Genomic DNA, 54,522 nt, shown 5'->3' with positions numbered 1-54,522 from the left:
TGCTGAAGGAACTGGTGCGCAACCTGGTCGACAACGCCATCAACTACACGCCGTCCACCCCCGAGCGGCCGGGCGTGATCACCGCGCGCGTGCTGGCCGATCCGTTCGGGCACGTGGTGCTGCTGCAGGTGGAAGACAACGGGCCGGGCATTGCGGAGTCCGATCGCGAGCTGGTGTTCGAGCCGTTTTACCGCGTGCTGGGCAACGAGGCCGACGGCTCGGGGCTGGGTTTGCCGATCGTGCGGGAGATTGCCAACCAGCACCATGCGCAGGTCAAGCTCGAAGACGCACATCCGGGCCGGCAACCGCCGGGCGCGCGCTTCACGGTGCGCTTCGAGGGCGAAGAACTGGCGCCTTGAGCTGCGGCGCGTTCAGGGCGCGGCGGCAGTGTTGCCGTTGCCGGTCTTGCCATCCTTGCGGATCTGCAGCCACTCGGGATGAACCTGGCGCGAGAGGCGCTGCGGCTCGCGCTCGGTGATGCCGGCCGGCATCAATCCGAAGCCGGCCAGGTCGCCGCGGGCCCACAGCCAGTAGCCGACATTGGCCAGGACGAGAACGATCAATGCGAGGCGCAACTTCATGGTGAATCTCAAAAAGCCATGCCGCGAGGACGCACGCTGACTTCGTCGCTCGAGACCATCTGCAAGCCGCCGGCCGTGCGCACCTGCAGTTCGCCGCCCCAGGCCACGCCTTCGCATGTGCCAAAGCTGCCGTCGCTGAGCTGGACCTCGCGCCCGCGCAACGCGTCGCGCGCGGCAAAACGCTCGGCAAAGGGCGCGAAGCCCTGCGCCTCGAAGGCCTGCACGCTGCGCACCAGCGGCGCGGCCAGTTCGGCAAGCACTTGGGGCGCCGTGGCGTCGGGGCGCCATTGGCGCAGCCACGCGGGCGGCGTGCGCATGCCCTCGGCTTCGCGCGGGCCAATGTTGATGCCGATGCCGATCACCAGGTAGCGCGGCGTCGCCGCCGCATCGGCACGGCCCGTATGCGGCATGGCGGTTTCGATCAGGATGCCGGCCAGTTTGCGGTCGTTCACCCACAGGTCGTTGGGCCACTTGAGCGCCACCTTTGCATCGCCCGACGGGTCGAGGCTTTCCGCCACGCTGACACCCACGGCCAGCGAGAGACCCGACCAGTCGCGCGGCGCGAGCGACAGGCCCAGCGAAAAGGTGAGCGAGGCGGCGTTTTGCTGCTCGCCCTGCTGCGCGCTTTGCCAGGGCCGGCCAAGGCGGCCGCGCCCGGCGGTCTGGCGCTCAGCCACCAGGAGCACCGGCTCGGCGCGGCCGGCACGCGCGCGGCGCATGAGCTCGGTGTTGGTCGAGTCGATCTCGGCCACGGCCTCGACCGCAAAGCCGGGCAGCAGCGGCGCCACTGCCGCGGCAATCCGGTCTTCGAACCAGTCGGCCGTGGTGCTCATGCTCAGCCCTTGTCGGCCTCGTCCTTTTTGGCCTTTTTTTTCTCGGACTTCTTTTCAGCCTTTTTCTCGGCTTTCTTGTCTGCCTTTTTGGCTTCTTTTTTCTCGGCCTGTTTTTCGGCTTTTTTCTTCTCGGCCTTCTTCTTGGCTTTTTTCTTCTTTTTCTTTTCTTCGTCCTCGTCCTCGTCCTTGGGCGTCAGCAGCGTGCCGCGGCAATTCTCGGAGCCGCACCAGCACGGAAACTCGGCCAGCAGCTTCGGCGTGTAGGGCTCGTCGATGATCAGGCCGTAGTCGTAGTTGAGCTCTTCTCCTGCAGCGATGTTGCGCAGCGCCTTGATATAAACGCGGCCGTTGACCTCGTCGGCCTCGCAGTTCGGCTCGCAGGAGTGATTGATCCAGCGCGCGGCATTGCCGTTCACGTTGCCGTCGATCACGCGGCCGTCGTCGATGTGGAAGTAGAAGGTGTGGTTGGGCTGGGACGGGTCGTGCGGATGGCGGCGCAGCGCCTCTTTCCAGCTGATGACTTCGCCCTTGTATTCGATCAGCGTCTCGCCTTCGGCCAGGTCGTCCACGGCGAACACGCCGTTGCCGTGGACATCCGAACGCCGCATCTGGATGCGGCGGCCGGCGAATTGTGGGGATTTGGAAGGCATCGCCGAAGTCTGTTAGGTTGAATATGCACACATGCGCGTGTGCGCGTGCGCACACGCGGGAAGCCGCAGATTGTATGTGGCCCCCACGCTCTCGCACGGCGTGTCGTCGCTGCCCCCCGAAGGGGACCGCAGGCCGCCTTGAGGCGGCTCGGCGCCGGCCAGGGAACTCTTTTAGGAATGTTGATGAAGACTTTGGTAATTGCAGAAAAGCCGTCGGTGGCACAGGACATCGTCCGCGCCCTCACGCCGGTGGCCGGCAAGTTCGACAAACATGACGAGCATTTCGAGAACGAAAGCTATGTCGTGACCAGCGCTGTCGGCCACCTGGTCGAAATCCAGGCGCCCGAGGAGTTCGACGTCAAGCGGGGCAAGTGGAGCTTCGCGAACCTGCCGGTGATTCCGCCCCACTTCGACCTGAAGCCGGTCGACAAGACAAAGACGCGCCTGAACGCCGTGGTCAAGCAGGCCAAGCGCAAGGACGTGACGCAACTCATCAATGCCTGCGACGCGGGCCGCGAGGGTGAGCTGATCTTTCGCCTGATCGAGCAATACGCGGGCGGCAAGACCGGCCTGAACAAGCCGGTGAAGCGCCTGTGGCTGCAGTCGATGACGCCGCAGGCCATTCGCGACGGCTTCGACGCGCTGCGCACCGAAAAGCAGATGCAGGGCTTGGCCGACGCCGCGCGCTCGCGCTCCGAGGCCGACTGGCTGGTGGGCATCAACGGCACGCGCGCCATGACGGCCTTCAATTCGCGCGACGGCGGCTTCTTCCTGACGACCGTGGGCCGCGTGCAGACGCCCACGCTCTCGGTGGTGGTCGAGCGCGAGGAAAAGATCCGCAAGTTCGTGAGCCGCGACTATTGGGAAATCCACGGCGTGTTCCAGGCCGAGGCCGGCCAGTACCCCGGCAAGTGGTTCGACGCCAACTTCAAGAAGCCGCCGCCGGGCCCCGACGGCGTGGCCGACGCGGAAATCCGCGCCGACCGCGTATGGAGCGAGCGCGAAGCGAGCGAAATTGCCGATGCGGCGCGCGGCAAGCCCGCCACGGTGACGGAAGAAAGCAAGCCCACCACCCAGGCTTCGCCGATGCTGTTCGACCTGACCTCGCTGCAGCGCGAGGCCAACGGCCGCTTCGGCTTCTCGGCCAAGACCACGCTGGCGCTGGCGCAGAGCCTGTACGAGCGCCACAAGGCGCTGACCTATCCGCGTACCGATTCGCGCGCGCTGCCCGAGGACTACCTGCCGGTGGTCAAGGACACGATGAAGATGCTCGCCGACAGCGGCATGAAGCACCTGGCGCCCTTCGCCAAGCAGGCGGTCGACGGCAGCTACGTGAAGCCGAACAAGCGCATCTTCGACAACGCCAAGGTGTCGGATCACTTCGCCATCATTCCGACGCTGCAGGCGCCGAGCGGCCTCTCCGACGCCGAGCAGAAGCTCTACGACTTCGTGGTGCGCCGCTTCATGTCGGTGTTCTTCCCGAGCGCCGAATTCCAGGTGACCACGCGCATCAGCACGGTGGAAGCCGGCGGCAAGAAGTATCCGTTCCGCAGCGACGGCAAGGTGCTGGTGAAGCCGGGCTGGCTCGCCATCTGGGGCAAGGAAGCCATCAACGACGATGACGAGAAGGACGGCAAGAACCTGGTGGTGGTGAAGCCCGGCGAAACGGTGAAAACCGAATCGGCCGACCTGAAGGCGCTGAAGACCCGGCCACCGGCGCGCTATTCGGAAGCCACGCTGCTGGGCGCCATGGAAGGCGCCGGCAAGACCATCGACGACGACGAACTGCGCGAGGCCATGCAGGAAAAGGGCCTCGGCACGCCAGCCACGCGCGCCGCCACCATCGAAGGCCTGATCACCGAAAAGTACATGCTGCGCGAAGGCCGCGAACTGATCCCGACGGCCAAGGCCTTCCAGCTCATGACGCTGTTGCGCGGCCTGGGTGTGGAAGAACTCTCCAAGGCCGAGCTCACGGGCGAGTGGGAATACAAGCTCGCGCAGATGGAAAAAGGCGCGCTGAGCCGCGACGCCTTCATGCGCGAAATTGCCGAAATGACGCAGCACATCGTCAAGAAGGCCAAGGAGTACGACCGCGACACCGTGCCGGGCGACTACACGACGCTTTCGACGCCATGCCCCAATTGCGGCGGGGTGGTGAAGGAGAACTACCGCCGCTACAGCTGCACCGGCAAGGCGGGGCAGGAGCCCTGCGGCTTCTCGTTCGGCAAGTCGCCGGCGGGGCGCACCTTCGAAGTGGTCGAGGCCGAAGCGCTCTTGCGCGACAAGCACATCGGCCCGCTGGAAGGCTTTCGCTCCAAGGCCGGTTGGCCTTTCACTTCCGAGATCGTCCTGAAGTTCGACGAGGAAGCGAAAAACTGGAAGCTGGAGTTCGACTTCGGCGACGACAAGAACGGCGACACCGGCGAAATCGTCGATTTCAGCGAGCAGGACACCGTGGGCCCGTGCCCGGTCTGCGGCGCGCCGGTGTTCGAGCACGGCAGCAACTACGTCTGCGAGAAGTCGGTGCCCACCAACGCGCAGCCGACGCCGACCTGCACCTTCAAGACCGGCAAGATCATCCTGCAGCAGCCGGTGGAGCGCGCGCAGATGGAAAAGCTGCTTGCCACCGGCAAGACCGACCTGCTCGACAAGTTCGTGAGCATGCGCACGCGCCGCGCCTTCAAGGCCTTCCTGACCTGGAACGCCGAAGAAGGCAAGGTGACCTTCGAGTTCGCGCCGCGCGAAGGCGGCAGCAAGTTCCCGCCGCGCAAGACCTTCGGCAAGGCAGCGCCGGCGGGCAAGACCGCCGCGGCCAAGAAGGTGGCGGCGAAGAAGACCCCCGCCGCCAAAAAGGCGCCGGCCGCGAAAAAGGCCGCTGCGCCGCGCAAACCCGGCGCGGGCCTGAAGCCGAGCGACTCGCTGGCCGCGGTGATCGGCGCCGAACCGGTGGCGCGCACCGAGGTCATCAAGAAGCTGTGGGACTACATCAAGGCCAACGGCCTGCAGGACGCGACCAACAAGCGCGCGATCAATGCCGACGCCAAGCTCAAGCCAGTGTTCGGCAAGGACCAGGTGACGATGTTCGAACTCGCGGGCATCGTGGGCAAGCACCTGTCGGCGCTATGACGGCACGCTGAAGGCTGGGAGCGCCCGTCAGGAAAGGGCGGGCGTTTCCGGTGTCGGCGCGTTGCGATCGACCTCCGCCAGCAGCCAGCGGCGGAAGTGATCGAGCGTGGCCAGCTGGCCGCGGCCCTCGGGGTAGCAGAACCAGTAGCCCTCGTTGCCGCGGTAGCCGCCGCCCGGCAGCGGCTCGTCCACCAGCCCCGAAGCGATTTCGTCCTGCACCAGGCAGCGCGGAACCAGCGCCACGCCCATGCCCACCATCACGGCGCGGATCATGGTCTGGAACTGGTCGAACTGAGGGCCGGCCAACGGATCGAGCCCGCGCACGCCGTGCGTTTCGCTCCATTGCAGCCACGATTGCGGCACCGTCACGTGGCGCAGCAAGGTGCAGCGCGCCACGTCTTGCGGCGTGCGAATGGCGACTTCAGCCTGGCCGGCACGCGGCGCGATGAGCGCCACGTCCTGCCCCGCCAGATAGTGCGAACGAGCCCCGGGCCAGTGGCCGTCGCCGAAGAGGATGGCGCAGTCGAGCTCGGGCCGCTCAAAGTCGTAGCCATGTGTGTAGGGCACGAAATGCAGGGTGATCTGCGGATGGTGCCGCTGGAAGTCGGGCAGGCGCGGAATGAGCCACTTGGCGCCGAAGGTGGGCAGCGTGGACAGATGAAGCGCGCCGCCGCCGTCGCCGCTGGTAATGAGCTCCAGCGTGGCCGCCTCCAACTGCGCGAGCATGGCGCGTACCGACTTCTCGTAGCGCTCGCCCGCGGGCGTGAGCGCCAGCCGCTTGCGGCTGCGCTCGAACAGCGGCACGCCGATCCAGCGCTCCAGCTCCTGCACCTGCTTGCTGACCGCGCCCTGCGTCAGGTGCAGCGCCTCCGCGGCGCGCGACACGCCGCCGAAGCGCACCACGGTCGAGAAAGCGCGCAGCAGGTTCAGGGGCGGATTGAGGCGGCGGAGCGACATGGCTGGACGCCCATTAAAACATTCCAGATCAGAATGTTAGCTGGTCTATCCTTTGCTTCAGGTAACGCAGCAACTTTTGCTTCATTACTCCCTGTCTCATTGGAATAGATCCCATGCAACGTCGTCATCTTCTTTCCGCCCTGGCCGCTGTTTCTGTCGCTCCAGGAATATCTTTTGCCCAAGGCAAGCCGATCCGCATGATCGTGCCCTTCCCGCCCGGCGGCGCCACCGACATCACAGCGCGCGTGCTCTCGGAGCCGCTGGCCAAGATCCTGCAGCAGCCCGTGGTCATCGACAACCGCGCCGGGGCCGGCGGCTCCATCGGCATGGCCGAGGTGGCGCGCTCGGCACCGGACGGCCTTGCCTTCGGCGTGGCCACGCTCTCTACCCACGGCGTGAACCCGGCCGTGTACCAGAAGCTGCCCTACGACCCGATCAAGGGCTTCGTCGCGGTGACCGAACTGGTGAAGGCGCCGGGCGTGGTCGTCATCAATCCGCGGGTGCTGCCGGTAAACAGCTTCGCGGAACTCGTGAAGTACCTGAAGGCGAACCCGGGCAAGGTGTCTTACGCATCGCCGGGCAACGGCACCATCGGCCACATGTGGGGCGAGCTCTTCAAGAGCAGCACCGGAACCTCGATGGTGCATATCCCCTATCGCGGTGCGGGCCCGGCCATCAACGACGTGCTCGCGGGCGAAGTGCCGGTGTACTTCGACCAGGTGGCCTCTTCGCTGCCGCACGTGAAGGCGGGCAAGCTGAAGGCGCTGGCGGTGTCCTGGAGCAGCCGGCTCGACGTGCTGCCCGAGGTGCCGACGTATCGCGAACTCGGGTACCCGGCCAACAACGATCCCTCGTGGTTCGGGCTGGTGGCGCCCGCCGGCACGCCCGCCGACATTGCGCTGCGCATGCAGCAGGCCGTGGCCACCGCGCTGAAGGACGCCTCGGTGCGCGAGCGGCTGGCGCTGCAGGGGCTCTATGCGTCGGGCACCACGCCGGCGGAGTTCGCGAAGCAGATCGACAGCGAGATCGAGAAGATGAAGAAGGTCGCGGCCTTTGCCCGCATCCGATTGGACTGACCCCCGGCCGCCTATGCATCCTGTCCTGAAACTGATCCAAACCCGCGCCCAGGTGACCAGCGTTGCCGGGCAAACGCCGCTGGTGCTCGATTCGCCACACAGCGGCACCGTGTACCCCGACGACTTCCGGCCCGTGTGCGACCTGGCCACGCTGCGCCGGGCCGAGGACACGCACGTCGAGAAGCTCTACGCCTTTGCGCCCGCCATGGGCGCGGCGTGGATCGAGGCGCACTTTCCGCGCAGCTACCTGGACGCCAACCGCGACACCACCGAGCTGGACACCACCCTGCTCGACGGCCCGTGGACCGAGCCGCTGTCGGACGACCCGCGCGTGCTTTCCAAAGTGCGGCTCGGCAAGGGATTGATCTGGAAGCTCACCGACGAAGGCCTGCCGATCTACGACCGGCTGCTGAGCGTGGACGAGGTGCGCGGGCGCATCGACAACTGCTGGCGGCCGTACCACGCCGCGGTGGCCCAAGCCATTGAAGATGCGCATGCGCGGCACGGCTACAGCATTCACATTAACTGCCATTCGATGCCGGCCATCGCGGGCAGCCATGCCACCGACTTTCCGGGGCTTGCGCATGCGGACTTCGTGATCGGCGACCGCGACGGCAGCACCGCCGACCCAGCGCTCTCGCACAAGATTTGCGAGCACCTTCGCGAGCGGGGCTACAGCGTGGACTACAACCACCCCTACAAGGGCGTGGAACTGGTTCGCCGGCATGGCCGGCCGGCGGAAAACCGGCACAGCATCCAGGTCGAGATCAATCGCAAGCTCTACATGGACGAGGCCACGCTGGCGCTCGACGAAGCGGGAGCGGCGCGGCTGCAGCAGCACCTGAAGTCGCTGGTCGAGATGCTGCTGGCCACCGATCCGCGCAAGGGCTGAACACCTCTGCGCGCGCGACACCCCGCGTGCATTCCGTGCGAGGTGCGTGTTGTTACAGCGACCTGACGAGCCCCGCGCCTATAGTGGGCCAAGTCAAACTTCCTGGAGATTCTGTGAAGCCATTCATTGCAGCTGTTCTTGCCATTGCGATGGGCGTCCTGGTAGCGGGCTGCGCCGGCACGGGGTCGGCCGGCAGCAGTGACCGCGCCGCGTCGTCGTCAGGCAGCGGCGTCACGGTGTTCGGCACCATCGACGCCGGCGTCAGCGGCAGCACGAACCGTTCCGAACGGCGCTAGCCGGCCTCTCCTCTTCGGTCGGCGCTCGGTCAGCGCCGCAGCAGCGCCTGACGCAGCACCCGCGCCGCGCGGTCGCGGATCCGGCCATGCCCTGCATCCGGCACGGTACGCGGCGCCACCTTCGCGGTGGCGCATGCCCACAGAAAGTCGTGCAGGATCGGCGTGTCGTCCACCGTCTCGGTGCTGCCGTATTTATGGAATTCGGGGTGCCACTGCGTGGCGGCGATGTAGCTGCGGCCCCTGTCGGAGCTACGGCGGATGGCCTCGGGCACGCGGTCGGGCAGGCTCCAGGCCTCGATCTCGAAACCCGGCGCAAGGTCTTTCACGCCCTGGTGGTGAATGCTGTTGACCCTGGCGGTCTTCACCTCGGGGTAGAGCTTGGCCAGGCGCGTGCCCTCCACGATCTCGATCTGGTGGAAGTTCTGGTCGTAGGTCACCGGGTCGCGGTGCCGGATGGTTTCGGGGTGCTCGTGCTGCGCCTCGATGTCCTGGTAGAGCGTGCCGCCAAAGGCCACGTTGATCAGCTGCAGCCCGCGGCACACGCCGAAGATCGGCTTGCCGGCCTGCTCGAAGGCTTCGACCAGCGCCAGGTCGTACAGGTCGCGAATGCGGTCGCCCACCCACGCGTCCTTGAGCGGCACCTCGCCATAGCTGCCCGGCCACACGTCGGCGCCGCCGTGCATCACCACGCCGTCGAGCCATTCGGCGTAGTGCGAGAGCTTGGTGTCGCCGCGCGCCGTTTCGCCCGTGGGGCAAGGCACCATCACCACCATGGCGCCGGCCGACATGAGCCAGTGCGCGATCGACTGCTCGACGTACTGCAGCGTCTTGTTGGTGAACAGCGAGCGCGCCGGGTCCGCGTGGGAAAAGCAGGCGGACAGGCCGATCTTCAGCCGGGCGGAAACGGGTTGTGGCATCGCGATGCTGGCAGCGGGTGCAGTGCGAAAAGGAAAGTCCATTTTGGCGCTTTGGCCTCTCGCACGGGGTCGGACGACACGCCAAGTATGCTTTCAACGCTGCCACGACCAAGAAGGAAGACAAAGCCATGAAGACGATCAAGGGCCCGGCCATTTTTCTGGCCCAGTTCGCGGGAGACGAAGCCCCGTTCAACTCGCTCGACGCCATTGCCGGCTGGGCCGCCGGCCTGGGCTACAAGGGCGTGCAGATCCCCAGCTGGGACGCGCGCCTGTTCGATCTGAAAAAAGCCGCCGAGAGCAAGACCTACTGCGACGAGGTCAAGGGCACGCTCGCCGCGCACGGCATCGAGATCACCGAACTCTCGACCCACCTGCAAGGCCAGCTGGTCGCGGTGCATCCCGCCTACGACGCAGGCTTCGACGGCTTTGCGGCGCCCGAGGTGCGCGGCGACCCGGTGCGGCGCCAGCAATGGGCGGTGGAGCAGTTGCACTTCGCGGCCAAGGCCTCGGCCAACCTGGGCCTCACGGCGCACGCCACCTTCTCGGGTGCGCTGGCCTGGCCGTATCTCTATTCGTGGCCGCCGCGTCCGCCGGGACTCATCGAGGAAGCCTTCGACGAACTCGCGCGCCGCTGGCGGCCGATCCTTGACGCTTTCGACACGGCGGGTGTGGACGTGGGGTACGAAATCCATCCCGGCGAAGACCTGCACGACGGCGTGAGCTACGAGATGTTTTTGGAGCGCGTGAACAACCATCCGCGCGCGTGCCTGCTGTACGACCCGAGCCACTTCATGCTGCAGCAACTCGACTACCTGGCCTACATCGACCACTATCACGAGCGCATCAAGATCTTCCACGTGAAGGACGCCGAGTTCAACCCGACCGGCAAGCAGGGCGTGTACGGCGGCTTCCAGAGTTGGATCAACCGCGCCGGCCGCTTCCGCTCGCTGGGCGACGGGCAGGTCGACTTCGGCGCCATCTTCTCGAAGATGGCGCAGTACGACTTTCCGGGCTGGGCGGTGCTCGAATGGGAGTGCTGCATCAAGCATCCGGAAGACGGCGCGCGCGAGGGTGCGGCCTTCATTGCCGACCACATCATCCGCGTGGCCGAGCGCGCGTTCGACGACTTTGCGGCCGGCGGCATCGACGTAGCGGCGAACAAGCGGATGCTCGGCATCGGTTGATGCTACATTTTTGATAGCATTCGATGCGTAAACGGCGGGCGCAGGCAGCTATTTCATGCAATCGTTGTTTTTAAGACAAGCAACTGTCATGCCCCGCGGGCTATAATGTCGGGTTCGTTTCGATACCACGACGAAGCACTTTTCGTCACTCCGCCGGCTGACCTGCACCGTCCCTTGGATTTTTCAGGCCTTTTTCTTTCAAGCCGGCTTCACAGTGTGTTGGAGCGCCAGACCGGGCGCCCATGATTGCCACCACTGCCTTCGTTCTTGTTGAAGCGAATAGCGCGTCCGCCGCGCCGTTCTGGCCGGCCCACGCCCGTTTTCAATCAATTTTTCGGCATTTTGCGCACACTTTTCGCGCAGGGTGCCAAGGCTTCATGGACATCATTCAACACAGTATCGCGGTGGGCAAGTACCTTGTTTCTCCGCTCATTCGCCACCAGGACGACGGCAAGTACGCCGCTTCCGTCTCGATCCGCTCCGGCCGGGGCAGCGGCATGCACGACCGCGTGATGCGTTTCACGCCGCGCTTTGCCAGCCACGCCGCCGCGGTGCGCTACGCCGTCGACGAGGGTCTTTGCTGGGTGCGCGAAAGCAGCAGCCCCCGCAGCGCTGCCCCGCTCGCGCTTTCGTGCGCAGGCTGAAACAATTACGCCCATCTTCATATCCAACACACATCGAACGAGTCAGAGGTAATCACACATGCCCAAGGAAGAACTGATCGAAATGAACGGCGCAGTGACCGAAGTCCTGCCCGACTCGCGCTACCGCGTAACGCTCGACAACGGCCATCAGCTGATCGCCTACAGCGGCGGCAAGATGCGCAAGCACCACATCCGCATCCTGGCGGGTGACAAGGTGTCGCTCGAGCTCTCGCCTTACGACCTGACCAAGGGCCGTATCACCTTCCGCCACCTGGAGCGCCGCGGCCCGCCGCCGACGAACTCCGGCAACAACAACGCACCTCGCCGCTGATCCGCGACGGACGAAGGGCCTTGCAGCACCCCGCGAAGGGTGCCGGCAAGGCCTTTGTTTTTCCGGGTCCGGCTGCCGAACGATGACCACGACCAATTCCACAGCCGGCGGCTCCCCAGCCCAGGCCCAGGCCGACCACGGCTTTGCCACGCTGGCGCTCTCGCCCCAGATGCTGGCCAACCTCACGCAGCTCGGCTACACGCAGATGACGGCCATCCAGGCCGCCGCGCTGCCGCCGGCGCTGCTCGGCAAGGACCTGATCGCCCAGGCAAAAACCGGCAGCGGCAAGACCGCCGCCTTTGCCCTGGCGCTGCTTTCCAACCTGAACCCGCGCCGCTTCGCCATCCAGGCGATGGTGCTGTGCCCCACGCGCGAACTGGCCGACCAGGTCACGACCGAAATCCGGCGCCTGGCGCGCGCTGAAGAAAACATCAAAGTGGTCACGCTTTGTGGCGGCGTTGCGCTGCGCGGGCAAATTGCCAGCCTGGAGCACGGCGCGCACATCGTGGTCGGCACGCCGGGCCGCATCATGGACCACCTGGAGCGCGAGAACCTGAACCTCGAGGCGCTCAACACCCTGGTGCTCGACGAAGCCGACCGCATGCTCGACATGGGCTTTTTCGACGACATCGTGAAGGTCGCGCGCCAGTGCCCGAAGGAGCGCCAGACGCTGCTGTTCTCGGCCACCTACCCTGAAGGCATCGCCAAGCTCGCGCAGCAGTTCATGAAGAGCCCCGAGCAGATCACGGTGCAGGCGCAGCATGAAGGCAGCAAGATCCGCCAGCGCTGGTACCAGGTGAAGGAAAGCGAGCGGCTGCACGCCGTGAGCCTGCTGCTCGACCATTTCCGCCCCGTGAGCACGCTCGCCTTCTGCAACACCAAGCAGCAGTGCCGCGATTTGGTCGAGGTGCTGCAGGCCCAGGGCTTCAGCGCGCTGGCGCTGTTCGGCGAACTGGAACAGCGCGAGCGCGACCAGGTGCTGGTGCAGTTTGCCAACCGCAGCTGCTCGGTGCTGGTGGCCACCGACGTGGCCGCGCGCGGGCTGGACATTGCTCAGCTCGAAGCGGTGATCAACGTCGACGTGACGCCCGATTCCGAAATTCACATCCACCGCGTCGGCCGCACCGGCCGCGTGGGCCAGCAGGGCGGCGCCGAGGGCCTTGCGCTCAACCTGGCCAGCATGGACGAGATGGGCAGCGTCGGCAAGATCGAGCAGCTGCAGGGCCGCGAATCCGAATGGCACGACCTGGCCGAGCTCACGCCCGGCAAGGGCGAGCAGATGCGCCCGCCCATGGCCACGCTGCAGATCGTGGGCGGCCGAAAAGAAAAGATCCGCGCCGGCGACGTGCTGGGCGCGCTCACCGGCGACTGCGGCTACACCAAGGAGCAGGTCGGCAAGATCAACGTCAACGAGTTCTCGACCTACGTGGCCGTGGAGCGCGGCATTGCGGCCGAAGCGGCGCGCAAGCTCTCGAGCGGCCGCGTCAAGGGCAAGAGCGTGAAAGTGCGCCTGCTGGAACTCTGAAAGAAACCCTGTCATGCCCGTTGCTTCGGCTTCTGGCAGGCAAAATCCCCGCTGTGGCCTAATTGAGCCTCGAACATCACTTTTTTTACCCGAGCTTTTCATGCCCAAGAAAATTCGTACCGAAGCCGACCGCGTTGCCACCCCGAAGCCGACGCCCCTGCCCGGCTACGCCGTGCCCAGGTCCGGTGGCGGCCAGAAGGTCAGCCTGGAACGCGGCACCGCCACGCGCAGCAAGAAGAACCCCGGCAAGCGCGCCAAGAAGGGCGGCTGATCCAGCAGCCCCCGCCGGCTCGCAAGGGCCACGACGAACGCGCCCCCGGGCGCGTTTTGTCATTGGGGCAGCCACAGGTGCACGCGCGATGTCCGACGACAACCAGATTTTCATTCCGCCCTCGTTCTTCGCGGTGTACAGCGACGCGCGCCAGCGCCTGCTGGAGCCCATCGGCGTGGTGCGCGAGCGCTACGAGATCTGCGAAGACCTGGCCAACCATCTCGTGGGCCACGCGCAAATCCAGCACCACACCGAGGTGCCGGTCGAAAGCGAGATCCTGCGGCGCATCCACGCCGGGCTGGCCACGCCCGAATCCGGCGTGTCGCCCGCCGAGGCGGGATGGATCGTGCAGCGGCTGGCCGAACTGCTGGGCTGGCCCGGGCCGGAGCCTGAACAGGCGGGCAGCTAGCGCACCGCATCGAACCGAATGACCAGCCGAACCACCGACGTCCTCCTCACCGCGACCGCGCCCGCGATCTGGGGCAGCACCTACATCGTCACCACCGAACTCCTGCCTGCCAACTACCCGTTGACGGTGGCGCTGCTGCGCGCGCTGCCGGCGGGGCTGCTGCTGCTCCTGATCGTCCGTCGGCTGCCCGAGCGCGCCTGGTGGAGCCGCATCTTCGTGCTGGGGGCGCTGAACTTCTCGATCCTCTGGGCGATGCTGTTCGTCGCGGCGTATCGCCTGCCAGGCGGGGTGGCGGCAACGATCACGTCGGTACAGCCGCTCTTCGTGGTGTTTCTTGCGAGCTTCTTCCTCGGGTCGGCCGTGCGCGCACTTTCAGTGGCGGCGGCGGTCGTCGGCATCGGCGGGGTGGCGCTGCTGGTGCTCACGCCGAATGCCGCACTGGATGCGCTCGGCATCGCCGCGGCCTTTGCCGCCGCGGTGTCGATGGCCTTCGGCACGGTGCTGAGCCGCCGCTGGCAGCCGCCGGTTTCGGCACTGACCTTCACCGCTTGGCAACTGACCGCGGGCGGGCTGCTCCTGCTGCCGGTGGCGCTGTGGCTGGAGCCACCGCTGCCGGCGCTCAGCGCGGCAAACTGGATCGGCTTTGCCTGGCTCGGCCTGGTGGGTGCCGCGCTGACCTACATCGTCTGGTTCCGCGGCGTGGCCCGGCTGGAATCGTCGGCGGTCGCGCCGCTGACTTTCCTGAGCCCCGTCACCGCCGTGATCCTGGGCTGGGCGCTGCTCGGGCAGAGCCTGTCTGTACCGCAGATCGTGGGCATCGTCGTCGTGATCGCGAGCATCTGGCTCAGCCAGCATGCGCAGCGCGGTGCACCGCCGGCGTCGCTGGCACGGCCCGCAACGCGCTAGGCCGGCTGGGCCGAGGCCGCGCGCTTCAACAGGCTCAGGTAGCCGGGCTGCACTTCCATGCGCGCAGTTGCGCCGCGTCGCTGCAGCAGCCGGTGCGCCTTCGGCAGGCTCCAGCAGGGCAGGCTGGTGAACATGTGGTGTTCGCAGTGGTAGTTGACCCAATAGGGCGCCACCAGCGCGCGTTCGAGCCAGCCGGCACGCGTGGTGCGCGCCTGGCGCAGTGGGTCGGCCTCGTTCTGCGCCACCAGCGCATGCTCGGCGATGTTGCGCACACGGCTCACGAGCGGCAGCCAGGTGGCCATGGGCAGCAGCCACATCAGCAGCCAGGCCCACCAGAAGCCCGCCAATGCAAACACGAGAAAGCCGAGGCCGTTGCCGGCCAGAAAGCGCCGGTCCTTAGCGAGTTCACGCCCGAAGACCTTGAGCGCCGATTCACCCGGCGCACGATTCCGGATGCCTTCGGCGACATGGCCGAAGCGCTGCTTATAGAAGGTCTGGCCGCTCAGGTCGCGCACGACCTTGCGCCACATCGAGGCACGCGTGATGGGAAAGGGCGCCGACAGCACGAGGTCCGGGTCTTCGGTCTGCTGCACGAAGCGGTGGTGCTGCAGGTGATACGGCCGGTAGTCGCGCAGCGTGGACGAGCACAGCCAGTAAGCCACCCAGTCGTTGACCTTGCGGTTGCGGTGCAATCCCGCGTGCGCGGCGTCGTGCATGAGGATGAAGAGCCCCAGTTGCCGCGCGCCGACGATCGGCACCATGAGCGGCACAGTCCAGGGCCACACGATGCCCACAAGCATTGCGGCGCCGATGACGCCCCAGCAGTGCGCAACCAGCCACAGGCCCTTCCATGACGAACGGCTGGTGAGCGACTGCCACTCTTCGGCGGTGAAGAAATCTTCGGGTTGGGCGCGGGGTGCGACAGCCATCGGGCCAGTATGCGCCGGAGGCCCCGGCAGATCACGCGTAGTTCCCCGGTGTTGGCCGCGAGGCCCTTCGGCCTACTTGTCGATGATTTTTCGGGCGAAAACCTCGAGGTAGTCCATGAGCCGGTTGGCGCCCGCCACGGCCGCGGCCTCGTCGCCGGTCGCAATGCCTTGTGCCAGTTCGAGGTGCGCATTGGCGCCTTCGACGATCTCGCCTTCATGCTGGTAGGCGTACCAGAAGCGCCGGCACTGCACGATGAGCGGAATCACCGCCTTCACCGCCGAATCGTTGTGGCTCGCCTGGTGATTGACGAGGTCGAGCGCGCGGTCGGCCTGCATGTAGTCGTTCAAATCGCCGCGCTGGGCGGCCTCGACCATCACCTCGGCGCAGCGCACGATCTCCTTGCGCTGCAACGCCGTGGCGCGGCGCGCCGAACACGCCGCAATCAGCAGTTCGAGCACCCGCCGGGTCTGGATCACGTCGAGGTGGTCAGCCAGGTCGATGGTCGACACCAGCAGGCCGCGGCGCGGCTGCTGCACGATGAGGCCGATCGACACCATGCGCATCAGCGCTTCTCGCACCGGGGTGCGGCCGAGGCCCGTGCGCTCGGCCAGGTCGGCTTCGACCACCTGGCTGCCGGGCTCCAGCTGCATGGTGGAAAGCAGCGTCTCGATCGCGTCGTAGGCGAGGTCGGCGGCCCGTCGCTTGGGCTGGGGGCGGGAGACGGTCTTCGGAGGGGCCATGGTTTTTTTCTTCTGAAGCTGCTTCGGTTTCATTGTCGGTCCACATCGTTGCCGCGGGCCGCGAGGCCTGCCAGGGTCGCAATGCGCGCCGGCGAGAGCGGCGGCCGTGGCGAAGGCGGCGTCCAGCCGAAGAGGAACTGCGCCGCATCGCCGCACACGCGGCCCTGGCAGGCCCCCATGCCGCATCGGCGATGCAGCTTGGCGTCGGTCCAGCCGCTGCAGCCGGCCAGGGCGGAAAGCGGCACGTCTTCGCAGCGGCACACCAGGGTGTCGGGCTGCGGCATCTGGCGGATGCCGGGGGCCAGCGCAAAGCTTCGATGCAACTGTGCGGCAAAGGCATTCCAGCGGGCACGTTCGTGCTCATGCCGCGTTGCGGCGCGTTCATTGCCGACTGCTGCGTAGCCGGCGATGGTGCCCTGCGCAAGCGCGCGTTCGCTGCCGCCGAAGCCGGTGCATTCGCCGGCCGCGTAAACACCGGGCAGGCTGGTGCGCTGCAAGGCATCGACCGCCAGCGCCGGCGCACCCGTTTCTGCAGGCGCAAGGGCGCAGCCGAGCATCTGGCCGAGTTGCGTGTTCGGTGTGAGGCCAAAGCCGCACGCCACGCGATCGCATTCGATCTGCACCTCGCGCCCGCCTTGGCGGAGCAGGACCGATTCGACCCGGCCACGGCCCTGAACGGAGACGATGCGCGACGAGGTGCGGTATTGCGCATCGCCCAGCGCCAAGGCTTGAACAGCCTTGCCCGGCCAGCGCAGAAGGTTGACGGCAAAACCGGCCACCGCCGCAAGCGAGGCCTGCTCGGCGATGCGCACGACCTTTGCGCCCGCGGCGCGCGCGGTAGCCGCGGCTGCGAGCAGCAAAGGCCCGCTGCCCGTAACGACGATGCGCTCGCCTTCGACAGGCAAGCCCGCCTTGATGAGCGCCTGCAAGCCGCCCGCGCCAGTGACGCCGGGCAGTGTCCAGCCCGGAAAAGGCAGCAGCAGCTCGCGCGCGCCGGTGCAGAGAATCAGCTTCTTCCACTGCATGCGCCAACCGCGCACGGCATCTTCGAGCAGCAGTTCGCCGTGCGCGGGCGCAGCAATCACGCGCGTGCCGCTGCACACGCGGATGTTGGCGTGGCGCTCCAGTGCCTCGCGCCACCTGCGCGCGGCGGGCGGCAGGGCGGCGCCGGGACCGTCGCGCCAGATCTGGCCGCCGGGCGCGGGGTTGTCGTCTATCACCACGATGGATGCGCCGCTGGGCGCCGCCGCCACCGCGGCGGCCATGCCCGCGGGGCCCGCGCCGACGATCAACAGATCGCAATGCTCCAGCGCCATTGTGGTCATGCCGTGGTCTCCACCTGCATGCCTTCGGCGCAGAACGTCTGGCAGGCCAGCATGCCGCGTCCGTCGACCCGCACACGGCATTCCTGGCACACGCCCATGCCGCAGAACGGGGCGCGCGGCTGACCCGAGACGGAGGTGCGCGCCACGCCCATGCCGTCGGCGATGCGCAATGCCGCGGCCACCGAGGTTCCCGCCTTTACGCGGACCAGGCGGCCATCGATGTGCAGCGATGTCTCGCCGCTCATGCGCATTTCTCCACGGCAAGGCCGCGCGGTGCATAGGGCGCCGCATCGAATTGAGGCGCAGTGCCGTTCATCAGTGCCGCGAGCAGATGTGCGCTGCCCGGTGCGGTCGTCACGCCCAGGCCTTCGTGGCCGACCGCGAGCCAGAGCTTCTCGCGCCACGGATGCTTGCCCAGCAGGGGCAGCCCGTCGGGCGTAGCGGCGCGCATGCCGGTCCAGGAGCGCACGGCGGTGAGATCCGCAAGGCCGGGCAGGTACTCGAGCGTTCGTTGCAGCATGCGCGCGAGCATCGGCGCCTCGACGGCTGGATCGGTGGTGTCGAACTGGCGCGAGGAACCGATCAGCAGTTGCCCCGTAGGCCGCGGCTGCACGTTGAAGGCGACCGAATCGCCATCGCTGTGGTGCGCGCTGGTCACGTACCCGAGCTCGACGAGCTGGTGATGCACGGTGCCCGGATAGCGGTCGGTAATCAGCAGGTGGCCCTTCTTGGGGCGGATCGGCAGTTCGGGACACAGCGTGGTCGCCTCGATGCCGTTGGCGAGCACGATCTGCAGCGCGGTGCGGCGGCTGCCGTCAACCAGCCGCAGCGTGCCATCGACTTCAATCTCACCGACCTTCGCATGTTCGACGCGAACCGAATCCCCGGCCTGCGCGAGCAGCCAGCGCGCTGCATTGGGCGCATACAGAATGCCGTCGCCAGGCACTTCCAGCGCGCCTGCAAGGCCGTTGCGAAGCGCTGGCTCGGCGCGCGCCAGTGCTGCTCCATCGAGCAGACGACTCTCGATGCCGTGCATCCGCAGTCGCTGCTGCTTGTGTTCGGCCTCGGCCATCTCTTCTTCGTTCGCGGCAATCCACAGGGTGCCGCAGGCGCTGTATGCACAGTCTTCGCTCATGCGCGGCGCCAGGGCGCGCCATTGCGCCGTCGAATGGCTGCTCAGTGCAAGTTCGGCCGGGTTGTCGTCCATCACCACCAGGTGCCCCATGCCGGCGCCGGTGGCACCGCCGCTGCGCGCGTCGAGCACCAGCACGCGGCGGCCGGTTTGTGCCAGCGCATGCGCGCAAGCGGCACCGACGATGCCGGCACCTATGACGATGACATCGGCGTGCACGGCCTATTGCACTTCGCGGAACACCGCGGAACCGGCTTTGCCGGGCCGCTGGTGTTGCCCCCGGTAGGGGGTTGGCGTAGCGACACGAAGTGCGTGAAGACTGGGGGCGAGCTTCATATCCGGATGCCCCACCCGAAAGGATCGTTGTCGTCGATCAGCAGCGTGGCTTCGGCGCTGATGTGCGCCCGACCGCGCAGGGTTGGAATGACCTTGCCGTCTTCCACCGTGTAGCTGGCTTCGAAGCGGCTGCCGATCACGCTGGCCTGCGTCCACACCTCGCCCGGCGCGAGCTTGCCGTCGGCTGCAAGGCAGGCGATCTTGGCGCTGGTGCCAGTGCCGCATGGCGAGCGGTCGTAGGCGTTGCCGGGGCAGAGCACAAAGTTGCGGCTGTCCGCGCCGCTGTCGTCATCGGCAAAGAGTTCGATGTGATCGATCTCCGCGCCTTCCGCGCCCGTGATGCCCTGCGCCGAAAGCGCCTTGCGAAGTGCCTCGGTGTAGCCGGTCAGCGCCGCAAGGTTGTCGCTGGCCACGCGCTGGCCGTGATCGCTCACCAGGAAGAACCAGTTGCCGCCCCAAGCCACATCGCCGCACACGGTGCCATGGCCCGGCAGCTTGACGGCCACCTGGTGAAGATGCCGGTAGGCGGGCACGTTGCGCACGCTCACCGAACCATCGGCATGCAGCGTGGTCGTGACGGTGCCCACGGGCGTCTCGATGCGATGCTCGCCCACGCCGATGCGCCCCATGTGCGCGAGGCTTGCCACCAAGCCGATGGTGCCGTGGCCGCACATGCCGAGGTAGCCGGCGTTGTTGAAGAAGATCACGCCGGCCGCTGCGTCCCTGGACACGGGCTCGCACAGCAGCGCGCCCACCACCACGTCGCTGCCGCGCGGCTCTAGCACCGTGGCGGCGCGCCACTTGTCGTGCTGCTCGGCCAGCAGCGCGCGGCGCTCGGCCATGCTGCCGGCGCCCAGGTCGGGGAACCCGCCAACAACCAGGCGCGTGGGCTCGCCGCCCGTGTGCGAATCGACGATCTGGATGCGCTGCATGTCTTTCTTCGGCTCAGTAGCTGGCCAGGGGAACGGGCGCTGCGTTCTTGAAGGTGTACACCGTGATCGGCGCTTGCTTCATGTTGCCCTGCTCGTCGTATGCGTAGGTTGCGGCCACGCCCTTGTAGGTGGTCTTGTAAAGCTCGGCGCCCACCTTGTCGGGGTCGATGGAGTTGGCCTTCTGCATCGATTCGCCGATGAACATCACCTGGTCGTAGTACGAAGCCGCATACGCGTCTGCATCGACGTTGAAGCGCTTCTTGAACTTGGCCTTGAAGGCCGGGCCGCTCTGCGCCTTTTCGAGAATGGAGCCGCCCTGTGCGCAGAACACCAGGTCGTTGACCGCGTCGCCGCCGAGCTTGCCGGTGGCCGGGCTGCACACCGTGTCGCCGCCCAGCAGCTTGCCGGGCACGGCAAGCTGCTTCATCTGGCGCGCCATGGGGGCGGCCTGCGGCGCGTAGCCGCCGAAGAAGATTGCTTCGGGCGCCTTGGACTTCATGTTGGTGAGGATGGCGGTGAAGTCCACGGCCTTGTCGGTGGTGAACTCCTGGCCGACGATGGTGAGGCCCTGCTTCTTCGCCTCCTTGGTGAACTCTTCCGCAAGGCCCTGGCCGAAGGCGGTGCGGTCGTCGATCACGCCCACCTTGGTGACCTTGAGCACCTTGGCCGCGTACACGGCCATGCTGGAGCCGATCTGGTTGTCGCTCGCGATGATGCGGTACAGGTTCTTGTAGCCGCCCTGCGTGACCTTCGGGTTGGTGCCCACGGTCGAGACCATGGTGCCACCGCTGGCGTAGATGCGCGAAGCCGGAATGGCCACGCCCGAGCAGTACGGGCCCATGACGTACTTGACGCCGTCGTCCACGAACTTCTGCGCAACGCTCACGCCGGTCTTGGCGTCGCACTGGTCGTCTTCGGACACCAGCTCGAACTTCAGCGTCTTGCCGCCGGCGGTGATCTTCTTCGCGTTGAGTTCCTCGATGGCAAGGCGCACGCCGTTTTCGTTGTCCTTGCCCGCGAATGCATTGGGACCGGAGAGAGGACCGCTGTGGCCGATCTTGACGACCTGCTCTTGCGCACCGGCGTGGCCTGCGAGGGCGAGGGCGGCCAGGCCCACGAGGCCGATGAACGGAACCATGCCTACTTTTGTCTTCATGCTTCTTCCTAGGTTGGGAACAACGAAAAGAGCGGTTATTACATAACCGACTGGTACTGCACAGGCCGCGTTGCCAGCGCCTTCTTCACGATTGCCTCGACAGCCGCGCGCTCCTCGCCGATGAGCGGCAGCCGCGGGCGGCGCATGTGCTCACTGCCCACGCCCACCAGTGCGTCGATCAGCTTCAGGTTCTGTACCAGCTTGGTCGACACGTCCAGGTGCAGCATTGGCGTCATCCACTGGTAGAGCTTCAGCGCTTCGGCAAACTTGCCGGCCTTCATCAGGTCGTACAGCGCCACCGTCTCGCGCGGAAAAGCGCAGCCGACGCCGGCCAGCAGGCCGTCGCAGCCCAGCGCCAGCCCTTCGTATGCCAGGTCGTCCACACCCAAAAACAGCTGGTAGCGGTCGCCCACTGTGTTGCGCAGGTCCGTGATGCGGCGGATGTTGTCCGTGCTCTCCTTGATGGCCGCGATCCATTCGCAGTCCGCCAGTTCGACCATGTGCTCGGGCTTCAGATCCACGCGGTAGGCCACCGGGTTGTTGTAGACCATGATGGGTTTTTGCGCCGCATTGGCGATGGTGCGCACGTTCAGCATTGCCTCGCGCGCATCGGCCACGTAGATCACCGAGGGCATCACCATGAAGCCCGCCACGCCCAACTTGTTGGCTCCGTCCACATAGCGCAGCGCTTCGCGCGTGCTGGTTTCGGACACATTCGCCAGCACCGGAATGCGGCCGTCCGCGGCTTCGAGCGCGATCTTGGCAACCTGCAGCTTTTCTTCGAGCGAGAGCGTGCTCGCTTCACCTAGCGAACCGCAGGTGACCAGGCCGTGGATGCCGTTGCGGATTTGAAAATCGATGTGCCGCGCGGTGCCCTCGGCATCGATGCTTTCGTCGGCGTGGAACTTGGTGGTAATGGCGGGAAAGATGCCTTGCCAGCGGGGATTGGTCACGGATGGTGCTCCTGAGGTGTGCGGTGGAAATCAGGCGCACTTTAAATATATTAACAATATATCGTCAAGACATTTCTGCTTTGCCGCGGCGGTGGGCACAAGGCCGGCTCGCCCAAGACCTGCGTGGTGGGGGTCTTATCCGACGCGCGGCGCGCCGGCGTTGCCGATGTCGGCAAGCCCTGAGCGAAAACGCTCGGCTTCGCTTCGCATGCCCTGCGAAATGGCTTCCCAGGTTCGTACGGGGAAGTCGGCTGGCAACAGGGCCTCTACTTCGCCCAGTGCCTCGTCCAACGACTCCACCATGTCCAGCATGGCGTTCCACACCTCAAGGCCGCCGTTCTTCATTGCCAGTTGGTGCCAATGACGCGTGTGGATGGTGTGGAAAACGTAGTGCTTGTTCTTGGAACGAACCGCCATCGCCAGGCCCGCCTTGCGCGGCTGGAACTGGTTGGGCCCGTTGCCGAAATAAGGCCACATCGAAATGATGTCGTAGAGCGGCGTCATGTCGTAGACGTCGCCTTGGTACAGGCGAACCGAAAAGTTCTTGGCGTGGCCGTCTGTCGCCGCCAGAAGAAAAAAGGCCAGCTGGGTCAGGAGGAACCGGGTGCGATCGTCGGCGCTCCGGCTTCCTTGCAGGAGCTGCAGGCAATTGGGCATGCCGGGGCCTTCGTCTTGCTCGTACTTCCTGGTCGACGGCAGACCCATGGCTTGGCAAAAGTCTTCTTGCGGCAGGCGCGCGATCCATGTGCCGCCCTCCATCCACTCGCGATCGAAGCGCTCCACCACCAGAACCGTCTGGCCCTCGAAGGTCGCAATGGATGTAGGCGCCACAGGCAGGCCAAGCGCCTCGACGATCTGCGCGCACAGCCATTCGTTCTGCACCGAGTCGGATGCGTCCACGCGCCGGGAGCCACCGATGAGCCCAAGCGGCAGCTTGATGATGTGCGTGGTGGGCGTGGCGCCGTGCGGGCGGCACCATGCACCGTTCCAGCGGGTCAGGGCGGTCTTCTCCTGGGCGCCGGCAAGAGAGATGCGAAACAGGTCTTCGTCACGCATGCTTTCCGGCGTGGCGTCGGACGGAACGGTGCGCAGCAGCTCGGCAATTTCGTTGTCGCCGAGAGGCTCGCAGTTCATGGCCCTCCAGCCCTCGGGCGCGGCTCCTTCGGGCAGCAGCTGCACGGCACCGACGCAGTCGCGCCCAATGGCTTCGAGCAGGTCGAAGGTGCCGATGTCCTTGAGCTTGAAGCGACGGCCCAGGCGCACCCGGACTGCGATGTTGTCCGGCAGCAGGTTGTCGAAGTAGTTCCTGACCACGTCGCCGCGGACTTCGAGCGTGCTGTTGATCGGGATCGACAGCGACAGCGATCGCTGCCGGGGCGACTCGAGCCACCGCGGGTGGTACCGGAAAGTATGGGAATCGCGATCGACAAGCCAGGTGCCGACCAGTTCACCGTTCATCCACGCATTCAGCGCCTGCATTACCAGGAGCCCGTCTTTGGCCGGATGACGAAGTTGCGGCGCGACGTGGGTTTGACGTCCTTGTCCGGGTTCAGGGCTTGGAGCTGCCGTAGCAATGTGCCCGGTGCAGCCGATTGGGGCGCCGGAGCGCCAGTCTCCCCGGGAGACAGCGTGACCAGCACGGAGCCATCACTCATCTGCCGGGTCGTCCACGGCCCCGCCGGAAGGTTCACGGCTGCGTTCTGGAGCGGCTCATATGTTGTCGAGGGCTCCTCCCTCGCGTACAGAACGCCGCCCGAAGGCGTGTCTTCCCGCAGGAAGAAGGTCGCGCCCAAGGTCGACAGGAGCTTTGCCAGCTGTTCGAGGCTGACAGCTCCGGGATTCGCTTCAATTTCCGCGATGCGTGCCTGGCTGACACCGACGAGCGCACCGGCTTGCGCCTGTGTCAGGCCACGCTTTTTCCGTAGCGCCTTCAGGTGAGGCCGCAGCTGGTCGACGAAGCGAAGGGGATAGTCCATCTTGCAAGCAAGTTATCGCCCCTGGCTTGTTTTGTCAATATACAAGATCTAGCTTATTTTTTCTCCATATAGGCCGTGGCTTGTATCACGTAAAAACAAGGGGAGTCTTGTAATGTCCGCCTAGTCGATCTTGGCACCCGAAGCTTTCACCACCACGCCCATCGCATCCCAATCCGCGCGCAACAGCTTCTGAAACTCCTCGGCGCTCTGCGTGCGGGGCTCCACGCCCAGGCGCTTGAAGCGCTCCTGGATCACCGGATCGGCCAGCACCTTGTTGGTGGCCGCGTTCAGGCGCTCGACCTCGGCCTTGGGCGTGCCGGCAGGTGCGAGCAGGCCGATCCATGAATCGAAGGCGTAGCCCGGGAGCCCGCTCTCGGCCACGGTCGGCAGGCTGGGCAGGAAGGGGCTGCGCGCCTTGCCGGTGGACGCGAGCAGCTTCATGCGCGGGTCCGCCTGAAAACCCATCACGCCGATGCTCGAGGAAATGACCGCCTGCACCCGACCCGCGAGCACTTCGTTCACCGCCTCGCCCGTGGACTTGGTCGGAATGTGCGTCATCTCCAGCCCCGCCTTGGCGAGGAAAGACGCCATTGCAAGATGCGTGGCGCTGCCGTTGCCGGCCGAGGCGTAGTTGTACTTGCCCGGGTTGGCCTTCACCTCCTTGATGAAGTCGGCCGTGCTCGACACGTTGAGCCCGCTCGCCACCGCCAGCACATAGCCCGCGTTGCCGATGTTGGCCACGCCCACGAAATCCTTTAGCGGGTCGTACGAGAGCTTGCTGTACAGAAAGCCCGCAATGTTGTGGCTCGCGGCGGCGAGCACCAGCGTGTTGCCGTCCGGCGGCGCCTTGGCCACGGCGGCCGCGCCCACCGTGCCGCCCGCGCCCGCACGGTTCTCGACGATCGCGTTGGCATTGAGTGCCGCGCCAAGCTCGGCATTGAAGGCACGCGCCACGGTGTCTTGCACCGCACCGGTGCCAAAGGGCACGACGATGTGGATCACTCGCTGCTGCGCGTGGACGGGCAGCACGAGGGCGCCGAGCGTCGCGGCGGCTGCAAGGGCAGCCAGCGAACGCCGGGTGAACAGGGTCGGGGTCATCGGAGTGGCCGCTTTCATCATCGTTGGCAGTAAGAAATTTCAGGCGCCCGACGGCATCCAGCGCTGTACCAGCTTCACGAAGTAGCTGGCGCCGATCGGAATGATCTCGTCGTTGAAGTCGAACGAGGTGTTGTGGATGATGCAAGGGCCGGGCCCGTGGCCGTCGAGCCGGTGGTCGCCATCGCCATTGCCCAGAAAGGCGTAGCAGCCGGGCCGCGCGAGCAGCATGTGCGCGAAGTCCTCGGCCCCCATCACGGCAGGAAAGTTGTCGGTCACCATGTCGTCGCCCACCACCTCGCGCATCACTCCGGCGGCAAAGCGCGCCTCGGCCGCATGGTTGACCACCGGTGGTGAAGAGCGGTTGAAGAAAACCTCGGCCGTGCAGCCGTGCGCCGCAGCCACACCCGCCGCCACCTCGCGCAGGCGGGCTTCGATCTTGTCGATGGCGTCGATCGAGAAGGTGCGGATGGTGCCGCCGACCGTGGCCACGTCGGGAATCACGTTGGGCGCATCGGAACCCTGCAGCTGCGTGACCGCGAGCAGGGCGCGCTCGGTGCTCGGAATGGTGCGTGGCACGATGGTCTGCAGCTGCTGCGCCAGCGTGACCACCGCGGCCACCGGATCGATGCCGGTGTGCGGCATCGAGGCGTGCGTGCCACGCCCACGGACGGTGATCTTGTAGGTATTGCTCGACGCCATCAGTGCGCCTTCGTTGAGCGCGAAGCGGCCCACGTCGCCCACCGGAAAGTTGTGCAGCGCAAAGACGGCGTCGCACGGAAAGCGATCGAACAGGCCGTCCTGGATCATCTTCTTGGCGCCGGCCTTGCCCATCTCTTCGGCGGGCTGGAAGATGAAATGCACGGTGCCGTCGAAATCATCCGGCCCCTGCTGCGACAGGTGCCATGCCGCGGCCAGCAGCATGGTGGTGTGGCCGTCGTGGCCGCAGGCATGCATGCGGCCGGCGTGGGTCGACTTGTGGGCGAACTCGTTGGCCTCGTGCATCGGCAGCGCGTCCATGTCGGCGCGCAGGCCGATGGTGCGTGTACCGGTGCCTTTGCGCAGCACGCCGACGAGCCCGGTGCCGGCAATGCCGCGGTGCACCTCAATGCCCCATTCGGCGAGCAGGCTCGCCACCTTTTCGGAGGTGCGATGCTCTTCGAAACCAAGTTCGGGGTGGGCGTGAATGTCGCGTCGGATATCGACGAAGCGGGGAGCATGGCTGGCAAAGGAGTCGACGATGTTCATGGTGGCAAGTGGTCGTAGGGGCGAACGATTCTGGCGCAAGGTGGCGCGCGGCGCCATGCGCGGCAACGAGGCAATCGGTCAGAGGCCGGCCAGCACCTGGTCCAGCGTCTCGACCAGCAGGTCGGCATGAGCCTCGGTAAACACCAGCGGCGGGCGGATCTTGAGCGTGTTGGCGTTTTCGCTTGTGGCGCTCAGCAGCACCTGCCGCTCGCGCAGGCCGTTGACGATGCGCGCGGTTTCCGCGGTGGCGGGCGTGCGCGCCCGGCGGTCCGCGACGAGCTCCACACCCACGAACAACCCCGCGCCGCGCACATTGCCGATCAACGCGTGGCGCTCGGCGAGCTTCGCGATCCGCGCACGCAGGTAACCGCCGACGCGCTGCGCATTGGCCATCAAGCCTTCGCGCTCGACAACGTCGAGCACCGCCATGCCCGCAGCCATCGACACCGGGTTGCCGCCGAAGGTGTTGAAGTAGCGGCACTCGCGGCCGAAGGCAGCCAGCACCTCGGGCCGCACCGCAAGGCCCGCCAGCGGATGGCCGGCGCCGAGCGGCTTGCCCATGGTGACGATGTCGGGCACCACGCCATGCCGCTGGAAACCCCAGAACGCGTCGCCGGTGCGTCCCAGGCCGGGCTGCACTTCGTCGGCAATGAAGACGCCGCCGGCGTCGCGCACTGCCTCGACCGCCTCGGCCATGAAACCGGGCGGATCGGTGAAGATGCCGTCGCTTGAAAACACCGTGTCGACCATCAGCGCAGCGGGGCGCATGCCGTGCGCATTGAGGTCCGCGATGGCCTCACGCACGCCGTTCGCGAAAGCACGGCCCAGTTCGCCAAGCGCAGTGCGATAGCTGTCGGGTGCGGGCACAGTGCGCACCGCATCGCCGAGCTGCACGAACTTGCCGAGCGATGGTGAGGCCTCGGCGATCGACGCGGTGACGCCGTGGTACGCGAAGCGCGTGACGATCAGCCCCTCGGCCTTGGTGTGCGCACGTGCAATGCGCATCGCGAGGTCGTTGGCCTCGCTGCCGGTGCAGGTGAACATGGCGTTCGCGAGCTCGGGCGGCATGGTGGCGAGCAGCCGCTCGGCGTAGTCGAGCACGCCTTCGTGCAGGTAGCGCGTGTGGGTGTTGAGTACGCCAGCCTGGCACGCGATGGCCTCGACCACATGCGGATGGCAATGGCCGACCGAGGCGACGTTGTTGTAGGCATCGAGATAGCGTTTGCCGTCGGCGTCGTACAGCCACACGCCCTCGCCGCGCACCGGGTGCAGCGGCGTTTCGTAGAACAGGCGATAGGCCGGGCCGAGCACGCGCGCGCGGCGCTCGACGAGTGCCTGGGTGGAAGGGGCGAGGGTGGTCATGGGCGATCTCTCAGAGGTTCAACGCACGGCGAAAGGCTGCTGTAGCGGCTGCGGTGCCGACGCGCTCGCAGGCCTGCAGCCTCGCCCACGACAGCGGGTTGTTGCGCAGCAGGTAAGGCGCGTTCTCGGGATAGCGCGCGGCGCGCCAGCCGCTGATGGCGACCACCATCACGAGCCGCGCGGCGATCAGGTCGAACAGCACGCCGACCTCGGCCGGCGATAGCGGCCGCACCGCGTGGTACGCGGCGACCAACGGCACGACGGCCGCAAGCGGGTCGTCGCCGGTGCCGGCCTGGTAGGCGGCGGCCACGGCCAGGTCGTTGATGCACGGCGCGCGCACCATGTCGCCGAAGTCGAGGATCGCGGCAATGCGGTCGGTGTCGGCCGGGTCGACCAGCACGTTGTAGATGTTGAAGTCGTTGTGGATCGGCTGCGCGGGCAGCGTACGCAGCACCGGTTTGGCGTCGTGCTCGAAGCGGTCGAGCGCGGCGGCGGCCAGCGCACGGCGCTCCGGCTCTGCGATATGCGCGAGCAGGCCGCGCACGCTGTCGGCGCGCTGCAGGTCCCAGGGCAGCGGCAGATCGCCCGCCGGGTGGTCGAAGCCCGCGAGCGCGACGTCGAGCCGGGCCAGCATGCGCGCGAGGTTTTGCTGTTGCAACGGCGTACGCGGCGCCTCGGGCAGCGGCAGGCCGGGCAGGTAGGTGAAGAGGCGCACCACGCGCGGCAAGCCGTCGCCCGGGTCGCACACGAAGGAGGCGGCGCCATCCCGCGCCGGCACGATGCGCTGCACCGGCAGGCCGGGGTCGGTGGCCGCGAGATGCAGCAGGGCCTGGGTCTGGAAGTCGGCGACCAGCGCGGTCTCGGCGGGGTGCGAGATCTTCAGCATGAAGCGAGCGCCGTCGGTTGTTCGCTCCAGCCGGTAGTTGCGGTCGCGCTCGCCGGTCAGCGGCTTCATCTCGCCTTCGATGCCGTAGCGCTCGTGCGCGAGCTCGCGCACCCAGTTGTCGTCGAGCGCGGGCGAGGCCTCACTGAGCACCTGCGCATCGGCGAAATCCATGGTCGTCATGCAGCACTCTCGAAACCGCGCAGCGCGCTCGCGATGTTCGGGCCGAGGTCGTCGGAGAGATAGCCGCCTTCCTGCACCAGCACCGTGGGCAGGCCCAGCCGCGCGATCTCGGCCAGCAGCACCGCAAAGCCGGCGGTCTGGATCTTCATGCCCTTGTACGGATCGCGCTCGTGCGCGTCGAGCCCCAGCGCCACCACCAGCGCGCCGGGCGCATAAGCGCGAATGCTGTTGCAGGCATCGCGCAGCGCGGGCAGGTAGCCGTCGATGTCGGTGCCCAGCGCCAGCGGCTTGTTGATGTTGTAGCCCAGGCCTTCGCCTTCGCCGCGCTCGTGCGCATGGCCGATGAAGAAGGGCGTGAAGTTGCGCGGATCGCCGTGCAGCGAGATGGTCAGCACGTCGGCACGGCGGTAGAAGATGCCCTGGGTGCCGTTGCCGTGGTGCACGTCGATGTCGAGGATGGCCACGCGGTCATGCACGCCGCGCAGGTGCTGTGCGGCAATCGCCACGTTGTTGAGGTAGCAGAAGCCATTGGCGCGGTCGGCATACGCGTGGTGGCCGGGCGGGCGGCACAGCGCATAGGCCGCGCGCTCGCCATCGAGCACCAGCTGCGCCGCATGCGTGGCCATGTTCGCTGAGGCAATGGCGGCCTCCCAGGTGCGCGCGCCGATGGAGCAGGCGTTGTCGCCCATGTGGAAGCCGGCTTGGCCGACCACGCTGTCGGGGTAGGTGCAGGGCTGGCCCGGAAAGGGATGGATGTTGGGCATCACCTCTTCGGAAGGGTCGTCCAGCAGCTGCCAGCGCGCGTAGGCTGTTTCCAGAAAGCGCAGGTACTCGGGCGTGTGGATGGCGGCGCGCGGGCCGGCGCCGAAGTCGCGCGTGGCAACGATCTCGTGGCCGTCCTGCTGCACCGCCTCGAGCAAGCGGAACGCGCGCTCGGGCTGCTCGTTGCTGCGCTTGAGCTTGCCGCGCACCATGAAGAGCTGCGGGTCGTGGTCCTTGTGGGTGTCGCTGTAGACGACTTTCATCGGCGTGTTTCTCCGGTCTCAGGCATTGGCGGGAAGGGGCGCGGCGCCGTGCTGCTTCACGAACAGCGCGCGCACGTGCTGCCAGGCGTCTTCCAGGTGCACGCGCATCGCGGCCTTGGCGGCCTCGGGGTCGCGGCGCACCAACGCATCGACGATGGGGCGGTGGGTCTCGGCCATGGCGGTGGGGTCGTGGTAGACCGCGTCGATCAGCGCGATGATCATCTGCATCTCGGTCTGCGTGTTCATGAAGATGCGGTGCAGATGCGCATTGCCCGACAGCTCGCAGATCAGCGTGTGCAGCGCTAGGTCGTTGGCGATGCGGTGGTGCTGCGGCTGCGTGTTGGCCTCGCGCACCATGGCCTCGACCAGCGCCTGCACGCGCGCGATGCCCGCGTCGTCGGCCTTGCGGCAGGCCAGCTCGATCGAGGTGAGCTCCAGGCTCAGGCGCACCTCGAACAGGTCGTCGATCTCCTGCACGCTGATGGTGCGCACCGCGAAGCCGTGGCGCGGCTTGGCGACCAGCACGCCCTGGCGCTCGAGCCGCCGCGCTGCCTCGCGCACGGGCGCGCGGCTCACGCCCATGCGGCGCGCGATGTCGGCCTCGACGATGCGGCTGCCGGGCGCCAGGCGGCCTTCGACGATGGCGCGCGTCAGCTGGGCCTCGACCAGGCCGACGAGGTCGGTCGACTCGACCGATTCGAACAGGGCCGCGTCGGCAGAAGGAGGAGGAGAAATTGTGGAAATTGCCATGTTGCTTGTCTCGTCATTGGTGTGCGCCAGGGGCGATTCTTCACCGGATGGCATCTGGCGCGGCCGGTGCGGTCTTCAGGCCCCGCCCCGCCCGCGCCAGGTAGATGCCCGCCGCCATGATCAGTGCAATGCCGGCCATCGCAATCGCGTCGGGCGGCCGGCGGAACCAGAAGGTGCTGAAGGCGACGGCCAGCAGCAGCTGGAAGTAGTTGAGCGGCGCCAGCGTCGAAGCCTCGACGCGCTCGAAGGCGGCCAGCAGCAGCCACTGCGCCGCCGCGCTGCAGGCGCCACCCGCGAGCAGCAGCGCCACGTCGCCCCAAGGCGGCTGGTGGGCGGGCAGGAAGAAGGGCGCGGGCAGCAGCGTGACGACGAAGCAGATCAACGCGGTCCAGGCGTACTGCACCGGCCCCGCGACCAAACCCGCGAGCCGCCGTGTGAGCAACTGGAAGATCGCGTAGCAGACGGCCGCCACGGCCATGAGCACCGTGCCCAGCAAAGGCAAGTCGGCGCCCGGCCGCACGATCAGCAGCATGCCGCCAAAGCCGACCGTCACGGCCACCCAGCGGCTGCGCCGCACCTGCTCGCCCAGCAGCCACGGCGACAGCGCCACCATCAGCAGCGGCGCGGTGAAGTAGATGGCGGTGGCTTCGGCCAGCGGCATCCAGATGAGCGCCGTCATGAAGCAGGTGGCCACCGTCGCGAGCATCAGCCCGCGCAGCAGCAGCAGGGGCTTTTGCGGCGTGCGCCACATGCGCAGGTCGCCGTGGCGCAGCAGCGCCGCGAAGGCCACGCCGCTCACCGCGATGTAGCGCATCACATTGACGAAGGGCGCCGGATAGAACTGCAGCATGTACTTGCAGAACGCGTCGTACGAGGCAAAGGCCACCAGCGCGCAGAAGAACAGCGCCACGCCGGCGCTCCTGGAGCCCGCTGGGCGCAACGCGAGAGCCGTGGCGGTGGTGCTCATCGCGCGGCCTGGAAGCCCCGCAGGAAATTGTCGAGCGCAGGGCCGATGGCCTCCACCATGTAGCCGCCTTCCTGCACCACCACGGTAGGCAGCTTCAGCGCGCCGACGCGTTCGCCGATGTGGCGGTAGGCGTCGAGGTCGAGCTTCAGCACGCTGATGGGGTCGTCCTTGTAGCTGTCGAAGCCCAGCGCGAGCACCAGTGCCTTGGGCGCAAACTCGCGTAGCGCAGCCGCGCCTTGGTCCACCGCCTGCAGGAACGCCGTGTTGTCCGCACCGTGCGCGAGCGGCAGGTTCAGGTTGAAGCCTTCGCCCGCGCCCACGCCGCGCTCGTGCGCGTAGCCGGTGTAGAACGGGTAGTAGCCCGAGGGGTCGGCATGCGTCGATACGGTCAGCACGTCATCGCGCGCATAGAAGATGTTCTGCGTGCCGTCGCCGTGGTGTGCATCCACGTCGAACACCGCCACCCGTCCGTGCCGCTCCCAGAGCCGCTGCGCCGCGATGGCGCTGTTGTTGATATAGCAGAAGCCACCCGCGCGGTCGCGGTGCGCGTGATGGCCCGAGGGGCGGCACAGTGCATAGGCCGCGTCGCCGCTTTCCAGCACCGCGTCGGCGGCGGCCACCGCGGTGTGGGCCGAACGCAATATCGAGCGCCAGGTGTGCGGGCCAAGCGGGCACGAAAGGTCGCTGATGTAGTAGCCCGTGCGCGCCACCAGCGAAGGCGAGGGGCAGGGCGGGCGCGCCACGCCCGGCGTGCCGTTGTAGTAGGGCGAGAGATTCGGCAGCACTTCGATGCCGGGCTCCACGCCGGGCACCTTCAGCTCGCGCCACAGCGCATAGGCGGTTTCAAGATAGTCGAGGTAGTCGACGCTGTGCACGGCTTCGAGCGGCGCGCGGCCGTAGTCGTGCGGCTCGGTCAGCGCAATGCCGCGCAGGGCCAGCGCGTCGCGCAGCGCATGCGCGCGGCTCGGCAGATCCGTCGGTTTGCAGATGCGGCCCAGCCGCATGAACTGCTGCGGGTCGTGCAGCAGCTGCTCGTCGGTGAAGAAGGCCTTCACGCGAAGCTCTCTTCGAAGATCGCCATCGCGCGGCCGAAGCGCGCGAACATGTCGTCGACCTGCTGGGCCGTGATGATGAGCGGCGGGCAGAAGGCAATCGAATCGCCCATCGCGCGCACGATGAGCCCTTGCGCCAGCGCGAGTTCGGCAAGACGTGCGCCCGCCTTCTGCGCGGGATCGAAGGCCGTGCGCTTTGCGGGGTCGGCATACAGCTCGATTGCGCCGATGAGCCCCACGCCGCGCACCTCGCCAACGTACTTGCGCCCGGCGTAACTCTGCAACCCTTGCTGAAACTGCGGTGCAAGCGATTGCACGTGCGCGACGATGTTCTCGTCTTCGTAGACCTTGAGCGTCTCGAGCGCAATGGCGCAGGCTACCGGATGGCCCGAGTAGGTGAAGCCGTGGCCGAAGGTGCCGATCTTGCCGCTGTTGGCAGCCACCGCCGCATGCACCTTCTCGCTGACCATCACGGCCGAGATCGGCACATAGCCCGACGAGAGCGCCTTGGCCGCGGTCAGGATGTCGGGCTTCAAGCCGAAGGTGGTCGAACCGAACATTTCGCCGGTGCGGCCAAAGCCGCAGATCACCTCGTCGGCGATCAGCAGCACCTCGTACTTCGCCAGCACCTTCTGCACTTTGTCGAAGTAGGTGACCGGCGGCACCAGCACGCCGCCCGCACCCATCACGGGTTCGGCGATGAAGGCGCCGACCGTCTCGGGGCCTTCGTCGAGGATGCGCTGCTCGAGCGCAGCGGCCAGCCGCGTCGCGAAGTCTTCCTCGGTTTCGCCGGATTCGGCATAGCGGAAATGGTGCGGGCAATCGACATGCAGGATGCGGTCGATCGGCAAGTCGAAGTCGCGGTGGTTCGGCACCAATCCGCTCAGGCTCGCGGCCGCGACAGTGACGCCGTGGTAGGCATTGCGGCGCGCAATGATCTTCTTCTTTTCGGCCTTGCCGATGGCGTTGTGGTAGTACCAGACCAGCTTGACCGCGGAGTCGTTGGCCTCCGAGCCCGAGTTGGCGAAGAACACTTTCGACATCGGCACCGGCGCCAGTGCAATCAGTTTTTCGGCCAGCGCAATCGCGGCCGGGTTCGACCGGCCGTTGAACGTGTGGTAGTACGGCAGCCCGTGCAGTGCCTCGCTGCCGGCCTTGGCCAGGCGTGCGTTGCTGAAGCCCAGCGAAGCGCACCACAGGCCCGACATGGCTTCGAGATAACGGCGGCCCTGGTCGTCTTCCACGAAGATGCCGTCGCCGCACTGGATCACCAGCGGGCCGACCTGCGGATGCGTCGCAAGGTTGGTGAAGGGGTGCAGGTGCGCGGCAATGTCTGTGGCGGCGGTCTCTTTGTGCATGCTGGCGTTCATGGGTGGGATTCCGGTTTGTGGAAAGTTCAATAGCCGCGCGCCAGGTCGACCTGGTTGGCGGGGCGCCGGCCCTCGCGCACCGACGCGAGGTTGTCGAGCGTCTGGCGCGCGATCACGAGGCTGTCGGTACGCGTGGCGATGTGCGGCGTGACGAGGATGCGCGGATCGCCCCAGAACGGATGCTCCGGCGCCAGCGGCTCCTGCGAAAAGGCATCGAGCGTGGCCGCCGAGAGTTGGCCCGCATCGAGTGCCGGCTGCAGGTCGGCCTCGACCAGGTGGTCGCCGCGTCCGACGTTGATCAGGTGCGCGCCGCGCGGCAGCTTTGCAAACAGCGCGGCATCGAGAAAACCGTGCGTCTCGACGGTGAGCGGCAGCAGGCACACCAGCGTGTCGCAGCCCGAAAGAAATTCATCGAGCTGCGCGGCACCATGGAAGCCCTCGACGCCGGCCGGCAGCGCCTCTTTCTTGCTGCGGCTCCAGCCACGCACCGGGTAGCCGATGGCGGCCAGCGCTTCGGCGCACGCCATGCCCAGCGTGCCCAGGCCCGCAATGCCCACGCGGTGGCGGCGCGGCGACACAACCGGCTGCTCTTCCCACCGGCGGGCCGCGGAACTCGCCACATAAGCGCCCATGCCGCGGTGCTGCTGCACCACGGCCCAGCAGACGTAGGCTTTCATGCCGGCCGCCATGCCGGTATCGACGATGCGGCACAGCGGCAAGTGGCGCGGCAATTCCACATCCGCCGTGATGTGCTCGATGCCCGCGGCCAGCGACTGCACGAGCCGGAGCTTGGGCATTTGCGCGAGCAGGCCATGTGGCGGAAACCAGCAGACGGCCGCTTCGATTTCGTCCAGCGCGCCGAGCTCTTCGCCCAGGCGCAGGTCGATGCCCGGATGGGCCTCGCGAAGCGCCACGGCGAGGTATTCCATGTCCAGCACCGCGCTCAGAATCGCCACGCAGGGCATGCCGCTCTTACTCTTGTGGTCGTCCGGCGCCACCATCACGCGACCAGCGCCTCGGCCGGCGACGCGGCGGACACCAGCCGCGGCACCGCCTCGATCAGCTTGCGCGTGTAGGCGTGCTTCGGATCGCCGAGCACCTTGTGCGTCTCGCCGTATTCAACGACTTCGCCGCGCTGCATTACCGCGATGTGGTCGCACATCTGGCCGGCCACGCGCAGGTCGTGCGTGATGAAGACCATCGCAAGCTGGAACTGCTCGCGCACCTGCGCGAAGAGCTCGAGCACCTGCGCCTGCACCGAGACGTCGAGCGCCGACACCGGCTCGTCGGCCACCAGCAGTTCGGGCTGCATGGCGAGCGCACGCGCAATGCCGATGCGCTGGCGCTGCCCGCCCGAGAATTCATGCGGATAGCGCTCGGCCGCATCGGCGCCCAGGCCCACGAGCTTCAGCAGCTCCATCGCGCGCGCCATGGCTTCGGCCTTGCCCACGCCCTGTGCAATGGGGCCGCCCGCAATGGCCGCGCCCACGCGGTGGCGCGGGTTGAGCGATGCGTACGGGTCCTGGAACACCATCTGGATCTTGCCCGCGGCCTCTCGGCGGAAGGCTGGCCCTTGCGAGAGGCTGCGGCCCTTGAAGAGGATGCGGCCGCTGTCGAACGGCGAAAGCCCCACCAGGCAGCGGCCCACGCTCGACTTGCCCGAGCCCGATTCGCCAACGAGCCCCAGCGTCTGGCCTCGGCGCAGCTCGAAGCTGACGTTCTTCGCCGCCTGCACCGAGCGGCCGCGCTTGAAGAGTCCGTTGCCCGAGCTGTAGGTCTTGCACAGGTCCTGCACCTGCAGCACGCGCGTGACTTCGCCCGTGGGCGTGTCGCGCTCGGCATTGCCGGTGGGAATGGCTGCGATCAGCTTGCGCGTGTACGGGTGCTGCGGCGCATCGAGCACCTGGCGCACCGGCCCGGCCTCGACCACCTTGCCGGTCTGCATCACGACCACGTGGTCGGCAATCTCGGACACCACGCCGAAGTCGTGCGTGATGAACAGCACCGCCGTGCCGCGGCGCTGCTGCAGCTCGCGGATCAGCGCGAGGATCTGCGCCTGCGTGGTGACGTCGAGCGCGGTGGTCGGCTCGTCGGCAATCAAGAGAACGGGCTCGAGCACCAGTGCGCAAGCAATCATCACGCGCTGGCGCTGCCCGCCCGAGAGGCGGAACGGATAGGCATCGATCAGCAGCTCCGGATCGGGCAGGCCGACGTCGGCCAGCGCGGCCAGAATGCGCCGCCGCTTCTCGGCCGCAGGCACACTGCCGTGCGCATCGAAGACTTCGCCGATCTGCTCGCCGATGCGCATCACGGGGTTGAGCGCCGTCATCGGCTCCTGGAACACCATGCCGATGCGGCGGCCGCGCAGCTCGCGCATCTGCGGCTCGGTGAGCTGCAGCAGGTCGCGGCCCTCGAACAAAATCTGCCCGGCCACGGGCTCCACATGCGGGCGCGGCAGCAGGCCCATCACGGCGTTGGCGATCATCGATTTGCCCGAGCCCGATTCGCCGACCACGCACAGCGTCTGGCCCGGCAGCACCGACAGCGTGGCGCCGTCGACGGCCAGCGCGCGGTCCGCGCCCTTGGGCAGGCGAATGCCGAGGTTGACGACGTCGAGCACTGGCTGCACCGGCTTCATGGGCGTGACGGTGGCGCTCATTTGCCTCTCCCGTCGAGCCGCGTGTTGAGCCCGTCGCTCAGGCCTTCGCCTACCAGGTTGAGCGCGAGCACGGTCAGCACGATGGCCAGGCCCGGAAACAGCGCCATCCACCAGGCCTGGCGCAGCACGGTGCGCGCCGCGCCCACCATGTAGCCCCAGCTCATCTGGTTGGGGTCGCCCAGGCCGAGAAAGCTCAAGCTCGACTCCAGCAGGATGGCCGTGGCTGTCATGAGCGAGGCCATCACGATGATGGGCGACATGGCGTTGGGCAATATCTGCGTGAGGATGATGCGTGGCGTCGACTGGCCCGCGAGCAGCGCGGCCTGCACGAAATCGCGCTGGCGCAGCGTGAGAAATTCGCTGCGCACCAGCCGCGCCACAGGCGGCCACGAGACGATCGCAATCGCCACGACAATCGAATTGACCGAAGGCTGAAAGATGGCCACCAGCACGATCGCAAGCGCGAAGCTCGGCACGGCCTGGAACAGCTCGGTAAAACGCATCAGCGCCGCGTCGATCCAGCCGCCGAAGTACCCCGCAATGGCGCCAAGCGTCACGCCAATGAGCAGCGCGACCACGGTCGACACCAGCCCGATCAGCAGCGAGATGCGCGCGCCGTAGATCACACCCGAGAGGATGTCGCGGCCCAGCGTGTCGGTGCCAAGCGCAAAGCCGGGCTCGGTCCATGGCCGCAGGAAGGGCTGCTCGACCATGTTCCACGGATCGTTGGTCGCAACCCATGGTCCGATGATGGCGACGACCGCCACCAGCACCAGCACGGCCATGCCGAGCACGGCGCCCTTGTTGCGGCAGAAGCGCCGCCAGAATGGACTTTGCAGCAATGTCATAGCTCTATCCGCGGATCGACCAGCGTGTAGACGAGGTCGGTGATGAGGTTGAACAGCACGGCCATGGCCGCGGTGACAAGGAACGCGCCGAGCAGCAGGTTGTAGTCGCGCTGCAGCAGTGCGTCGAACATCAGGCGGCCGATGCCGGGCCAGGCGAACACGGTCTCGGTCAGCACCGCGCCGCCGATCATTCCGCCGGCCTGGATGCCCGCGAGCGTGACCACCGGCAGCAGTGCGTTGCGCAGCACGTGCGCGCGCAAGATGCGGCCGGGCTTCACGCCCTTGGCGCGCGCGGTCTTCACGAAGTCCATCTGCGCCACCTCGAGCATGGCGGCGCGCGTCATGCGCGCATACACCGCCATGTAGAAGAGCGCGAGCGTCAGCGCCGGCAGCACCAGGTGGCCCGCGATGTCCCAGGCCAGCGCCAGGCCGGTGGCGCCGGAGCCCACGGTGCTGAAGCCGAAGCCCGGCAGCCAGTCGAGCTGCACCGTGAACACCAGCACCGCCATCAGCGCCAGCCAGTAGAGCGGCGTGGCATAGAAGATGAGCGCCACCACGGTGATGGAGCTGTCGACCCAGGTGCCGGCCCGCCGCGCGGCCAGCGCGCCGAGCGTGACGCCGAACAGCAGCGACAGCGCAAAGGCCGTGCCCGTGAGCAGCAGCGTGGCCGGCAGCCGCTCCATGATGAGCTTGAGCACCGGCTGCTGCTGGCGATACGAGAAGCCCAGGTCGAGCTGCACCACCTTGCCGACATAGGTGGCGAGCTGCGTCGTGATCGGCTGGTCGAGCCCGAACTGCGCGCGCAGCTGCGCCACGAATTGCGGATCGGACGCGCCCGCCTCGCCCGCCAGCACCGACACCGGATCGCCCGGCGCCGCGCGCACCAGCATGAAGTTGACCGTGGCAATCAGCAAGATTGCCAGCAGACCCTGCATCACGCGGCCCAGCATGAACTGCGTACGTTTCATCGGCGGCTCCTGTGGAATTGCATGTGCTGCAGGCTGGCCGTCATGCGAGCGTTGCGGTGCCCAGGCTGTCGTTCAGGCCGATGCCGGATGTGATCAGGTTGCCAAGCTTGGTGCGGTACAGCGTCGGAAAGTTGAGCTCGTGCAGCCAGGCCACGGGCACCTCGTCGAGCAGGATCTTCTGCACCTGCAGGTAGATCGCCTTGCGCTTCTCCGGGTCGGCTTCTTTCGCGCCGGCATCGAAGAGCTCGTCGACCTTCGGGTTCGAATAGCCCTCGACATTGTTGAAGGGCGAGCCCTTGGCGATGTTGCTTGTGGTGTAGTTGCGCGCCACGCCCAGCGCCGGATCGCCGTACTGGTACACGTAGGTAAAGGCGAGATCGTAGTCCCACTCGTTGAGCTTCTGGTTCCAGCCGGCCACGTCGGTGGCCACCAGCTCGACCTTGATGCCGGCCTGCGCGAGGTTCTGCCGCAGGATCTCGGCGGAGCGCGCCCAGGTCTCGCCATAAGGCAGCGGCAGCAGGCGCAGCGTTTCGCCCTTGTAGCCGGCTTCTTCCAGCAGCTTCTTGGCCGTGGCCACGTTGCGCGGGTACTTGGCAACGTCGGTGCTGTGGAACTTGATGTTGCTGTTGAACGGGCCGGTGGCGGGCTTGGCAAAGCCCTGCCAGGCGATCTTGGCCATGGCCTCGCGGTCGATCGCGTACATCACCGCCTGACGGAACTTGACGTTGTCCATCGGCGCCTTGCGGTTGTTGAGCCACAGCCATGAATGCGGCGCAAAGAACTCCCAGCCCTTGGTGGTCACGGCCGCGCCCGGCAGCTTGGAGAGCCGCAGCACGTCGAAGTATTCGACCGCGCCGCCCGGCACCAGGTCGACCTTGCCCGACTCGAAGGCCGCCGCGCGCGAAGCCGCATCGGGAATGACGTGGAAGTACACGCTCTCGACCAGCGGCACGTCCTTGACGTGGTACTTGTCGTTGGCCACAAGCTGGATGTACGAGCCCTTGACCCATTCCTTGAACTTGAACGGCCCGGTGCCGATGGGCGTGGCGTTGGCCGGGTTGGTCGCGAAGTCGGTGCCTTCGTAGATGTGCTTCGGGATCATCGGCATGCTGCCGACCTCGAAGATGCCGATGAACGGGCCGAAGGGGTACTTGAGCTTGAACTCGACCGTGAGCGGATCGATGGCCTTGATGCTTTCCACGGCCGCCAGGTTGGCGCGAAGGCGCGCATGCGTCTTGCGCAGGAACACGTCGGCCGAGAACACCACGTCGGCCGAGGTGAAGGGCTTGCCGTCATGCCAGGTAACGCCGGGCTTGAGCTTGAAGGTGTAGAGCGTGCCTTCCTTGTTGACGGTCCACGAGGCGGCCAGCGAGGGCAGCGGGTTGATTTTCTCGTCGTAGCGCAGCAGGCCTTCGTAGATGTTGCCCGAGATCATCTGCGTGGGGCCGTTCTGCGTGATGCCCAGCATGAGGCCCGGCGGCTCGGGCTGCACCACCGCGTTGATCACGCCGCCTTTCTTGCCCGCGGCAAGCAGGTGCAAGGGAACGCCTGCGAGCGTCAGGCCGGCGGTGGCGGCGGCTCCCATCTGAATGAGGTTGCGACGTTTCATGTGCGAAAACTCCTTGTGGCTCGGTGCGAGCAGGTGGGGACGAAGAAACGGGGAACGGAAGAACGCAGGCGCCGCACATGGCGGGCGCCGCCGCGCTCAGTCGCGGTAAGACGTGGCGGGAAGCGGATCGATGCGCTGCAGCAGTGCGCGCCACTCGCGCGCATTGGGGTCGGGCTGGCCCGGCTGGCGCACGCTGTCGCCGCTTTCGTACTGCTGCGCGGTCTTCTCGCAAACCTCGGCCGGCACCGGATACACCGGCAGGCCGCTCGACTGGATGGCCACCTGCACGCGGCAGGCGCGCTCCAGGTTCAGCATCAGGATGAACGCCTCCGACACCGTGCGCCCGAGCGTGACCAGCCCGTGGTTGCGCAGGATGAGCGCACGCGCGGTCGGGCCCAGGTCGGCCACCAGGCGCTCGCGCTCATCGGCGTCCAGCGCAATGCCTTCGAAGTCGTGATAGACCACCCGGTTGTAGAACTGCAGCGCCCACTGGTTGCACGGCTGCAGCCCGCCCGCCAGCGACGACACCGCCACCCCCGCCACCGTGTGCGTGTGCAGCACGCAGGCTGCGTCGTGCCGCGCCGAATGCACCGCGCTGTGGATCGTGAAGCCGGCCGGGTTCACGTCCCAGGGCGAGTCGTCGAGGATGCGGCCGTCCATGTCGATCTTCACCAGCGACGAGGCGGTGATGTCCTTGAACAGCATGCCGAACGGGTTGATGAGGAACTGCCCTTCGGTACCCGGCACGCGCGCGGAGATGTGCGTGTAGATGCTGTCGTCCATGCCGTAGTGCGCCACCAGCCGGTAGGCCGCGGCCAAGTCGTCGCGCACTTGGCGCTCGGCATCGGAAACTGTGGCGGCCTTGCGGCCCACTGCCTGCAATTGCATGTCGCGTCCTTTTTCAGGTCCGGCGGAAACAGCCGGCGCCTTGTTCGGGGTTCATCGGATCGACTGTGCAAACTGTCGACAGTCAACCGACGACAGTCTTAAGCAATATGCGGGCCTGCGTGATGGGGTAAGCCCTTGGTAGCGTTTTGCAAGGGTCTTGTCAGGGCGCCTTGCCGCCCCGAATGCCGCGCCAGCAAAGCGGCCGCGCCAAAAAGCAAACGCCGCGCGCACCGGAAAAAGTGCGCGCGGCGCAGTGCCGTGCGGGTTTGCCTGTGCGCCAGAACGGCGCCGGGTGCACCAGGGTGCACCGCAGGAATGCACCTCAGCGCAGGCGGCCTTGCTCGCGCAGTTGCGCGCCGATACGCCGGATCTCGGCCTCGCCCCGGTCCAGCGCGGCCTTGCTCGTATGCACCGAGTAGTGGCCCATCACCAGGTCATGCGGATGCTTCACGGCCGAGCCCAGCACGAAAGACGTGTTGCCGCGCGCCACGAAGTCGATGGCCGCGCCGGACTCTTCGAACACCGCCAGCTCGCCCGTGCCGACGGGTTCGCCGCCAGTGCCCGCGTCGAGACGGCCCGCGCTCACTGCCACCCACCCCACCGTGTGGCCGGCGGGCGGCGTGTAGCGCCAATGCTCGCCGTCCTTCAGCTGAACGGCCAGGTAGTTCATCGGTGCCGGCGCCGGAATGGAGCTTTGCGCCGCGCCGTAGTGGCCGAGCAGCACGCGCGCCGGGCCTTCCTTCGGCACCTGCGAGGGCGCGAGATAAATGCTCTGCGCCGGCGCGTTTTCTTCCGCAGCGGGCAAAGCCACCCAGAGCTGGAAGCCTTGCACGCGCTTCGTGCCCGGCGCGGGCGCGCCGTCGTGCCATACGCCGTCGCCGGCGCGCATCCACTCGACCCCACCGGCCCGCAGCACGCCCTGCTCGCCGGTCGTGTCTTCGTACAGCGTGTCGCCTTCGATCAGCCAGGTGAGCGTTGCAATGCCCGAGTGCGGGTGCATGCCGAAGCCCTTGTGGCCGCCCGTGGTGTCGAAACCGAAGAGATCCAGGAACACGAACGGCTTGAGAAATTCGCCCAGGTCGCCCGGGCTCATGAGCCGGATGATCGGCCCGTGCTGCGAGCCGAGCGTGCGGTAGACGATGGCGCGGGCCGCGGTGGCGGCAGGGGCGACCGCGGTTGCGGCGCTCATGCGGCCTCCCTTGCGGTCTTCAGCGCCTTGGTCCACCACGCGAGGTCGTCGAGCATGCCGTTGGCGGCCTGCGCCAGGTGCGGAAAGTCGTCGAAGGTCTTGCCCTGCTGCCAGATGCCGAGAAACTCGACCATGCCGATGTGCACCGCGTTGCGCACCGGCGCCATCTGCATCTCGACTGCGACGAGCCGCAGTTGCTCCACAGCGCGCGCAGCCCCCACGCCGCCGTAGCCCACGAAGGCGATCGGCTTGCGGATGAACTCCTTGTAGGCCCAGTCGATGGCGTTCTTCAGCACCGCGCTCGGGCCGTGGTTGTATTCGGGCGTGACGACGATGAGCCCGTCGAGCGTGTCCAGCTTGGCGGCCCAGCGCTGTGCGGCCTCGTTTTTTACTGGGCCCCAGGCCGGCGCGCCTGCTTCGTTGAAAAAGGGCAGCGAATGGTCGCGCAGGTCGATCAGTTCGAACGAGAGATCGGTGCGCTGCCTGGCCAGCTCATGAATCCAATGCGCAGGCTTTTCGCCGAAGCGGCCTTCGCGAGTCGAGCCGATGATGATTCCGATGCGGGGTGGTTGTTGTTGCGAGGTCATGGGTACAAGGTTAGGGTTGCACCCATTGATCGACTAGACGGCAGAATCGGATTTCACTCGTCCATTTGCAGAAGGAATTGCCGCCATGCTCGACCTCAACGACATCGCCATGTTCGTGCAGGTGGTGCGCCACGGCAGTTTTGCCGGGGCGGCGCGCCGGCTGGGCCTGCCGCCGAACACGGTGAGCCGGCGCATCCAGCAACTGGAGGCCCAGCTGGGCACACGGCTGATGCAGCGCTCCACCCGCAAGCTCACCCTCACCAGCGCGGGCCAGGCTTTTCACGAGCGCTGCGCCGGCGCCGTCGACGGGCTGGTCGAGGCCGGGCAAGAGCTGATGACCGGCAGCCGCGAGCCGAGCGGCCTGATCCGCGTGGCGGCAACGGCCGATTTCTTCGACTTCTTTCCCATGGAGTGGGTGGCCGACTTTCTGGCCGCGCATCCACTGGTGCGCGTCGACTTCGTGCTCAGCGACGCCAAGGCCGACCTGATCGCCGAGCAGATCGACATTGCGTTCCGCGGCGGCGAACTGGCCGACTCAGGCTATATCGCCCGCAAGCTCCTGAACGCCCTGACCGACGGCATGGTCGCCAGCCCCGCCTACATTGCCGCGCGCGGCGCTCCCGCCACCTTGCAAGATCTGGTGAACCACGACTGCGTGACTTCGCCCCATCCCAGCGGCCGCACCATCTGGCGCATGGCCGGCCCTGACGGCGTACAGGAAGAGGTGCAGGTCGCCGGTCGCCTCAGCGGCAACACCGCCCAGGCGCTGCGCAAGGCGGCAATCGCCGGCCTGGGCGTCGCACTGCTGCCGCCCACCATGGCGCGAATCGACGTTCAGGCGGGCCGGCTCGTGCCGGTGCTGCCGCAATACCAGCGCACGGGGCAGGGGCTGAGCGTGCTGTATCCGAGCCGCAAACACCTTCCGCTGGCGGTGTCGGCCTTCATCGGAATGGTGACGGAGAAGCTGAGTGCGGTGGAGGCGTTGCCGGAGATGCTGCGGGTGGCGAAGACCTAGCCTCACCGGCCGATCGATTTGCACAGAAAATGCCTCCATGAAAATCGAAAAAGACACCGTCGTCACCCTCAAGTACAAGGTCGCCGACGCTCAAGGCAAGCTCATCGAAGCCAGCCCCGAGCCGATGGCCTACCTGCATGGCGGGTACGAGAACACGCTGCCCAAGATCGAGGAAGCGCTCGATGGCAAGGAAAAGGGCTACCAGACCACACTCAACCTTGCGCCTGAAGACGCCTTTGGCCTGCGCGACGAATCGCTGGTGCGCAGCATTCCCAAGGCCGAGTTTCCGCCGGGCGTGAAGGTGGGCGGGCAGCTGCAGGGGCGGCTCGACGACGGCACCGAACACGTTTTCACGGTAATGAAGATCAAGGGCCCGGTGGTGCTGCTCGACGGCAACCATCCGTGGGCGGGCAAGGCGCTGAAGTTCAGCCTGCAGGTGACGGATGTGCGCGCCGCGCTGCCGGTGGAGATAGAACATCGTCACGTGCATGGGGCGCACGGGCACCATCACTGATCGAAGCTTCGACCCTCCGGCTTTCAGGCGCGCGGCCTACTTCTTTGTCCAGAAGCGCCGCGCCTTCTCGATCTTGCCCAGCGCCTTGCGGCAGGCCTTCGCGCCAGCCGCATGGCGCGCGCTGAACCAGCCGACTGCGAACCATGCGCGCGCATCGTGTGCAGCGGCTTCGCGGTAGAGCGCCATCGCCACCGCTTCGTCGTTGAACTCGCCCAGCGCGTCTTGCGCCGGGCGCAGCCGCTTCAGGTAACGCTCGACGGCTGAATTTTTTCCGTCGTCGGCATCGGCGAACAGCGGCGCCACGAACTCGGCCAGATAGCGCAGGCGCTTGAGCCGCTTGCGGGTGCGGTGCTGGTCTTCGGTGGGCAAGGATTCGAAGCGCTGCCCGTCGCGGATAACCTGCTTGTGCAAACGCTGCAGGCGTTTGCGCAGGAAGCGGCGGGCATCGCCGGCATCCAGCGGCACCGGTTGCTCCTGCTGCTGCGCAGCTTCTCCGGCTTTCGCCGCTTGCGCGTGCGTCGTCGTCGCGGTAAAGCCGATGAGCGAAACCAGCACCGACTGGAATCCCGGCGCGCGCACGATGTCGCCGGCTGACTGCGCGCCAGCCGCGGCCTGGTCTCCCGCGAGCGGATCGAACTCCGGTGCGCCGGCGCTGCGCAATTGCGGCTGCGCCAGCTTCACGACCTGCTCGCGATCGCGCAGCGCGCCAAGGGCGCGAAAGGCTTCGACCAGGGGCGGCTCCCATGCGGCCGCGTCGAGAAGACCCGCGGTCGCGTCGAGCCCCGCGAGTTCGCGCAATGCGGTGCGCAGCCGGCGGATGCCGATGCGCAACTGGTGGATCTGTTCCTCATCTGTGCTGCCGGCCGCAATCTCGCTGGCGTTGGGCAGCATCTGGGCGAGGCAAGACGCGACCACGGCTTGCTGGATGGTGCGGCCGTCGAGCTTGTTGTCTTTCTCATCGGCGAAGCGGGGCGGCTCGGCCTTGATGGCCGGCACGACCTCGAGCTTTGCCAGCAGGCGGGCGCCGCGTTCGGCCTTGGAAACGGTGCTGAACCACAGGCCGTGCTGCTGCGACCAGCGGCGCGCAAGCGCCACCAAACCTTGCACATCGCCCCGCTTGAGTTCGAGCTCCAGTTCGCACACCGGCGATTCGCGCTGCTCGGGCGTGCCGGCATGGGCGACGACCTTGCCGAGGTCGAGCGCCAGCTCCACTACCGCAGCGCCGGCTCCCGTGGTGCGCACGTCGCGTGTCAGCCGAACAATGTCCGTGGACTGGCGCTCGACCAGCGGCGCACCGCTTTCGGCCAGCACCTTGGCGAGCCGGTCACCCACGGGCGTGCCTTGATGGCGCTGCGGTTCGATCGTGGGCAATGCATTGCCCGCCGCAGCGCCGAGGTCGACGTTGTGTTCGAGCCGATGCAGGGCGTTGTCGCCGGTGGCCTTTACGGTCTGCACCCAGCGCCGCCCCTCTTTGCGCAGCCGCAACACGATGCCTTGTGCGGCCAGCGCCTGGTCTGCGGTGTCGAAGTAGCGCGCCTGCAGACGGGTGCGCACCACGGTGCCGCGGCGCATGGCGGCCTCGACGGCTTTCAGGCGCTCCGCGGGAATATGAAACTTGAATTCGACTTCCATGACGGCCATGATGCCCCGTCTTGCGCACATTGCTATCTGCCGCTGCCAATAGGCGGCAAGAAAGGTCCCCATGGCCACGACATCGCTCGATCCCATCGCCTTGCTGGCCGCGGGCGCCGCACGGTCGGCCAGGGCGCTGGCCGCCGGAGAGGTGAGCTCGATGGATCTGTGCAAAGCCGCCATCGCCCGCATTGAAGCGCTCGATGGCCCGCTCAACGCAGTGGTGGTGCGCGACTTCGACCGCGCATGCCGCCAGGCCGCCGAAGCCGATGCGGCTCTCGCGAGCGGCGAGCGCCGGCCGCTGCTCGGCGTGCCGATGACGGTGAAGGAAGCCTTCAACGTCGCCGGCCTGCCAACCAGTTGGGGCCTGCCGCCGTTTCGCGGCTTCATGCCGAGGGAGGATGCGGTGGCGGTGCAGCGCCTGAAGGCGGCTGGCGCGGTGGTTCTCGGCAAGACCAATGTGCCGTCGGCGCTGGCCGATTGGCAATGCGCCAATCCGGTCTATGGCCGGACAGTGCACCCGCTCGATCCCAGGCGCACGCCGGGCGGTTCATCCGGCGGCGCTGCGGTGGCGGTGGCCACGGGCATGGTGGCGCTGGAGTTGGGCAGCGACCTGATGGGCTCGCTGCGCATTCCCGCAAGCTTTTGCGGCGTGTATGCGCACAAGCCGAGCCATGGCCTCCTGCCGACGCGCGGCTTTGCGTTTCCGGGCACCGAAGAGGCGCCGGCCGGGCTGCCCTCGGTGATCGGGCCGATCGGCCACTGTGCGGCGGACCTCTCGCTGGCGCTCGATGTACTGGCCGGACCTGATGCGGCCCACCTTACGGAAGGCCGCTTCGCGTTGCCGGCGCCGCGCCACACAGCCGCGAAGGACTGGCACGTGTTGGTGGTCACGGCGCATCCACAGGCTGCGGTGGCCGCCGATGTGCGCGCGGCGGTCGAAGGCGCGGGCCAGCGGCTGGCAAGGGCGGGCGCCTCGGTGGTTGATGCATCCGGCCTGCTGCCCGATATGGCCGAGATCAGCGACACCTACAACCAGATCGTGCAAGCCGTGCTCGCACACGCCGAGCCGGGCGGCCAATCGCCGATGTCGCTTCGCGCCTGGTTCAACCTTCTCGCCACGCGCACGCGCATCCGGGCGCAATTGCGCACGCTGTTCGCGCAGTTCGACGCGGTGCTGTGCCCGGCGGTCGGCTGCGCGGCCTTCGAACACGTGGCCGAGGAAGACTGGGGCAAGCGTACGCTCACCATCGATGGAGTCCAGACGCCGTATGGCGCGCAGGGCGCCTGGGTTGGACTGGCCAGCCTGGGTGGACTGCCCGCCACGGTCGCACCCGCGGGCCGCACGTCGAACGGATTGCCACTGGGCGTGCAAATCGTCGGTCCGCATTTCGAGGACCGGAGCACCGTCGCCCTGGCCGATCAGCTGGCCGAAATCGATGCTTGAAAAAATATGTGGACGCCGTCCATTTTCTTTGATATCTTTTGTGGACGGCGTACACAACACACCGGCAAACCACCCGATCCACTCTTCATCGACACAGGAAGACAACCATGGCCAACAAGCAAATCTTCGTGAACCTCCCCGTCAAGAACCTGGAAAAGTCCAAGGCATTCTTTGCCGCACTGGGCTACACCTTCAACGAGCAATTCACCGACGCCAACGCCGCGTGCATGGTGATCAACGAAGGCAGCATCCACGCCATGCTGCTGGTCGAAGACTTCTTCAAGACCTTTACGGACAAGAGCCTCACCGACACCAGCAAGAGCACCGAGGTGCTGCTGTGCCTGTCTTGCGAAAGCCGCGCCGAGGTCGACGAGATGGTGGCCAAGGCGGTGGCCGCGGGCGGCACGGTGCCGCGCGCGCCGCAGGACTACGGCTTCATGTACGGCCACGGCTTCCAGGACATCGACGGCCACCTGTGGGAGCTGAGCTTCATGGACCCGAACGCCGAGATGCCGCCGCAGTAAGGCACGGCTGAAAAGAACAAGAACGATGCCCATCGTTCCATATGCGCTCTTCACTGTTGCACGGAAGGCACCTTCCTTAAAGCACGTTCGCCCCGATATTCCGAAGAACAATGCTGCCGCGCGTTCCGCGGCGCGATCAACGGAAAGGAATATCGAGGTGTCCAGCAACAACAGCAATGAAGAAGGCCGCAGCCCCGTGCTGCAGGTGAGCGCGCTCGGCTTTCCGTGGCAGACGATCGATCCGTTCTTGTTCTGCGTCTATCACGACGACGCTTATCCCAAGGCCAATGCGCAGATGGGGCCCGAGGCTCCGCTGACGGGCCGCCAGATCGGCCAGGACTTCAGCCGCAAGGACGGCTGGAGCATGTACCACGGCGAAACGGTGCCGGGCTTTCCCTCGCATCCGCATCGCGGCTTCGAAACGGTGACCATCGTGCGCAAGGGGCTGGTCGATCATTCCGATTCACTCGGCGCTACCGCACGCTTTGGCGGCGGCGACGTGCAGTGGCTCACCGCGGGCAAGGGCATCGTGCATTCGGAAATGTTTCCGCTGCTCGATGCGAACGCGCCCAACCCGCTGGAGCTGTTCCAGATCTGGCTCAACCTGCCGGCCAGGAGCAAGATGGCCGACCCGCATTTCACGATGTTCTGGTCGGAAGCGATTCCGCGCTTTGCGTCCGACGATGCGAACGGCGGCCGCACCGAGGTCGCAATCATCGCGGGCCGCTTCGGCGATGCCGCGGGCAACGGCAACGCTGCGGAGCCGATCGCACCGCTTGCGCCGCCGCCCGATTCGTGGGCTGCGCAAGCCGATGCCGATGTGGCGATCTGGACGCTGAAGATGACGCCGGGCGCGCAATGGACGCTGCCCGCCGCAACCGGAGAGGGCACGCGGCGCATGCTGTACTTCTTCAAGGGCGCCGCCGCACACATTGCAGGGCAGCGCATAGAAGGCCCGGCCGCCATCGAGCTGCGTGCCGATACGGCGGTGGAGCTGATCAACGGCAACGAAGAGGCCAGCGAATTCCTGCTGCTGCAAGGCCGCCCGATTGCGGAGCCCGTGGTGCAGTACGGGCCCTTTGTGATGAACACGCAGGCGGAGATCAGCCAGACGCTGTCCGATTACCGTCGCACACAATTTGGCGGCTGGCCGTGGAGCGACCCGGCGCCGGTGCATGGCCGCGATGCGGCGCGTTTTGCGCGGCACCCGGGTGGGCGCGAAGAAAAGCCGAAGCCTTGAAAAAGAAGACGCAGGCCAGCCTGCGGCGAATCAGAAAGTTTTAAGCAACTCGACGGCGGGCGCGGTCATGCTGGGCACGAACTCGATCACGTGCGTGCTTGCCACGCCGCTTTGCACGAACGGGTCGCGTGCCAGCACCGCGTCGAGCGCAGCCCGGTCGCCCGAACGCGCGAGGATCACGCCGCCCTTGCGCGGCACCTGCCGGCCCGAGGCCACGAAGAGGCCGCTTGCGTAGTGCTTTCGTAACCATGTCATGTGCCCATCCATCAGCGCATCGAGCTCTTCAAGCGGACGGATGTAGGTGAGAGTGACGATGAACATGGACGAGGCGGCAAGTAGATCTGGAACTTGCAATCCTATGGCCTGAAGCGTGGGCATTCCGTGACACGAGAAGTAACGGAGTGATCTATGTTTTGCAGCTTCTGCTAACTTCTTTTTCATTGCTTCAACTACTCAGGGGAGTCGTTCAATGCCGCTTCAGTCGCCGCACCTTTTGCCGCCTGGTTTCGTTCCGCCGTATCTGCTGGACCGGCTGGCCGAACGTGCGAGCGCGCATGCGAGCGCACGGGCGGCGCAAACGCTGATGATCGACCGCGAGCACCGCGGCCTTCGCGAGGCGGTGTCCGCCCAAGGCACGCCAGGGGTTTCTTCGGGCCGGCCACCGGCTTATGTGCGGCGAGACTCGCCTCAGCGCGCCGTTCACGACTCGGAGCACACCATGAGCCTGCCGGGCCGGCTGGTGCGCGCCGAAGGGCAGGCACCCACACGCGACATTGCAGCCGACGAGGCCTACGACTACCTGGGCGCCACCTACCGGCTGTACCGCGACATCTACGAGCGCGACTCCATCGACAACGCCGGCATGCCGCTCACGGGCAGCGTGCACTACGGCAACGACTACGACAACGCGTTCTGGAACGGCAAGCAGATGGTGTTTGGCGACGGCGACGGCGAAGTCATGAACCGCTTCACCATCGCGGTGGACATCATCGGCCACGAGCTGACGCACGGCGTCATCGACCACGAGTCGGGCTTGATCTACCAGGGGCAGTCGGGCGCACTCAATGAATCGGTCTGCGACGTGTTCGGCGTTCTGGTCAAGCAGCACTTGCTCAAGCAGACGGCGCAGCAGGCCGACTGGCTCGTGGGCGCGGGGCTTTTCACCGCCAAGGTAGAGGCACGCGCGTTGCGCTCGATGGCCGAGCCCGGCACGGCCTACGACGATCCGGTGCTCGGCAAAGACCCGCAGCCCGCCCACATGAAAGACCTGGTCGTCACGCGGCAGGACAATGGCGGCGTGCACATCAATTCCGGCATTCCGAACCGCGCTTTCTATCTTGCGGCCACGGCCATCCAGGGCCAGGCCTGGGAAACAGCGGGCCGCGTCTGGTACGACACCGTGTGCGACAGGCGGCTGCGCCAGGACTCTGACTTCCTGGCCTTCGCGCAACTGACGGTGGAGAATGCAGCCAGGCGCTTCGGCGCCGACAGCGCGGCGCACAAGGCCATTGGCGCCGCATGGAACACCGTGGGGGTCACACCATCATGATTCAGCTTCCGCCCCTGGACCAGGCTTCGGTCGTGCGAGTGACGCGCGAAGGCGGCGTTGCCTACCTGCCGGGCCTTTCGCGGCCGCGCAGCTACCAATTGGGCAATTGCAGCGAAGAACTGCGCCAGCAGATCGGCGAAGCCCTGCAAAGCGCCGCACCGCATGCGGAGCAGCGCAACGGCCCCGCCTCGCCGGGCGGCGACCAGCGCTTCTACCGCGTGGAGGTGGTGGTGGAAAGCGCCACCACGCATTCGGGTTCGGTCAGCTTCGAAGTGCCAGAGAACGAGGCCCCTGAAGCGTTGGTGCATCTCTGGAAAGACGCGGCCGACCGCTGAGCGCGGCCTCGGTTCAGAGCCCGCCGCGAATCGTCGACACCACGAGCCACACGTTGGCCGAGCTGATCACGCCAAACAGCCCCCACGCCAGCAGCTTGACCACGGTACCGTTGGCAAAGCCGCCCATCATGGAGCGGCTGCTCGTGAAGCGGATCAGTGGCCACATTGCGAACGGCAGCTGAAAGCTCAGCACCACCTGGCTCAGCACCAGCATCTTGCCCACGCCGCCGTCACCGAACCACCACACGCCCAGAAAGGCCGGCCCGAGTGCCAGCGCCCGCGTGATGAGCCGGCGCTGCCAGCACGGAATCTTCAGGTCGAGAAAACCTTCCATGATGATCTGGCCCGCAATGGTGCCGGTGAAGGTCGAGCTCTGGCCCGATGCCAGCAGCGCAATGCCGAACAGCGTGGCCGCCACCGCACTGCCCACGATGGGTTCGATGAGCCGGTAGGCATCGTCGATCTCCGTCACTTCCACATGGCCTGTGCTGTGGAAGGCACTGGCCGCCAACACCATGATGGCCGCGTTGACCAGGAGCGCGAGCGAAAGGGAGATGATTGCATCGAAGGTGCAGAAGCGCACCGCCTCGCGCCGCGCCGCATCGCTGTCGGCCACCAGCCGGGTCTGCACGATGGATGAATGCAGGTACAGGTTGTGCGGCATCACCGTGGCACCGACCACGCCGATGGCAAGGTACAGCGCGCCGGGCTGCTGCAGCCGCTCGAAGCTCGGCGCAAAGCCCATGGCCACGCCAAACCAGTTGGGCTGCGACATCGCAAGCTCCACCACGAAACAGCCCGCGATGGTGCCCACCAGCCCGAGCACGATCGCCTCGACGCGCCGGAAACCCGCGCCTTGCAACCCGAGCACGAGCAGCGTGTCGAACGCCGTGATCGCAATGCCGACCGGAATCGACACGCCGAACAGCAGATGCAAGGCGAGCGCGCTGCCCAGCACCTCCGCCAGGTCGCAGGCCACGATGGCGAGTTCTGCGCCCAGCCACAGAAAGCGGCTGACGCGCGGCGAATAGTGCTCGCGGCAAGCGCGCGCAAGATCCTTCTGCGCCACGAGACCGAGCCGCACGCACAGCGTTTGCAGCAGCATGGCCGCCAGGCTCGCAAGCAGCACCACGAAGAGCAGGCCGTAGCCGAAGCGCGAGCCGGCCTCGATGTCGGTCGCCCAGTTGCCCGGGTCCATGTAGCCCACCGACACCAGCAGGCCTGGGCCCGCGTAGCGCAGCAGCTTCTTGCCGAAGGGCAGGTCCTGCGGGACCGCCACGCTGCCTTTGACTTCGGAAGGGCAGAAGGGCGCGGTGGCGGTGCGGGGCAGCGGAAAGAACATGCGGGCGATGATAGGGGTGGCGCATCGGGTCTCGCGCGGGACCGACACCAAAGCGTCGGATCTTTTAGATTCGACGCTCGCCATTCCATTACCGTCACAACACCGGAGTCCGTTCCAATGATCCACGTCGTCGCCGTCATTACCGCCAAGCCCGGCCAGCGCGCCCAGTTGCTCGAAGCCTTTGCCGCCAACCGCGCGGCCGTGCTGGCCGAAGAGGGCTGCATCGAATACGGCGCCACGGTCGATGCGCAGGGCGTTCCGCCGTCGAAGGCCAGCTTCGGGCCTGATACTTTCGTGGTGATCGAGAAGTGGGAAACACTGGCCCACCTGCAAGCGCATGCCGTCGCGCCGCACATGAAAGCCCATGGCGAAAAGACCAAGGCGCTGGTCGAGAGCAAGCTGATCCACGTGCTCGAACCGGTCTGACAGCCACGGCAAAGGGCCTTCGCGCGCGGCGCAATGCCTGCTACCCTCGCGCCGGGATCAGGCATCCCGAGGAGGGACTCACGGCATGGCGATCTTCTGCAGACCGCGCGGCTGGCGCGTGCGCGCTTTCACCTTGGGGCTGGGCACAATGGCCGCGGCCTTGCTGTCGGCCGGTTGCGCGCAACTCGCTGCGCCGCCTTACGCGGCCGACTATGAAGCGCTCGACCGGCTCGAGGCCACCCGCTCCGGCATGGTGGCCGTGGCCAAGGTGCAGCCCACCGATCCAGGCGACAAGGTCAACACCCTGAGCCTGCGCCGCGCGAAACTGCTTTCGCCCAGCGGCACCTTCGCGCAATACCTGGAAGACGCGCTGATGCGCGACCTGGGCGAGATATCGGCCTATGACCCCAAAGCGCCCACCCGCATCGCGGCGCGAATACTGGTCAATGAACTCGACCTTGGCGTGATCAACGGCACGGGCCGCATGGACGTGGAAGTGGTGGTGACGCGTGCCAACGCGCAGCGGCTGCGCAAGACCTACCGCGGAGAGATCGCCTTCGATTCGAGCTACGCGAACATCGTCGCCGTGCCCGCCGGGCAGGCCGCCTACCCAAGGCTGGTGCGCGCGCTTTTGCGCCAGGTGTATGCCGACCCGCAATTCATAGCGGCCATTGCGCCGTAGAACCGGAGAGCGCCGCGCCATGACGCCGTTTTTTCCTTTGTCTTCAGCCGCACGCGCGTGCACCGCCGCGGCGCTCGCGGCCTTGCTGGCCGCCTGCTCCCATCCGATCACCATGATCACCGAGACCGCGCCGCCCCGTTCGATGGCCCACCTGGTGCCCAAGAAGGTGGCCTATGTGATGACCGACGCGCAGCGCGACCAGCGGGTGACGAGCCCCGGCGGTAGCGGCGACCGCGTGAGCTACTACCCCTACCGCGATCTGGAAAAATCGATTCGCGATGCGCTGCGCGCGGTGTACCGCGACGTGGTCGTGCTGCGCACTGCCGGCGACGCAAAGGCCAATGAAGCGGCGGGCGTGTCGCTGGTGTTCACACCGCAGATCAAGACCGATTCGAGCTCGTCTTCATGGGTGACCTGGCCGCCCACTTCGTTCACCGCCGAGGTGAGCTGCGTGGTGAGCGATGCCGCTGGCGCGGAGGTCACGCGCGTGCGTGCGATGGGCAACGGCACGGCGAATTTCGGCGAGTTCAATGGCGACTACGGGCTGGCCGCCCGGCGCGCGGCCAAGCAGATGACTTCGCAGCTCAGCAGTGAGATCCGACGGAACGAGAAGCTGCGTTGAAGCACTGCGCTTGCTGGCCGGGCGCATAAAAAAACGCGCCCATGAGGCGCGTTTTTCATTGAAGCATCGAAGCCTTACTTCGAGACGACCTTCACCATTTCGAGGCACTTGTTCGAGTAGCCCCATTCGTTGTCGTACCAGCTCACGAGCTTGACGAAGGTGCCGTCGAGCGCAATGCCGGCTTCGGCGTCGAAAATCGAGGTGCGGGGGTCGCCGCGGAAGTCGGTGGCCACCACCTTGTCTTCGGTGTAGCCCAGCACGCCCTTGAGCGCGCCTTCGCTTTGCGACTTCATTTCAGCGCAGATTTCCTTGTAGGTGGCTTCCTTCTCGAGTTCAACCGTGAGGTCGACCACCGACACGTCGGAGGTCGGCACGCGAAAGCTCATGCCGGTGAGCTTCTTGTTGAGTTCGGGGATCACCACGCCCACGGCCT

Annotated in this window: 58 protein-coding genes (2 of these 58 cut by a window edge); 22 read left to right on the top strand and 36 right to left on the bottom strand. The window is 66.7% G+C overall.

What is annotated here, in order from left to right; all coding sequences use genetic code 11:
- Positions 1-359, top strand: partial view of a sensor histidine kinase gene (locus tag V9L21_RS05270; protein WP_337309767.1) — the 3' end only. Its footprint begins 1,087 nt before the window's first position; the window shows 359 of its 1,446 coding nt (coding positions 1,088-1,446); its start codon lies off the left edge, out of view; it ends in the stop codon at positions 357-359.
- A 12-nt stretch (positions 360-371) separates the two neighbouring features.
- Here V9L21_RS05270 and V9L21_RS05265 read toward each other — a convergent pair whose 3' ends face one another.
- From V9L21_RS05265 to V9L21_RS05255, 3 genes are read right to left on the bottom strand one after another with little or no spacing between them, the layout of a single operon-like run.
- The gene (locus V9L21_RS05265) at positions 372-581 is read right to left on the bottom strand and encodes a sporulation protein (RefSeq protein WP_337309765.1); all 210 of its coding nucleotides are present in this window, start codon (positions 579-581) and stop codon (positions 372-374) included.
- 8 nt (positions 582-589) lie between these two features.
- Complete coding sequence (locus V9L21_RS05260) at positions 590-1,414, bottom strand: biotin--[acetyl-CoA-carboxylase] ligase (RefSeq protein ID WP_337309764.1); 825 nt, start codon at positions 1,412-1,414, stop codon at positions 590-592.
- Positions 1,415-1,416: 2 nt separating this feature from the next.
- Entirely contained in the window at positions 1,417-2,064 is a 648-nt protein-coding gene (locus V9L21_RS05255; RefSeq protein WP_337309761.1) for an SET domain-containing protein, read from the bottom strand.
- 183 nt (positions 2,065-2,247) lie between these two features.
- Here V9L21_RS05255 and V9L21_RS05250 point away from each other — a divergent pair, with 183 nt between their 5' ends.
- Positions 2,248-5,190 carry a DNA topoisomerase III gene (locus tag V9L21_RS05250; RefSeq protein ID WP_337309759.1) on the top strand — a complete coding sequence of 981 codons (2,943 nt, stop codon included), beginning with the start codon at positions 2,248-2,250 and terminating at the stop codon, positions 5,188-5,190.
- Between the two features lie 27 nt (positions 5,191-5,217).
- Here the strand turns inward: V9L21_RS05250 and V9L21_RS05245 are convergent, their stop codons facing one another.
- Positions 5,218-6,147, bottom strand: a complete 930-nt coding sequence (locus V9L21_RS05245) for a LysR substrate-binding domain-containing protein (RefSeq protein ID WP_337309757.1) — start codon at positions 6,145-6,147, stop codon at positions 5,218-5,220.
- A gap of 113 nt (positions 6,148-6,260) precedes the next feature.
- Here V9L21_RS05245 and V9L21_RS05240 point away from each other — a divergent pair, with 113 nt between their 5' ends.
- The 3 genes from V9L21_RS05240 to V9L21_RS05230 all read left to right on the top strand — a co-directional run bounded on the left by V9L21_RS05240 (position 6,261) and on the right by V9L21_RS05230 (position 8,411).
- Positions 6,261-7,223, top strand: a complete 963-nt coding sequence (locus tag V9L21_RS05240) for a tripartite tricarboxylate transporter substrate binding protein BugE (protein WP_337309755.1) — start codon at positions 6,261-6,263, stop codon at positions 7,221-7,223.
- A gap of 13 nt (positions 7,224-7,236) precedes the next feature.
- The gene (locus V9L21_RS05235) at positions 7,237-8,115 is read left to right on the top strand and encodes an N-formylglutamate amidohydrolase (protein WP_337309754.1); all 879 of its coding nucleotides are present in this window, start codon (positions 7,237-7,239) and stop codon (positions 8,113-8,115) included.
- Positions 8,116-8,228: 113 nt separating this feature from the next.
- A complete protein-coding gene (locus V9L21_RS05230; RefSeq protein WP_258503028.1) occupies positions 8,229-8,411 on the top strand; it encodes a hypothetical protein in 183 nt (60 codons plus the stop codon).
- 29 nt (positions 8,412-8,440) lie between these two features.
- Here V9L21_RS05230 and V9L21_RS05225 read toward each other — a convergent pair whose 3' ends face one another.
- Complete coding sequence (locus V9L21_RS05225) at positions 8,441-9,328, bottom strand: gamma-glutamyl-gamma-aminobutyrate hydrolase family protein (protein WP_337309751.1); 888 nt, start codon at positions 9,326-9,328, stop codon at positions 8,441-8,443.
- Positions 9,329-9,456: 128 nt separating this feature from the next.
- On the opposite strand from V9L21_RS05225, the gene V9L21_RS05220 reads away from it, so the two are divergent.
- The 7 genes from V9L21_RS05220 to V9L21_RS05190 all read left to right on the top strand — a co-directional run bounded on the left by V9L21_RS05220 (position 9,457) and on the right by V9L21_RS05190 (position 14,598).
- Entirely contained in the window at positions 9,457-10,512 is a 1,056-nt protein-coding gene (locus V9L21_RS05220; RefSeq protein ID WP_337309749.1) for a sugar phosphate isomerase/epimerase family protein, read from the top strand.
- A gap of 377 nt (positions 10,513-10,889) precedes the next feature.
- Complete coding sequence (locus V9L21_RS05215; RefSeq protein WP_337310082.1) at positions 10,890-11,156, top strand: hypothetical protein; 267 nt, start codon at positions 10,890-10,892, stop codon at positions 11,154-11,156.
- Between the two features lie 58 nt (positions 11,157-11,214).
- Positions 11,215-11,487, top strand: coding sequence for a translation initiation factor IF-1 (infA, locus tag V9L21_RS05210; protein ID WP_015867950.1), 273 nt, complete (start codon positions 11,215-11,217; stop codon positions 11,485-11,487).
- Positions 11,488-11,569: 82 nt separating this feature from the next.
- Positions 11,570-13,012 carry an ATP-dependent RNA helicase DbpA gene (gene dbpA, locus V9L21_RS05205; RefSeq protein WP_337309748.1) on the top strand — a complete coding sequence of 481 codons (1,443 nt, stop codon included), beginning with the start codon at positions 11,570-11,572 and terminating at the stop codon, positions 13,010-13,012.
- Between the two features lie 100 nt (positions 13,013-13,112).
- Positions 13,113-13,283 (top strand): hypothetical protein, encoded by a 171-nt coding sequence (locus V9L21_RS05200; RefSeq protein ID WP_165442121.1) that lies wholly within the window; start codon positions 13,113-13,115, stop codon positions 13,281-13,283.
- Between the two features lie 88 nt (positions 13,284-13,371).
- Positions 13,372-13,692, top strand: coding sequence for a hypothetical protein (locus V9L21_RS05195; protein ID WP_126749625.1), 321 nt, complete (start codon positions 13,372-13,374; stop codon positions 13,690-13,692).
- An 18-nt stretch (positions 13,693-13,710) separates the two neighbouring features.
- Positions 13,711-14,598, top strand: coding sequence for an EamA family transporter (locus tag V9L21_RS05190; protein WP_337309745.1), 888 nt, complete (start codon positions 13,711-13,713; stop codon positions 14,596-14,598).
- Here the strand turns inward: V9L21_RS05190 and V9L21_RS05185 are convergent.
- The 27 genes from V9L21_RS05185 to V9L21_RS05055 all read right to left on the bottom strand — a co-directional run bounded on the left by V9L21_RS05185 (position 14,595) and on the right by V9L21_RS05055 (position 42,761).
- Complete coding sequence (locus V9L21_RS05185; protein WP_337309743.1) at positions 14,595-15,527, bottom strand: fatty acid desaturase family protein; 933 nt, start codon at positions 15,525-15,527, stop codon at positions 14,595-14,597. The genes V9L21_RS05190 and V9L21_RS05185 overlap by 4 nt on opposite strands.
- A 72-nt stretch (positions 15,528-15,599) precedes the next feature.
- Positions 15,600-16,268 (bottom strand): GntR family transcriptional regulator, encoded by a 669-nt coding sequence (locus tag V9L21_RS05180; RefSeq protein ID WP_337309741.1) that lies wholly within the window; start codon positions 16,266-16,268, stop codon positions 15,600-15,602.
- Between the two features lie 29 nt (positions 16,269-16,297).
- A complete protein-coding gene (locus V9L21_RS05175; protein ID WP_337309739.1) occupies positions 16,298-17,593 on the bottom strand; it encodes an FAD/NAD(P)-binding oxidoreductase in 1,296 nt (431 codons plus the stop codon).
- Positions 17,590-17,838 carry a (2Fe-2S)-binding protein gene (locus V9L21_RS05170; RefSeq protein WP_337309737.1) on the bottom strand — a complete coding sequence of 83 codons (249 nt, stop codon included), beginning with the start codon at positions 17,836-17,838 and terminating at the stop codon, positions 17,590-17,592. The genes V9L21_RS05175 and V9L21_RS05170 overlap by 4 nt, the downstream gene beginning before the upstream one ends.
- Positions 17,835-18,944, bottom strand: coding sequence for an NAD(P)/FAD-dependent oxidoreductase (locus V9L21_RS05165; RefSeq protein WP_337309735.1), 1,110 nt, complete (start codon positions 18,942-18,944; stop codon positions 17,835-17,837). Before V9L21_RS05165 ends, V9L21_RS05170 begins: the two co-directional genes overlap by 4 nt.
- 113 nt (positions 18,945-19,057) lie before the next feature.
- Positions 19,058-19,993, bottom strand: coding sequence for a 4-hydroxyproline epimerase (locus V9L21_RS05160; protein WP_337309733.1), 936 nt, complete (start codon positions 19,991-19,993; stop codon positions 19,058-19,060).
- 13 nt (positions 19,994-20,006) lie between these two features.
- Positions 20,007-21,149: a branched-chain amino acid ABC transporter substrate-binding protein gene (locus V9L21_RS05155; RefSeq protein ID WP_337309731.1), complete on the bottom strand. Its 1,143-nt coding sequence runs from the start codon at positions 21,147-21,149 to the stop codon at positions 20,007-20,009.
- Positions 21,150-21,187: 38 nt separating this feature from the next.
- Positions 21,188-22,102 carry a dihydrodipicolinate synthase family protein gene (locus V9L21_RS05150; protein ID WP_337309729.1) on the bottom strand — a complete coding sequence of 305 codons (915 nt, stop codon included), beginning with the start codon at positions 22,100-22,102 and terminating at the stop codon, positions 21,188-21,190.
- A gap of 135 nt (positions 22,103-22,237) precedes the next feature.
- Positions 22,238-23,581: a type II toxin-antitoxin system HipA family toxin gene (locus V9L21_RS05145; protein WP_337309727.1), complete on the bottom strand. Its 1,344-nt coding sequence runs from the start codon at positions 23,579-23,581 to the stop codon at positions 22,238-22,240.
- Positions 23,581-24,078 carry a helix-turn-helix domain-containing protein gene (locus V9L21_RS05140; protein WP_337309725.1) on the bottom strand — a complete coding sequence of 166 codons (498 nt, stop codon included), beginning with the start codon at positions 24,076-24,078 and terminating at the stop codon, positions 23,581-23,583. Before V9L21_RS05140 ends, V9L21_RS05145 begins: the two co-directional genes overlap by 1 nt.
- Before the next feature lie 120 nt (positions 24,079-24,198).
- Positions 24,199-25,176: a tripartite tricarboxylate transporter substrate-binding protein gene (locus V9L21_RS05135; RefSeq protein WP_443304503.1), complete on the bottom strand. Its 978-nt coding sequence runs from the start codon at positions 25,174-25,176 to the stop codon at positions 24,199-24,201.
- A gap of 39 nt (positions 25,177-25,215) precedes the next feature.
- Positions 25,216-26,421, bottom strand: a complete 1,206-nt coding sequence (locus V9L21_RS05130) for a M20 aminoacylase family protein (protein ID WP_337309723.1) — start codon at positions 26,419-26,421, stop codon at positions 25,216-25,218.
- A 78-nt stretch (positions 26,422-26,499) separates the two neighbouring features.
- Positions 26,500-27,783 carry an aspartate aminotransferase family protein gene (locus tag V9L21_RS05125; RefSeq protein ID WP_337309721.1) on the bottom strand — a complete coding sequence of 428 codons (1,284 nt, stop codon included), beginning with the start codon at positions 27,781-27,783 and terminating at the stop codon, positions 26,500-26,502.
- 10 nt (positions 27,784-27,793) lie between these two features.
- Positions 27,794-28,849, bottom strand: coding sequence for a phosphotransferase (locus tag V9L21_RS05120; RefSeq protein ID WP_337309719.1), 1,056 nt, complete (start codon positions 28,847-28,849; stop codon positions 27,794-27,796).
- The gene (locus V9L21_RS05115) at positions 28,846-29,874 is read right to left on the bottom strand and encodes a histone deacetylase family protein (protein ID WP_337309718.1); all 1,029 of its coding nucleotides are present in this window, start codon (positions 29,872-29,874) and stop codon (positions 28,846-28,848) included. The genes V9L21_RS05120 and V9L21_RS05115 overlap by 4 nt, the downstream gene beginning before the upstream one ends.
- 18 nt (positions 29,875-29,892) lie before the next feature.
- Positions 29,893-30,678, bottom strand: a complete 786-nt coding sequence (locus tag V9L21_RS05110) for a GntR family transcriptional regulator (protein WP_337309716.1) — start codon at positions 30,676-30,678, stop codon at positions 29,893-29,895.
- On the bottom strand, positions 30,665-31,591 hold the full coding sequence (locus tag V9L21_RS05105; RefSeq protein ID WP_337309714.1) for a DMT family transporter: 927 nt from the start codon (positions 31,589-31,591) through the stop codon (positions 30,665-30,667). The genes V9L21_RS05110 and V9L21_RS05105 overlap by 14 nt, the downstream gene beginning before the upstream one ends.
- On the bottom strand, positions 31,588-32,646 hold the full coding sequence (locus tag V9L21_RS05100; RefSeq protein WP_337309712.1) for a histone deacetylase family protein: 1,059 nt from the start codon (positions 32,644-32,646) through the stop codon (positions 31,588-31,590). Before V9L21_RS05100 ends, V9L21_RS05105 begins: the two co-directional genes overlap by 4 nt.
- Entirely contained in the window at positions 32,643-34,013 is a 1,371-nt protein-coding gene (locus tag V9L21_RS05095) for an aspartate aminotransferase family protein (protein WP_337309710.1), read from the bottom strand. The genes V9L21_RS05100 and V9L21_RS05095 overlap by 4 nt, the downstream gene beginning before the upstream one ends.
- A gap of 26 nt (positions 34,014-34,039) precedes the next feature.
- Positions 34,040-35,014: a 2-hydroxyacid dehydrogenase gene (locus tag V9L21_RS05090; protein WP_337310078.1), complete on the bottom strand. Its 975-nt coding sequence runs from the start codon at positions 35,012-35,014 to the stop codon at positions 34,040-34,042.
- On the bottom strand, positions 35,014-36,672 hold the full coding sequence (locus V9L21_RS05085) for an ABC transporter ATP-binding protein (protein ID WP_337309708.1): 1,659 nt from the start codon (positions 36,670-36,672) through the stop codon (positions 35,014-35,016). Before V9L21_RS05085 ends, V9L21_RS05090 begins: the two co-directional genes overlap by 1 nt.
- Positions 36,669-37,520: an ABC transporter permease gene (locus V9L21_RS05080; RefSeq protein ID WP_047784595.1), complete on the bottom strand. Its 852-nt coding sequence runs from the start codon at positions 37,518-37,520 to the stop codon at positions 36,669-36,671. The genes V9L21_RS05085 and V9L21_RS05080 overlap by 4 nt, the downstream gene beginning before the upstream one ends.
- Positions 37,517-38,488 carry an ABC transporter permease gene (locus V9L21_RS05075; protein WP_337309703.1) on the bottom strand — a complete coding sequence of 324 codons (972 nt, stop codon included), beginning with the start codon at positions 38,486-38,488 and terminating at the stop codon, positions 37,517-37,519. Before V9L21_RS05075 ends, V9L21_RS05080 begins: the two co-directional genes overlap by 4 nt.
- A gap of 40 nt (positions 38,489-38,528) precedes the next feature.
- On the bottom strand, positions 38,529-40,097 hold the full coding sequence (locus tag V9L21_RS05070; RefSeq protein ID WP_337309701.1) for an ABC transporter substrate-binding protein: 1,569 nt from the start codon (positions 40,095-40,097) through the stop codon (positions 38,529-38,531).
- Between the two features lie 96 nt (positions 40,098-40,193).
- A complete protein-coding gene (locus V9L21_RS05065; RefSeq protein WP_337309699.1) occupies positions 40,194-40,985 on the bottom strand; it encodes a class II aldolase/adducin family protein in 792 nt (263 codons plus the stop codon).
- A gap of 322 nt (positions 40,986-41,307) precedes the next feature.
- On the bottom strand, positions 41,308-42,174 hold the full coding sequence (locus V9L21_RS05060; protein WP_337309697.1) for a pirin family protein: 867 nt from the start codon (positions 42,172-42,174) through the stop codon (positions 41,308-41,310).
- Positions 42,171-42,761, bottom strand: coding sequence for an NADPH-dependent FMN reductase (locus V9L21_RS05055; RefSeq protein ID WP_337309696.1), 591 nt, complete (start codon positions 42,759-42,761; stop codon positions 42,171-42,173). Before V9L21_RS05055 ends, V9L21_RS05060 begins: the two co-directional genes overlap by 4 nt.
- An 85-nt stretch (positions 42,762-42,846) precedes the next feature.
- On the opposite strand from V9L21_RS05055, the gene V9L21_RS05050 reads away from it, so the two are divergent.
- Positions 42,847-43,776, top strand: a complete 930-nt coding sequence (locus V9L21_RS05050; protein ID WP_337309694.1) for a LysR family transcriptional regulator — start codon at positions 42,847-42,849, stop codon at positions 43,774-43,776.
- A gap of 37 nt (positions 43,777-43,813) precedes the next feature.
- Positions 43,814-44,290: an FKBP-type peptidyl-prolyl cis-trans isomerase gene (locus tag V9L21_RS05045; RefSeq protein ID WP_258503056.1), complete on the top strand. Its 477-nt coding sequence runs from the start codon at positions 43,814-43,816 to the stop codon at positions 44,288-44,290.
- A gap of 36 nt (positions 44,291-44,326) precedes the next feature.
- Here V9L21_RS05045 and V9L21_RS05040 read toward each other — a convergent pair whose 3' ends face one another.
- Positions 44,327-45,931, bottom strand: a complete 1,605-nt coding sequence (locus tag V9L21_RS05040) for a CYTH and CHAD domain-containing protein (protein WP_337309691.1) — start codon at positions 45,929-45,931, stop codon at positions 44,327-44,329.
- A gap of 61 nt (positions 45,932-45,992) precedes the next feature.
- Here V9L21_RS05040 and V9L21_RS05035 point away from each other — a divergent pair, with 61 nt between their 5' ends.
- From V9L21_RS05035 to V9L21_RS05025, 3 genes are all read left to right on the top strand, one after another.
- Positions 45,993-47,369 (top strand): amidase family protein, encoded by a 1,377-nt coding sequence (locus tag V9L21_RS05035; RefSeq protein ID WP_337309689.1) that lies wholly within the window; start codon positions 45,993-45,995, stop codon positions 47,367-47,369.
- A gap of 107 nt (positions 47,370-47,476) precedes the next feature.
- Positions 47,477-47,893 carry a VOC family protein gene (locus V9L21_RS05030; protein ID WP_157616471.1) on the top strand — a complete coding sequence of 139 codons (417 nt, stop codon included), beginning with the start codon at positions 47,477-47,479 and terminating at the stop codon, positions 47,891-47,893.
- A gap of 25 nt (positions 47,894-47,918) precedes the next feature.
- On the top strand, positions 47,919-49,133 hold the full coding sequence (locus V9L21_RS05025; protein WP_337309687.1) for a pirin family protein: 1,215 nt from the start codon (positions 47,919-47,921) through the stop codon (positions 49,131-49,133).
- Between the two features lie 30 nt (positions 49,134-49,163).
- Here the strand turns inward: V9L21_RS05025 and V9L21_RS05020 are convergent, their stop codons facing one another.
- Entirely contained in the window at positions 49,164-49,454 is a 291-nt protein-coding gene (locus tag V9L21_RS05020) for a YciI family protein (protein ID WP_157616473.1), read from the bottom strand.
- A gap of 148 nt (positions 49,455-49,602) precedes the next feature.
- Between V9L21_RS05020 and V9L21_RS05015 the strand changes: the two genes are divergently transcribed.
- Both V9L21_RS05015 and V9L21_RS05010 read left to right on the top strand, forming a co-directional pair.
- Positions 49,603-50,682, top strand: a complete 1,080-nt coding sequence (locus V9L21_RS05015) for a M4 family metallopeptidase (protein WP_337309685.1) — start codon at positions 49,603-49,605, stop codon at positions 50,680-50,682.
- Positions 50,679-51,017, top strand: a complete 339-nt coding sequence (locus V9L21_RS05010) for a protealysin inhibitor emfourin (RefSeq protein ID WP_337309684.1) — start codon at positions 50,679-50,681, stop codon at positions 51,015-51,017. Before V9L21_RS05015 ends, V9L21_RS05010 begins: the two co-directional genes overlap by 4 nt.
- A gap of 13 nt (positions 51,018-51,030) precedes the next feature.
- On the opposite strand, the gene V9L21_RS05005 is transcribed toward V9L21_RS05010, so the two are convergent.
- Positions 51,031-52,359, bottom strand: a complete 1,329-nt coding sequence (locus V9L21_RS05005) for an Nramp family divalent metal transporter (protein WP_337309683.1) — start codon at positions 52,357-52,359, stop codon at positions 51,031-51,033.
- Between the two features lie 117 nt (positions 52,360-52,476).
- Between V9L21_RS05005 and V9L21_RS05000 the strand changes: the two genes are divergently transcribed.
- From V9L21_RS05000 to V9L21_RS04990, 3 genes are all read left to right on the top strand, one after another.
- Positions 52,477-52,785 carry a putative quinol monooxygenase gene (locus tag V9L21_RS05000; protein ID WP_337309682.1) on the top strand — a complete coding sequence of 103 codons (309 nt, stop codon included), beginning with the start codon at positions 52,477-52,479 and terminating at the stop codon, positions 52,783-52,785.
- Between the two features lie 85 nt (positions 52,786-52,870).
- The gene (locus V9L21_RS04995) at positions 52,871-53,467 is read left to right on the top strand and encodes a hypothetical protein (RefSeq protein WP_337309681.1); all 597 of its coding nucleotides are present in this window, start codon (positions 52,871-52,873) and stop codon (positions 53,465-53,467) included.
- 19 nt (positions 53,468-53,486) lie between these two features.
- Positions 53,487-54,089, top strand: a complete 603-nt coding sequence (locus V9L21_RS04990; protein WP_337309680.1) for a hypothetical protein — start codon at positions 53,487-53,489, stop codon at positions 54,087-54,089.
- A 74-nt stretch (positions 54,090-54,163) separates the two neighbouring features.
- On the opposite strand, the gene gap is transcribed toward V9L21_RS04990, so the two are convergent.
- Positions 54,164-54,522: the 3' end of a type I glyceraldehyde-3-phosphate dehydrogenase gene (gene gap, locus V9L21_RS04985; RefSeq protein WP_126749283.1), read on the bottom strand. 643 nt of this gene lie beyond the right edge of the window; 359 of the gene's 1,002 nt are visible here — the last part of the coding sequence; its start codon lies beyond the right edge, outside the window; it ends in the stop codon at positions 54,164-54,166.

It is taken from the genome of Variovorax sp. CCNWLW235 (assembly GCF_037204085.1).
Classification (GTDB): domain Bacteria; phylum Pseudomonadota; class Gammaproteobacteria; order Burkholderiales; family Burkholderiaceae_C; genus Variovorax.
The sequence above is the reverse complement of the archived record's forward strand: the minus strand, read 5'-3'. Positions and strand labels throughout refer to the sequence as shown.

Coding starts and splice junctions, on each gene's coding strand:
- V9L21_RS05020 (WP_157616473.1), bottom strand. CDS start 49,454: ATGTTCATCGTCACTCTCACCTACATCCGTCCGCTTGAAGAGCTCGAT.
- V9L21_RS05170 (WP_337309737.1), bottom strand. CDS start 17,838: ATGAGCGGCGAGACATCGCTGCACATCGATGGCCGCCTGGTCCGCGTA.
- V9L21_RS05075 (WP_337309703.1), bottom strand. CDS start 38,488: ATGAAACGTACGCAGTTCATGCTGGGCCGCGTGATGCAGGGTCTGCTG.
- V9L21_RS05250 (WP_337309759.1), top strand. CDS start 2,248: ATGAAGACTTTGGTAATTGCAGAAAAGCCGTCGGTGGCACAGGACATC.
- V9L21_RS05185 (WP_337309743.1), bottom strand. CDS start 15,527: ATGGCTGTCGCACCCCGCGCCCAACCCGAAGATTTCTTCACCGCCGAA.
- V9L21_RS05035 (WP_337309689.1), top strand. CDS start 45,993: ATGGCCACGACATCGCTCGATCCCATCGCCTTGCTGGCCGCGGGCGCC.
- V9L21_RS05255 (WP_337309761.1), bottom strand. CDS start 2,064: ATGCCTTCCAAATCCCCACAATTCGCCGGCCGCCGCATCCAGATGCGG.
- V9L21_RS05225 (WP_337309751.1), bottom strand. CDS start 9,328: ATGCCACAACCCGTTTCCGCCCGGCTGAAGATCGGCCTGTCCGCCTGC.
- V9L21_RS05160 (WP_337309733.1), bottom strand. CDS start 19,993: ATGCAGCGCATCCAGATCGTCGATTCGCACACGGGCGGCGAGCCCACG.
- V9L21_RS05190 (WP_337309745.1), top strand. CDS start 13,711: ATGACCAGCCGAACCACCGACGTCCTCCTCACCGCGACCGCGCCCGCG.
- V9L21_RS05025 (WP_337309687.1), top strand. CDS start 47,919: ATGCCCATCGTTCCATATGCGCTCTTCACTGTTGCACGGAAGGCACCT.
- V9L21_RS05115 (WP_337309718.1), bottom strand. CDS start 29,874: ATGAAAGTCGTCTACAGCGACACCCACAAGGACCACGACCCGCAGCTC.
- V9L21_RS05005 (WP_337309683.1), bottom strand. CDS start 52,359: ATGTTCTTTCCGCTGCCCCGCACCGCCACCGCGCCCTTCTGCCCTTCC.
- V9L21_RS05220 (WP_337309749.1), top strand. CDS start 9,457: ATGAAGACGATCAAGGGCCCGGCCATTTTTCTGGCCCAGTTCGCGGGA.
- V9L21_RS05120 (WP_337309719.1), bottom strand. CDS start 28,849: ATGACGACCATGGATTTCGCCGATGCGCAGGTGCTCAGTGAGGCCTCG.
- V9L21_RS05045 (WP_258503056.1), top strand. CDS start 43,814: ATGAAAATCGAAAAAGACACCGTCGTCACCCTCAAGTACAAGGTCGCC.
- V9L21_RS05080 (WP_047784595.1), bottom strand. CDS start 37,520: ATGACATTGCTGCAAAGTCCATTCTGGCGGCGCTTCTGCCGCAACAAG.
- V9L21_RS05060 (WP_337309697.1), bottom strand. CDS start 42,174: ATGAGCGCCGCAACCGCGGTCGCCCCTGCCGCCACCGCGGCCCGCGCC.
- V9L21_RS05180 (WP_337309741.1), bottom strand. CDS start 16,268: ATGGCCCCTCCGAAGACCGTCTCCCGCCCCCAGCCCAAGCGACGGGCC.
- V9L21_RS05175 (WP_337309739.1), bottom strand. CDS start 17,593: ATGACCACAATGGCGCTGGAGCATTGCGATCTGTTGATCGTCGGCGCG.
- V9L21_RS04995 (WP_337309681.1), top strand. CDS start 52,871: ATGGCGATCTTCTGCAGACCGCGCGGCTGGCGCGTGCGCGCTTTCACC.
- infA (WP_015867950.1), top strand. CDS start 11,215: ATGCCCAAGGAAGAACTGATCGAAATGAACGGCGCAGTGACCGAAGTC.
- V9L21_RS05065 (WP_337309699.1), bottom strand. CDS start 40,985: ATGCAATTGCAGGCAGTGGGCCGCAAGGCCGCCACAGTTTCCGATGCC.
- V9L21_RS05085 (WP_337309708.1), bottom strand. CDS start 36,672: ATGAGCGCCACCGTCACGCCCATGAAGCCGGTGCAGCCAGTGCTCGAC.
- V9L21_RS05260 (WP_337309764.1), bottom strand. CDS start 1,414: ATGAGCACCACGGCCGACTGGTTCGAAGACCGGATTGCCGCGGCAGTG.
- V9L21_RS05105 (WP_337309714.1), bottom strand. CDS start 31,591: ATGAGCACCACCGCCACGGCTCTCGCGTTGCGCCCAGCGGGCTCCAGG.
- V9L21_RS05040 (WP_337309691.1), bottom strand. CDS start 45,931: ATGGCCGTCATGGAAGTCGAATTCAAGTTTCATATTCCCGCGGAGCGC.
- V9L21_RS05195 (WP_126749625.1), top strand. CDS start 13,372: ATGTCCGACGACAACCAGATTTTCATTCCGCCCTCGTTCTTCGCGGTG.
- V9L21_RS05125 (WP_337309721.1), bottom strand. CDS start 27,783: ATGACCACCCTCGCCCCTTCCACCCAGGCACTCGTCGAGCGCCGCGCG.
- V9L21_RS05050 (WP_337309694.1), top strand. CDS start 42,847: ATGCTCGACCTCAACGACATCGCCATGTTCGTGCAGGTGGTGCGCCAC.
- V9L21_RS05145 (WP_337309727.1), bottom strand. CDS start 23,581: ATGCAGGCGCTGAATGCGTGGATGAACGGTGAACTGGTCGGCACCTGG.
- V9L21_RS05240 (WP_337309755.1), top strand. CDS start 6,261: ATGCAACGTCGTCATCTTCTTTCCGCCCTGGCCGCTGTTTCTGTCGCT.
- V9L21_RS05135 (WP_443304503.1), bottom strand. CDS start 25,176: ATGACCCCGACCCTGTTCACCCGGCGTTCGCTGGCTGCCCTTGCAGCC.
- V9L21_RS05000 (WP_337309682.1), top strand. CDS start 52,477: ATGATCCACGTCGTCGCCGTCATTACCGCCAAGCCCGGCCAGCGCGCC.
- V9L21_RS05130 (WP_337309723.1), bottom strand. CDS start 26,421: ATGAACATCGTCGACTCCTTTGCCAGCCATGCTCCCCGCTTCGTCGAT.
- V9L21_RS05200 (WP_165442121.1), top strand. CDS start 13,113: ATGCCCAAGAAAATTCGTACCGAAGCCGACCGCGTTGCCACCCCGAAG.
- V9L21_RS05140 (WP_337309725.1), bottom strand. CDS start 24,078: ATGGACTATCCCCTTCGCTTCGTCGACCAGCTGCGGCCTCACCTGAAG.
- V9L21_RS04990 (WP_337309680.1), top strand. CDS start 53,487: ATGACGCCGTTTTTTCCTTTGTCTTCAGCCGCACGCGCGTGCACCGCC.
- V9L21_RS05155 (WP_337309731.1), bottom strand. CDS start 21,149: ATGAAGACAAAAGTAGGCATGGTTCCGTTCATCGGCCTCGTGGGCCTG.
- V9L21_RS05010 (WP_337309684.1), top strand. CDS start 50,679: ATGATTCAGCTTCCGCCCCTGGACCAGGCTTCGGTCGTGCGAGTGACG.
- V9L21_RS05015 (WP_337309685.1), top strand. CDS start 49,603: ATGCCGCTTCAGTCGCCGCACCTTTTGCCGCCTGGTTTCGTTCCGCCG.
- V9L21_RS05235 (WP_337309754.1), top strand. CDS start 7,237: ATGCATCCTGTCCTGAAACTGATCCAAACCCGCGCCCAGGTGACCAGC.
- V9L21_RS05055 (WP_337309696.1), bottom strand. CDS start 42,761: ATGACCTCGCAACAACAACCACCCCGCATCGGAATCATCATCGGCTCG.
- V9L21_RS05110 (WP_337309716.1), bottom strand. CDS start 30,678: ATGCCATCCGGTGAAGAATCGCCCCTGGCGCACACCAATGACGAGACA.
- dbpA (WP_337309748.1), top strand. CDS start 11,570: ATGACCACGACCAATTCCACAGCCGGCGGCTCCCCAGCCCAGGCCCAG.
- V9L21_RS05030 (WP_157616471.1), top strand. CDS start 47,477: ATGGCCAACAAGCAAATCTTCGTGAACCTCCCCGTCAAGAACCTGGAA.
- V9L21_RS05070 (WP_337309701.1), bottom strand. CDS start 40,097: ATGAAACGTCGCAACCTCATTCAGATGGGAGCCGCCGCCACCGCCGGC.
- V9L21_RS05245 (WP_337309757.1), bottom strand. CDS start 6,147: ATGTCGCTCCGCCGCCTCAATCCGCCCCTGAACCTGCTGCGCGCTTTC.
- V9L21_RS05095 (WP_337309710.1), bottom strand. CDS start 34,013: ATGAACGCCAGCATGCACAAAGAGACCGCCGCCACAGACATTGCCGCG.
- V9L21_RS05265 (WP_337309765.1), bottom strand. CDS start 581: ATGAAGTTGCGCCTCGCATTGATCGTTCTCGTCCTGGCCAATGTCGGC.
- V9L21_RS05090 (WP_337310078.1), bottom strand. CDS start 35,014: ATGGTGGCGCCGGACGACCACAAGAGTAAGAGCGGCATGCCCTGCGTG.
- V9L21_RS05215 (WP_337310082.1), top strand. CDS start 10,890: ATGGACATCATTCAACACAGTATCGCGGTGGGCAAGTACCTTGTTTCT.